The sequence below is a fragment of the Kitasatospora sp. NPDC002965 genome (assembly GCF_040611255.1).
GTDB lineage: Bacteria > Actinomycetota > Actinomycetes > Streptomycetales > Streptomycetaceae > Kitasatospora.
On sequence record NZ_JBEXNT010000089.1, the window covers coordinates 1 to 40374 of the forward strand.

35 protein-coding genes and 1 tRNA gene are annotated in these 40374 nt (G+C 74.4%); 15 read left to right on the plus strand and 21 right to left on the minus strand.

Features of this window, described 5'->3' with window-relative positions; all coding sequences use genetic code 11:
* The 11 genes from ABZY91_RS28385 to ABZY91_RS28435 all read right to left on the minus strand — a co-directional run.
* The coding region (locus ABZY91_RS28385) for an ROK family protein (protein WP_355405793.1) at positions 1-584 on the minus strand (584 nt) is incomplete at its 3' end.
* Positions 585-612: 28 nt separating this feature from the next.
* Positions 613-1008 carry a VOC family protein gene (locus ABZY91_RS28390; RefSeq protein ID WP_329878924.1) on the minus strand — a complete coding sequence of 132 codons (396 nt, stop codon included), beginning with the start codon at positions 1006-1008 and terminating at the stop codon, positions 613-615.
* Positions 1009-1076: 68 nt separating this feature from the next.
* Complete coding sequence (locus ABZY91_RS28395) at positions 1077-1445, minus strand: MmcQ/YjbR family DNA-binding protein (RefSeq protein ID WP_329951573.1); 369 nt, start codon at positions 1443-1445, stop codon at positions 1077-1079.
* Positions 1446-1604: 159 nt separating this feature from the next.
* Positions 1605-2558, minus strand: a complete 954-nt coding sequence (locus tag ABZY91_RS28400) for a transglutaminase domain-containing protein (protein ID WP_355405794.1) — start codon at positions 2556-2558, stop codon at positions 1605-1607.
* Positions 2559-2601: 43 nt separating this feature from the next.
* Positions 2602-3837, minus strand: coding sequence for an LLM class flavin-dependent oxidoreductase (locus ABZY91_RS28405; protein ID WP_329878927.1), 1236 nt, complete (start codon positions 3835-3837; stop codon positions 2602-2604).
* Positions 3837-5117 (minus strand): Gfo/Idh/MocA family oxidoreductase, encoded by a 1281-nt coding sequence (locus ABZY91_RS28410; protein ID WP_355405795.1) that lies wholly within the window; start codon positions 5115-5117, stop codon positions 3837-3839. Before ABZY91_RS28410 ends, ABZY91_RS28405 begins: the two co-directional genes overlap by 1 nt.
* Complete coding sequence (locus ABZY91_RS28415; RefSeq protein ID WP_329878929.1) at positions 5114-5887, minus strand: SDR family oxidoreductase; 774 nt, start codon at positions 5885-5887, stop codon at positions 5114-5116. The genes ABZY91_RS28410 and ABZY91_RS28415 overlap by 4 nt, the downstream gene beginning before the upstream one ends.
* Positions 5887-8253: an AMP-binding protein gene (locus ABZY91_RS28420; RefSeq protein ID WP_355405796.1), complete on the minus strand. Its 2367-nt coding sequence runs from the start codon at positions 8251-8253 to the stop codon at positions 5887-5889. Before ABZY91_RS28420 ends, ABZY91_RS28415 begins: the two co-directional genes overlap by 1 nt.
* A complete protein-coding gene (locus tag ABZY91_RS28425) occupies positions 8246-9358 on the minus strand; it encodes a radical SAM protein (protein ID WP_355405797.1) in 1113 nt (370 codons plus the stop codon). The genes ABZY91_RS28420 and ABZY91_RS28425 overlap by 8 nt, the downstream gene beginning before the upstream one ends.
* A gap of 60 nt (positions 9359-9418) precedes the next feature.
* Positions 9419-10237: a PIG-L family deacetylase gene (locus ABZY91_RS28430; RefSeq protein ID WP_355405798.1), complete on the minus strand. Its 819-nt coding sequence runs from the start codon at positions 10235-10237 to the stop codon at positions 9419-9421.
* Positions 10234-11163, minus strand: coding sequence for a glycosyltransferase family 2 protein (locus ABZY91_RS28435; RefSeq protein ID WP_355405799.1), 930 nt, complete (start codon positions 11161-11163; stop codon positions 10234-10236). Before ABZY91_RS28435 ends, ABZY91_RS28430 begins: the two co-directional genes overlap by 4 nt.
* 621 nt (positions 11164-11784) lie before the next feature.
* On the opposite strand from ABZY91_RS28435, the gene ABZY91_RS28440 reads away from it, so the two are divergent.
* Genes ABZY91_RS28440 through ABZY91_RS28455 form a run of 4 tightly spaced genes read left to right on the plus strand, consistent with a single transcriptional unit; the run spans position 11785 to position 16622 of the window.
* Positions 11785-13326 (plus strand): alkaline phosphatase family protein, encoded by a 1542-nt coding sequence (locus ABZY91_RS28440; protein ID WP_355405800.1) that lies wholly within the window; start codon positions 11785-11787, stop codon positions 13324-13326.
* Between the two features lie 33 nt (positions 13327-13359).
* Positions 13360-13653 carry a phosphopantetheine-binding protein gene (locus ABZY91_RS28445; protein ID WP_329878935.1) on the plus strand — a complete coding sequence of 98 codons (294 nt, stop codon included), beginning with the start codon at positions 13360-13362 and terminating at the stop codon, positions 13651-13653.
* Between the two features lie 13 nt (positions 13654-13666).
* A complete protein-coding gene (locus ABZY91_RS28450) occupies positions 13667-15514 on the plus strand; it encodes a radical SAM protein (protein ID WP_355405801.1) in 1848 nt (615 codons plus the stop codon).
* On the plus strand, positions 15501-16622 hold the full coding sequence (locus ABZY91_RS28455; RefSeq protein ID WP_355405802.1) for a hypothetical protein: 1122 nt from the start codon (positions 15501-15503) through the stop codon (positions 16620-16622). The genes ABZY91_RS28450 and ABZY91_RS28455 overlap by 14 nt, the downstream gene beginning before the upstream one ends.
* 161 nt (positions 16623-16783) lie before the next feature.
* On the opposite strand, the gene ABZY91_RS28460 is transcribed toward ABZY91_RS28455, so the two are convergent.
* The 8 genes from ABZY91_RS28460 to ABZY91_RS28495 form a co-directional block, all read right to left on the minus strand.
* A complete protein-coding gene (locus tag ABZY91_RS28460; protein WP_355405803.1) occupies positions 16784-17404 on the minus strand; it encodes a hypothetical protein in 621 nt (206 codons plus the stop codon).
* Positions 17401-18165, minus strand: coding sequence for a phytanoyl-CoA dioxygenase family protein (locus ABZY91_RS28465; RefSeq protein ID WP_329878939.1), 765 nt, complete (start codon positions 18163-18165; stop codon positions 17401-17403). The genes ABZY91_RS28460 and ABZY91_RS28465 overlap by 4 nt, the downstream gene beginning before the upstream one ends.
* Positions 18166-18263: 98 nt before the next feature.
* Positions 18264-19103, minus strand: a complete 840-nt coding sequence (locus tag ABZY91_RS28470) for an LLM class flavin-dependent oxidoreductase (RefSeq protein ID WP_355405804.1) — start codon at positions 19101-19103, stop codon at positions 18264-18266.
* A gap of 33 nt (positions 19104-19136) precedes the next feature.
* A complete protein-coding gene (locus tag ABZY91_RS28475; RefSeq protein WP_355405805.1) occupies positions 19137-20654 on the minus strand; it encodes an aldehyde dehydrogenase family protein in 1518 nt (505 codons plus the stop codon).
* 76 nt (positions 20655-20730) lie between these two features.
* The gene (locus ABZY91_RS28480) at positions 20731-21966 is read right to left on the minus strand and encodes a cytochrome P450 (RefSeq protein WP_355405806.1); all 1236 of its coding nucleotides are present in this window, start codon (positions 21964-21966) and stop codon (positions 20731-20733) included.
* Positions 21963-23393: a hypothetical protein gene (locus ABZY91_RS28485; protein WP_355405807.1), complete on the minus strand. Its 1431-nt coding sequence runs from the start codon at positions 23391-23393 to the stop codon at positions 21963-21965. Before ABZY91_RS28485 ends, ABZY91_RS28480 begins: the two co-directional genes overlap by 4 nt.
* The gene (locus ABZY91_RS28490; RefSeq protein WP_329878944.1) at positions 23390-23695 is read right to left on the minus strand and encodes a hypothetical protein; all 306 of its coding nucleotides are present in this window, start codon (positions 23693-23695) and stop codon (positions 23390-23392) included. Before ABZY91_RS28490 ends, ABZY91_RS28485 begins: the two co-directional genes overlap by 4 nt.
* 141 nt (positions 23696-23836) lie before the next feature.
* A complete protein-coding gene (locus tag ABZY91_RS28495; protein ID WP_329878945.1) occupies positions 23837-25180 on the minus strand; it encodes an alkaline phosphatase family protein in 1344 nt (447 codons plus the stop codon).
* 656 nt (positions 25181-25836) lie between these two features.
* Between ABZY91_RS28495 and ABZY91_RS28500 the strand changes: the two genes are divergently transcribed.
* From ABZY91_RS28500 to ABZY91_RS28530, 7 genes are all read left to right on the plus strand, one after another.
* Positions 25837-27477 (plus strand): carbamoyltransferase C-terminal domain-containing protein, encoded by a 1641-nt coding sequence (locus ABZY91_RS28500; protein ID WP_329878946.1) that lies wholly within the window; start codon positions 25837-25839, stop codon positions 27475-27477.
* 77 nt (positions 27478-27554) lie between these two features.
* The gene (locus ABZY91_RS28505; RefSeq protein WP_355405808.1) at positions 27555-29411 is read left to right on the plus strand and encodes an FAD-dependent oxidoreductase; all 1857 of its coding nucleotides are present in this window, start codon (positions 27555-27557) and stop codon (positions 29409-29411) included.
* Positions 29408-29971, plus strand: coding sequence for an adenylyl-sulfate kinase (cysC, locus tag ABZY91_RS28510; RefSeq protein ID WP_329878948.1), 564 nt, complete (start codon positions 29408-29410; stop codon positions 29969-29971). Before ABZY91_RS28505 ends, cysC begins: the two co-directional genes overlap by 4 nt.
* The gene (gene cysD / locus ABZY91_RS28515; protein ID WP_329878949.1) at positions 29968-30855 is read left to right on the plus strand and encodes a sulfate adenylyltransferase subunit CysD; all 888 of its coding nucleotides are present in this window, start codon (positions 29968-29970) and stop codon (positions 30853-30855) included. Before cysC ends, cysD begins: the two co-directional genes overlap by 4 nt.
* 2 nt (positions 30856-30857) lie before the next feature.
* On the plus strand, positions 30858-32189 hold the full coding sequence (locus tag ABZY91_RS28520) for a GTP-binding protein (protein ID WP_355405809.1): 1332 nt from the start codon (positions 30858-30860) through the stop codon (positions 32187-32189).
* 118 nt (positions 32190-32307) lie between these two features.
* A complete protein-coding gene (locus ABZY91_RS28525; RefSeq protein WP_355405810.1) occupies positions 32308-33747 on the plus strand; it encodes an FAD-binding oxidoreductase in 1440 nt (479 codons plus the stop codon).
* 76 nt (positions 33748-33823) lie between these two features.
* Positions 33824-34849, plus strand: coding sequence for a methyltransferase (locus ABZY91_RS28530; RefSeq protein ID WP_329878952.1), 1026 nt, complete (start codon positions 33824-33826; stop codon positions 34847-34849).
* A gap of 66 nt (positions 34850-34915) precedes the next feature.
* Here ABZY91_RS28530 and ABZY91_RS28535 read toward each other — a convergent pair whose 3' ends face one another.
* Complete coding sequence (locus tag ABZY91_RS28535) at positions 34916-35581, minus strand: hypothetical protein (protein ID WP_355405811.1); 666 nt, start codon at positions 35579-35581, stop codon at positions 34916-34918.
* Between the two features lie 468 nt (positions 35582-36049).
* Between ABZY91_RS28535 and ABZY91_RS28540 the strand changes: the two genes are divergently transcribed.
* Both ABZY91_RS28540 and ABZY91_RS28545 read left to right on the plus strand, forming a co-directional pair.
* Positions 36050-36958, plus strand: coding sequence for a hypothetical protein (locus ABZY91_RS28540; RefSeq protein WP_355405812.1), 909 nt, complete (start codon positions 36050-36052; stop codon positions 36956-36958).
* Positions 36955-38187, plus strand: coding sequence for a hypothetical protein (locus ABZY91_RS28545; protein ID WP_355405813.1), 1233 nt, complete (start codon positions 36955-36957; stop codon positions 38185-38187). Before ABZY91_RS28540 ends, ABZY91_RS28545 begins: the two co-directional genes overlap by 4 nt.
* A 145-nt stretch (positions 38188-38332) precedes the next feature.
* On the opposite strand, the gene ABZY91_RS28550 is transcribed toward ABZY91_RS28545, so the two are convergent.
* Positions 38333-38404, minus strand: a tRNA-Val gene (locus ABZY91_RS28550).
* 214 nt (positions 38405-38618) lie between these two features.
* Here ABZY91_RS28550 and ABZY91_RS28555 point away from each other — a divergent pair.
* Together ABZY91_RS28555 and ABZY91_RS28560 are read left to right on the plus strand one after the other, a co-directional pair.
* Positions 38619-39938 (plus strand): hypothetical protein, encoded by a 1320-nt coding sequence (locus ABZY91_RS28555; protein WP_355405814.1) that lies wholly within the window; start codon positions 38619-38621, stop codon positions 39936-39938.
* A gap of 110 nt (positions 39939-40048) precedes the next feature.
* On the plus strand, positions 40049-40267 hold the full coding sequence (locus tag ABZY91_RS28560; RefSeq protein ID WP_355405815.1) for a zinc ribbon domain-containing protein: 219 nt from the start codon (positions 40049-40051) through the stop codon (positions 40265-40267).
* Positions 40268-40374: the final 107 nt, after the last annotated feature.

The window sequence follows — 40374 nt, forward strand, 5'->3', positions numbered from 1 at the left end:
TCCCGGAAGGCGTTCAGCACCCGGCCCAGCTGGAAGCCGTAGAGGCCCTCGGCGTCCGGCAGGCTGCGCGGCGGCGGCTGGAAGGAGCCGCCGGGGTCGACCACCAGGTGGCCGACCTCGGCGGCGCCGCCGTACGGGCCGGTGTGCAGCCGGCCGCCGAGCACGATCCCGCCGCCGACGCCCGTCCCCAGCCCCAGGTAGGCCAGGTCACGGACGCCGCCGCGGGCGGCCTCGGCGAGCGCGGCGAGGTTGCCGTCGTCCTCGTACCGGACCGGGACGCCCGGCAGGACCCGCTCCAGCACCGTGTCCAGCCGCAGCCCGGCCCAGGAGGGCCGGGAGGGCCAGGAGGTGAGCCGGCCGTCCCGGACGGTGGCCGGCAGGGCGAGCCCGGCCGACCGGACGGCGCCCGGGCCGGCCGCGCCGGTGATCCGGACGACCGCCGCGGCGAGCGCCGCCAGATCGGCCTCCCGGCGGTCGGACGGGCGCGGCCAGTCGAAGCGGGCGTGCACCGGTCGGCGCAGGCCCGGGCGTTCCAGCACGAGGGCGACCTTGGTCCCGCCGACGTCGATCCCCAGCAGTGTCACGACCCGGGCCTCCGTGGGGAGATCGGTCCTACAGCGCGGAGTACAGGTCGACGGCGTTGCCGTCCGGGTCGAGGACGATCGCGTAGTGCTGGCCCCAGACCGCGTCCCAGGGCTCGATGTGGCCGACGTAACCGGCGCCCACCAGCTCCTTGTACTTGGCGTCGACGGACGCCGCGTCCGGGAACTCGAACGCGACGGCGAAGCGGTGGCTGCCGGCGGTGGGCGCCTGCCACTCCGCGTCGTAGCTGCGGACGGTCTCGACCGAGTCCCAGGCGAGCTTCAGACCGCCGTCGAGGACCACCTCGACGTGCGGCGCGGAGTCCGCCTCGGCGGGGATGTCGAGCCCGAGGCGGCGGTAGAACGCCAGGGACTTGGCCAGGTCGTCAGCGACGATCGCGAACAGGGTCAGCTTCGGGACTGCCATGAGCAGTGCTCTCTCTCGCTCGGTTCGTGCAGGTCAGTGCGGGTCGGGAACGGGACCGCCGGCCGGCCTCAGCCGCGCTGCAGCCGGAGCCGGTCGCGGGCCGCCTTGGGCATGCCCGCGACGACGCGGTCCCAGGAGTGCTCCACCATCTCCCGTACTTCGGGGACCGGGACGGTGGAGTCGAGGACGACCGTGTTCCAGTGGCGCTTGTTGACGTGGTACCCGGGTCCCACGGCCGGGTACTGGTCGCGCAGATGGAGCGCGAGGTCCGGCTCGCACTTGAGGGTGACCTGGGCCGTCTGGTCCGACGTCTCGTCCTGGAGGATGGCGAAAACCTTGCCCTCCACCTTGAACACCGTCGCGCCGGGGCCGAACGCCTCGTCGTCGGTGGTGCCCGGGAGTTCCAGCGCGAAGTCGGACAGCTCTTGCGGAGTCATGCCCCATCCTTCCGTCGTCCAAAGAGAGTTGGGGCCCCACGGCTCCAGGGTCAGTGCCCAGCCTAGGCCGTGCGCGGAGTGGTCACGGCCACGACACAGGCCGTAGCGGGGAGATGTCCGAAAACCGACTGTCGCCCCTGCAAGGGCCGGTCGGGCGGTTCAACCGCCCTCCTCGATCCGCTCGGTGGGGAGCGACACCTGGGCCCACACGCCGGCGTGGCTGACCACCTTGGTGAAGCGGTCGGAGAGCCGGTGGAAGAGCGCGCCGGGCCGGCCGTCGGGCGGGAACGACCGGGCGTCCAGCCCGCCCCAGTCGTTCAGCGCCCGGACGAGCAGCGGATCCACCGGCACCCACACGCCGTCGACCAGGAACTCCGCCCAGCAGTGCGGCGTGGAGTAGGGCTGGGCGACCAGCAGCCCGAAGGAGAACCGCGTCCTCATCCCGCGCCGTTCACCCTCGGAGACCAGCCAGGCGGCGGCACCCCCGCAGTCCGCCATCCGGGTGTGCCACATGAACTCCTGGTCCCAGCGCACCGCCTCGGGCAGCAGGAAGAACCCGATGCCCTCCACCTCCGCAAGCAACTCCCTGACGTTCGAAGGAAGTTCGGGCCAGGAGGCGACCGGCCGGACGAGCAGCCCGGCCAGCCGGGCGTCCACCGGCCCGCCCTCGGCCCGCCGCCGCCCGGCGGCGGTCAGCACCCCGTACCCGCACCGCCCCGGGTGCCCGGGGGCCGGGCACCCGGCGACCACCTCCACCCGATAGCCCCGGCCGCTCCCTTCCGGGCCGGCCGGGGCCGCGGTCTCCAGGGCCTTGGCCCAGGACCGCATGGAGCGGCTCTGCACCGAGACCAGACCGAGGTGCAGGGCGGTGTTGCCGAGGTCGTACCCGTCGTAGAGCCGGTCGCCGCCCTCGCCGACGTACGGGACGCCGGCGGTGGTGAGGGCGGCGAGCAGCTCGGGCCGGATCCGGTGCAGCCGGCGGGCGCCCGTCGCGGTGACGGCGAAGCGCCGCTGCCGGTCCGGCACCTGCCGCAGCCGCCGGACGAGCTCGTCGAGGGCGGCGGGCTCCGGCACGTGCTGTTCGCGTGCCGTGCTGCCGACGGGTGTCGCCATCGGGGGTTCCTCCGGGTCGCTCGGATCGTCGGGTCGCTCGGGTTCAGTCGATGTAGCCGAGGGCTTCGAGGCGCGCGGCGACCTCGTCCTGTTCGTCCGCGCTGTACGGGCCCGGGACGGCGGCGGGGACCGCCGTCCGCCCCTGCTCCCGCGGTCCGCCGTCCGCCCGGTCACCGGCGGGCGCGTCGGGCCCGTCGGCCTCCGCCTCCTGCGCGGCGAACGGGGAGAAGTCCGCCAGCCGGGGCAGCACGCCCTCCGCGTACAGCTCCATCGACCGGATCGCCTCGGCGCCCGCGATGTCACCGAACACGAACTCGCCGAACAGCGTGTTGAAGCAGCCCTCCAGGGCCGCCGCCCGGATCCGCTCGGCCACGGTCTCCGGGGAGCCGACGAACACGAGGTTCTGGTCCAGCAGGAACTTGAAGTCGTGGCAGCCCGCCAGGATGTCGGCGGTGCTGAGCCTGCTGGCCGGCGCGGCCGGCGTGCCGGAGCGCTTCACCGAGCCGTAGCGCAGGGTGTTGACGAAGGCGTCGACGACCTGGTCCGCGGCCCGGGACTCCGCCTCGGCGTCGGTCTCGGCCACGTGCACCAGGCTCCAGTAGCCGATGTTCGGCTCCCCCGTCCGGCCGCCCGCCCGCCACCAGTCGACGAAGTGGCGGTAGACCGTGGCCGTCGCCGCGCGCGGCACGATCATCGTCGAGGCGGTGTGGCCCCCGATCGTCGCCAGGTAGCGGAGCGTCGCGCGGTCGCCGGTGGGGATCCAGATCGGCGGGTGCGGTCGCTGCACGGCGCCGAAGGACAGCTCGATGTCGCGCATCCGGTGCACCGGACCGTCGAAGTCGAAGGGCCCCTCGGCCGCGAACGCGGTGCGCAGCAGGTCCGCGCACTCGCGGTTGAGCACCTTGCGCCTGGCGAAGTCGGCACCGAACGGCAGGAACGGCTCGTCGCTGACGCCCGAGGCGAGCCCCACCTCCAGCCGGCCCCCGAGGAGTTGGTCGAGGGTGGCGACCTCCTCGACCACGTGCAGCGGGTGGCGCAGCGGCGGCACCCAGCCCATCGGCCCGACCCGGATGCGCTCCGTGCGCAGGGCGGCGCCGGTGGCGAACGCCACCGGGGAGGACATCCAGCTCTCCCGGGGGGTGCAGTGGTGCTCCACCGAGAAGGCGTAGTCGAAGCCCAGCCGGTCGGCGGCCTCGACCTCCCGCCACAGCTCGTCGTAGCGGTCCCGGACGGTGAGGTTCTCACGGCCCCAGACGTGGGTGAAGTAGGCGGTTTTCATCAGCGGCTCCGGTGCGGGAGGTCGGCGGTTCGGGGGTGGGGTTCGGTGGCGGGTCCCGGGTCGGTGGCGGGTCCCGGGTCGGCGGCGGGTCCCCGGTCGGCGGAGGCGGGGCGGCCGGCCGACGCGTACAGCCGGTCGACGCAGGACGCGAGGACGGCGATCTCGGCGAGCGAGTCGGGGGCTCTCCCCGTTCCCGCCACCGGACCGGGGCCGGGACCCGGTCCCGGCCCGTCGGAGCGGGCCCGGACGAGCCGCCGGGCGAGTTCGTCGACCTGGCGCCCGTACTCGGCGCCGACCGGCTCCTCGGGCAGCGGGACGCTCTCCTCCCGGCCGCGCCGCAGCACGGTGAGCGAGGAGCGGCCGAGGCGGTGCGGGCTGAAGCCGAAGGTGCCGCGCAGCACGGCGACGCCCTCGGAGCCCTCCACGGTGATCACGGTGCTGTCCAGCGGCTGGTGCGAGGCCCACCGGGACTCGACGGTGACCGCCACGCCGGTCGTGGTGAGCAGGAAGCCGCGGGCGGTGTCCTCGACCCGCTCGGCGGGGGCTCCCGGCGGCCGGCCGGACGGGGCACCGGGCGCGACCGGGCGGGAGCTCCAGTCGGCCGCTCCCTCGGCCCGCCCCAGCCAGTCGCCGGAGAGGCTGCCCAGGGCCCGCGCGACGTCGGGCCAGCCGAGCAGGTCGAACCCGACGTCCAGCAGGTGCCAGCCGAGGTCGAGCAGCGCGCCCCCGCCGGCCAGCCGGCGGTCGGTGAACCAGCCGTCGCGCTGCGGGATCCCCGCCGCCCTGGTCCAGTTGAGGCCGAGAGCGCGGATCTCGCCGAGGTCCGGCAGCAGGGCCGCCAGCGCCCGGACGTCGCCGCGGTGGCGGGCCGCGCTCCACGCGTGCACCCCCGCGCCGGGCGCGGTCGCGGCGCGCAGCGCCCGGGCCTCCTCGCCCGTCCGGCAGACCGGCTTCTCCACGAACACCGGGACCCCGCGCCGCAGCAGCACCCGGGCCGCCGGGACGTGAAGGTGGTTGGGCAGCGCCACGACGGCGGCGTCCAGCGGGACGTCCGCCAGCTCCTCCGGCCGTGCGGCGACCGGCACGGCGCGGCCGGCCGGGGCGACCGCGCGGGCCGCCTCCGGGTCGGCGTCCACCACGGCGGCCACCTCGAACGCCGGGTGCGCCTCCAGCAGCGGCACCCAGACCTCGCGGGCCACCCAGCCGGCACCCAGGACGGCGGTGCGCAGCGGTGCGGCGCCGGTGCCGGGAGTGGTGCCGGCGCCCGGGGCGGTGCTCAAAAGCGCGCACCGCCGTCCACCACGAGGGTGTTGCCGCTGACGTAGGAGGCCCCCGGGGAGAGCAGGAACGCCACCGCGGCGGCGACCTCCTCGGGCTCGCCGAGCCGGCCGGCGCCGATGAACTTGAGGACGAGGTCGCGCTCCTCCGGCGAGAAGTCCATGACCTCGGCCCGGATCGCCCCCGGTGCCACCACGTTGACGGTGATGCCGTGCTTGCCGACCTCACCGGCCAGCGAGGCGGCCCACGGCTGGAGGGCCCCCTTGGTGGCGGCGTAGGCGCTGTGGCCGGGCAGGCCGCTGGTGCCGGCCCGGGAGCCGAACAGCACGATGCGTCCGTACCGGGCCCGCATCATCGGCCGCAGGCACGCCTTGGCGAGGTTGATCGAACCGGCCAGGTTGACCTGGAGCAGGGTCTCCAGCGCGGCGGCGTCGGTGGCCATCGCGAGACGGCGGGTGCGCAGCCCGGCGGCGGCCACCAGGCCGTCGATCCGGCCGAACCGGTCGAGGGCGGTGCCGGCCAGCCGGGCGGGGCCGTCCGGGGTGGCCAGGTCGGCCTGGACGGGGACGAACGTGCCGCCGGTCTCGGCGATCTCGGCGGCGAGCTTCTGCACCCGCTCCTCGCCGTGGTGGTAGCCGGCGACCACGGTGGCCCCCAGGTCGGCGAGGTGGCGGGCCACGACCCGGCCGATGTCCCCGGAGGCTCCGGAGACCACGACCACCCGGCCGTGCTGTCCCATGCTGTCCGCGATGCGGGCGGAGGATTCGCCCATCAGTCGGCCTCCTTCACGATGACGAGATGACAGGGGGAGCCCTCGAACGGCAGCCTGCGGACGACGTCGGCGCCCGCTTCGGCCAGCCCGGCGGCGAGCGCGTCGAGGGTGGGCCAGTCGGTGCCGCCGTGGGTCAGCCAGTCGAGGGCGAGTTCGGCGCCGCCGGCCAGGTCGGGCGCGGCGGCGGTCGCGGGATCGCCGGCGGACGGCAGGAACACGTCGTCGACGAGCAGCCTCCCGCCGGGCCGCAGGGTCTCCAGCAGTTCGGTGAGCCGCGCGCCCGAGGCGGGGTCGTGCACGGCGTTGGCGACGACGCAGAGGTCCGCCCCGCCGCGCGGCGGATGCGGCCCGACGGTGACCCGCCCCGCCTCGACGGCCTCGACGACCGCCGGCGCGGGCGGTCCTGCGAGCCGGCCCGCCTGCCAGAGGTGGCCGGTGGCGGTGGGGTCGGCGGCGAGCAGGCGCTCCAGGTAGCGGCCCGCGCCGGCGGTGACCTCCACCAGCCGCGCGCCGGGGCGCGGGCGGAGCAGCCGGAGTCCGAGGGCGGTGCGGGCGTGGGCCGCCGGTCCGCCCATGGCGCCCTGGTAGGCCCGGACCAGCGCGGTGTGCGCCGGGTCGGCGGCGGAGCGGCGGTCGAAGTCGCGCCCGGCGAGGCCGGCGCGGGCGACGGCCGCCAGGGTCTCGCGGGTGACGAGGTCGCGGGAGAGGCGTTCCTCCAGCTCCACGAAGGCGATCAGCTCGGCGGCCCGGACGCGCGGCCCGGCCGGGTCCGGCCCGGTGGCGGGGTCCGCGGCGGGCCCGGTGGCGGGCGCCGTCGCGGGCCCGGCGTCGAGCAGTCCGAGCGCGGTCGCGGTGTCCAGCAGCAGTTCCAGGGCCCGCGGGTCGCAGCCCGACCCGGCACTGAGTTCGGCGAGCCCGGTCCCGTCGGAGAGCGCGTCGAGCAGCCCCAACCGGTGCAGGGCGAAGAGCAGTTCGGAGGCCTTGTAGGCCCGGGCGGCGGCGAGCGCGCGCGGGGTGAGCCGGTAGCGGGGCGCGGCGGCGGCCTTCCCGGCGGCGGTCCGCGGCAGCGCGGCCCGCAGGAGGAAGGTGTCGGGGACCTTGTACGGGGCGAGGTGCTGCTCGGCGTACGCGCGCAGCTCCTTCTCGTCCGGCCCGCCGGTGGCGACCACGATCTCGGCGACGATGCCGTCCTCGCCCTCGTGGGCGCGGCGCCGCGCTCCGACCCGGACCTCCCGCACGCCGTCGTGGCCGCGGAGCACCGACTCGATCTCCAACGGGGCCACCCAGCGTCCGCCGCGCCGGACGGCGGTGCCCTCGCGGCCGAGGACGCGCAGGGTGTTCCCCTGGCGCCGGGCCAGGTCACCGGTGTCGTGCCAGTCGGCGAGCGCGTCGGTGCGGATCCGGAGCAGCCCCGGACCGTCCGGCGTCTCGGCGCCGGTGGCGCGGTCGACGAGCCGGACGGTGACGCCGGGCAGCGGGGAGCCGCTGTCGAGCGGGGCGAGCCCGGCCGGCCCGGCGAGGACGGCACCGAGCTCGGTGGAACCGTAGTTGCGGGCCAGTCCGATCCCGTAGGCCTCGCGGAACAGGGCGTCGAGCGCGGCGTCGACCGGGCCCGCGCCGACCATGGCGATCCGCAGCGCCGGGGCGGGCGGCGGGTCCTCCGGGGCGGCCCGCCGGGCCTTCAGCCGGCGGCGGGTGGCGAGCAGCCGGGCGGTGGCGGGTACCAGGGCCACCACGGTGGCGCCGTCCGCGAGTTCACGGCCCACCCGGCCGAGCGCGGTGGGCGGGACGGGCCGCAGGGCCGCCCCGGTGAGCAGGCCGCCGCAGAGCCAGCCGAGCGCGTACGCGTGGGAGAGCGGGACCGGCAGCAGCAGGGTGTCCCGCGCGGTGAGGCCGACCCCGTCACGGTAGCGGCGGGCCTCGGAGAGCCAGCTCGCCTCGGAGCGCCGCACCAGCTTGGGCGCACCGGTCGACCCCGAGGTGGGCAGCAGCACCGCGGGGGCGTCCCCGGACTTCCGGCCGGGCGTACCGGTCGGCCGCAGGCCGGCCGCGTCCAGGACCCGGCCGCCGCCGGCGGCGGCGAGCAGCCGGGCGACCTCGGCGTCCGGCGTGTCGGGGGCGACCGGGAGCGGGTGGGCGCCGGCCGCCAGCAGGGCCAGGAAGGCGGTCACCCAGGCGGGTTCGTTGGGCTGCCGCAGGACCACCGCCTCGCCCTCGACGCCCTCGGCGGCGAGCGCTTCCGCGGCGGCCCCGGCCGCGGCCAGGAGGGCGCCGGCGGTCAGGCCCGGCAGCACCTCCCGGTCGGGGTCGAGCCGGCCGACGGCGCCGAGCAGCGTCTGCGGGCCGGACCCTGCGGCGTCAGACATCGGCGCCCGCCAGGTAGTCGGCCTTGGCCTGCTCGATCATGCCGCGGATCCGGGGCGGGGCGTAGGTGGGGGCGGTGCACAGTTCGTCGAGGGTGATCTCGCTCTCGAAGTACATCGACAGGGTGTCCCACGGGGTGAAGCAGCCGTGGCAGGCGCTCAGCCGCGGCCGGGGGGCGAGCAGCGCCTGGTAGAGGCCGCTGGAGCCGAGCTTGTCGAGGACGCCCTCGGCCTCGTCGGACAGCACGTTGCCCATGTCGGAGAACCAGATGTTGGGGCAGGGGGTGACCACCCCGTCGCTGAAGGTGGAGACGACCAGCCGGGGCAGGTGGCAGCGGAAGGTCCGCTTGCCCTCGCGGTAGAAGCTGAGCAGCCGGTCGAAGTACGGACGCGGCGGCAGGATGTGGGCGAACTCGTCGTAGCGCCGGACGAGTTCCTCGATGTGGCCGATCTGGTCCGGCCGGACCTTGAAGGTCTCGGAGTCCGGGCCGCGCACCGGGAACGGGAAGAAGGTGGGCGGGTTGTCGAAGCCTCCGAGCCAGCCCGCGAACTCGCACAGCTCGGTGATGCTGCGGTCGTTGAGGACACCGTAGATCTCCACCGGCAGGCCGGATTCCAGGATCCGGCCGATCGTGCGGAGCACCTTGGCGTGCAGGGACTCGGACTGCACCCGGTAGCTGTTGCCGGTGTACAGGTGGCTGTCCAGCGAGATCTGGAGGACGACGTTGCCGAAGGAGCGCAGCCGTGCCAGCTGCTCCTCGTTGACCAGGACGCCGTTGGTCTGGATGACCAGGACCTCGTAGTGGGCGGACTGCTCCTCCAGGAAGTCCATGATGCCGCGGACCAGGAAGATCTCACCGCCGGTCACCTTGAGCAGCGGCAGGTCGAAGCGGCCGTGCAGCCGGCCGGCCACGGTGTTGATGCGCCGCCCGAGGTCGGTGGTCGGCGAGTAGTCGTCGCGCTTGGGCGGGTCGAAGATGAGCTTGAGGGAGTGGCCCTCCTTGAGGTTGCTCTGCCCGGTCAGGCAGTAGGTGCAACTCAGGTTGCAGGAGTCCTCGTTGATGACGAGGTCGTTGCCGATCAGGGGAAGTGGCGTGGTGGACGGCATGGGGTCTCGGTCCTTTCGCGGTCGGCTGGCTGGGCGGGCGCGGTGGTCCGGACGAGCGGGTCAGGCGGGTGGCCGAGGGGTCTGCCGCGCGCCGCCCGCCTCCGTCGGCCCGGGCCGCTGCCAGTAGCGGTCGGCGTACGGGTGTCCGGCGGCGGCGCCGTGGCCGCGGGCCCGGGCGCCGAGCGCCTCGCGCAGGCGGCCCGGCCCCCCGAAGAGGGCCAGGGCCTGGCTGGTGTAGTGCTCCGCGCCCGCCAGCCAGCGTTCGAGGTCGGCGGGGGTGAGCGGTTCGCAGCGGGCCACCAGTCCGTCGTGGTCGCGCCGGCGCAGCGGGTAGGGGAAGTCCTCGTACCAGGCGGTGCCGGGCACGGCCAGTCGTTCGGCGGCGGCGCGGACCAGGGCGTGGTCCACGTGGCGTCCGGCGGCGAGCGGGGCGTGCAGCCGGGTGCCGGGCGAGCACCAGGGGCGCAGCGCCTCGGCGATGGTGTCGGGCAGCGGGCCGTCGTCGGGGTGGGGCCGGCCGAGGACCCGGGGGGCGGCGGTGTAGCGGGGCCGGCCGGCGGAGGTGCGCAGGGCGGCGTCGGTGAGGCCCAGGGACACCCGGGTGACGCCGAGCGCGGCGAGCGCGGCGCGGTCCTCGCGGCGGCGGGTGGCGGGTTCGGCGATCCGCCGCCAGTCGTCCGGGCGGTGGGCCGCGCGGTGGCCCGGGGAGGTGTCCGCGGTGTGGCCCGCGGCGCCGTCCGCGGTGTCGAAGACGGTGACGACGGTGACCTCGGCGCCCAGCGCCGTCCAGCGGGCGAGCCGGCCGCCGAGCGACCAGACCGCGTCGTCGGGGTGCGGTGAGACGACGACGTGCCGGAGTGCCGTGTCCGTCCCGGTCACGGCGCGTCCGCCGTCGCGGCGAGGACGGCCGCGGCGTACCGCTCCGGGCTGCCCTCCGGGCCGAGCAGGGCGGCCAGGGCGCGGACCGAGGGCCGGGGGTGCAGGTCGGAGAAGCGGGCGAGGTTGCGGTCGTGCTGGTCCCAGCGGTCCGGCCGGGCGTGGCTGAGGTGGACGCCGCCGGCCTCGGGCACCAGTCTCCGGCGCGCCCCCAGGTCGTACAGCCGGAGCCCGAGTTCGAGGTCCTCGCAGCCCCAGAGCCGGCCGAACTCCTCGTCGAATCCGCCCGCCCGCCGCCAGAGTTCGCGCTCCACGGCGGAGTTGGCGCCGACCAGCCCGAGCCACGGGGCGACGTCGGGCACCACCCCGGCCTCCATCGCCTCGACCGCGCGCTCCAGCGCGTTGGCCACGGTCCGGCGCCGGGGGTTGCGGTCGGGCGGTGCGCCCGGGTCGGCGAGACCGGCCACGAGTTCCCGGACGACGGCCGGCGGGGCATCCGCCACCTCCGACAACAACCTCGCTGCGGTCGGAAGTTCACGCATCCTGCCGTGCAGGAAGCAGCCGGGTTCGGCCGCCTCGGCGTACGCCGCGAGGAAGTGCGGGCCGACGATCACGTCGGCGTCCAGGAAGACCAGCCAGCCGGCCCCGTCGGCCGCCGCCGCACCGGCGTTGCGGGCGGCGGCCCGACCCCGGCCGGGGCCCGGCACCACCCGCAGCGGCAGCCAGTCACGCGCCTGTCCGAGCACACCGGCGAAGCCCTCGGCGGCCGCCCCGCCCGCGTCGTTGTCGTCGACCACGATCACCTCGTGGCCGGGTGCTGCGCTCTGCACGGCCAGGCAGGCGAGTGTCACCCGCAGCCGCTCGTGGTCGCCCCGGGTGGGGACGACCACAGCCGGTCCGGCCGGTGCGGAGCGCGTGCGTAAGTGCATCGGGTCGGCCCTTCCGCGTGCGAGGCGATCGGCATGGCCCGTCACACCCCGGTCACCGGTACGGAACGCCGGGAACCCGGACGGGACGCACTGCCGGAATACGGGTGGGATCAGTGCGTGAAGATACGTGAAGATACGTGGGAACAGCCGTCGGCACTTCATTCCTCAGCGAACGGCCCGCCCTGAGAGGCTCTACCGGGATGCCCGGCGAAGTCAACCGGCGGAACGGAATCCTCACATACTCGCGGGCCCCGCCGGCGGCCCGCGGTAAGGATCATCCGGGGCCGACCGATCCGTTCCGGCCGCCCCGCGGCCGGGTCCCGCCACCCCGCCCCGTTGATCGATATTCCGCTTCCGGCGGGAACACCCGGTGACCCGTGGTCAATTGTGGTGGCTGGGGCGAATGGGAGATCACCGGAATTCGGCCGTCCTGCCGTGTACCAATATCCCGGAGAAATGCGTAGTGTTGCGGTCGGCCCCGGACCGCCGGTGGCCGGCGCACCCGTGCGTCGGCGGAGACCGGCCCCCACCCCCGCACTCCCCCCTCCGGGCGGATCCCCGGGCAGCGCGAAGCTCCGGACCCGGAACGCAGGTGCCGTCCACAGCTGGAGGCGAACCCCCGTGCCACCCACGCCCCGTGCCCTCGTCATCGGAATCGACGGGGGAACCTTCGACGTCATCGACCCGCTGATCGAGCGGGGCCTGCTCCCGAACATCGCGGGACTGCTCCGCACCTCCGCCGTCGGCCGGACCACCTGCACGTGGCCCGCCCACACCGCACCCGGGTGGAGCACCTTCGTGACGGCGGGTCAGCCCGGCAAGCACGGCATCTACCAGTTCTACGACACCCAGGAGCCGGACTACCGGGCCCGGGTGACCCAGGCCGGCGACCTCGGCCGCTCCTCCGCCTGGGACTGGCTGGCCGCCCAGGAGTACACCCTCGGGCTGATCAACATCCCGATGTCGCACCCGCCCGCCGACCTGCCCGGCTACCAGATCACCTGGCCGCTCGAACGGACCCTGCGGCACTGCCGTCCGGACTCCCTGCTGCGTGAACTCGCCGCCGCCAAAGCCCACTTCCAGTCCGACCTGGCCACCATGTTCCGGGGCGACCTCGGCTACCTGGAGCAGGCGGAGCGCAACGTCGAGGCCCGGGTGCGGTCGGTGCGGCACCTGATGACCACGCGGCCCACCGACGTGGTGATGGTCGTCCTGACCGAGGCCGACCGGGTCGGCCACCACTACTGGCACTACGAGGACACCACCCATCCCCGGCACGAGCCGGCCCCGTCCGGCACCGGCTGGGAGCTCGCCAACACCCGCATCCACCGCGCCCTGGACACCGCCGTCGGCGAGCTGCTCGACCTGGTCGACGAGGACACCGTGGTGACACTGGTCTCCGACCACGGCCTCGGCCAGGGCCGGTACGGGCTCGCCGTGCACCGGATCCTCGAAGACGCGGGCCTGCTCGCCACCGAGCCGGGCGACGCGCCCGCCGACGGCTCCGCGAGCTGGTTCGCCGCCGGCGGCCGGCGGATCGACTTCGCCCGCACCGCCGTCTACATGCCCGTCCCCGGCAGCTACGGCCTCAACCTCAACCTGCGGGCGCGGCAGGCCCGGGGCACCGTCGCACCCCGCGACCGGGACCGGGTGACCGCCGAGGTCGTCGAGCTGTTCGAGGACCTCAAGGGCCCCACCGGGGACCGGGTCTTCCGCGGCGTCCTGCCCAGTGCCGAGGCCTACCCGGGCCCGCTGCGCGGACGCGCCCCCGACCTGCTCCTGCTGCCCGCCGACGAATCCGTCCTGCCCGTCACCGACCTCACCGGCGAGCTCTGGCAGCCCAGCGCCCAGACCGGCCTCCACCGGCACCAGGGCATCTGGGCGCACCGCTCGCCGCGCACCCGCCCCGGCCGGCTGGACCGCAGCGTCCCGCTCGCCGACACCCTGCCCACGCTGCTCGCCGACCTGGGCGCCGCCTGGCCCGACGACGTCGACGGCCGCGCCCGCACCGAGATCTTCACCGAGGGCGTGCCCGTCCCCGGGCCCGACCCCCGGGTGGCGGCCCGCAGCGCCACGGCACCGCCCTCCGAAGCGGCCGACCGTGCCGCCGAGGAGGAGGACGACTACACCAGCAGCCGGCTCCGCGAGATGGGTTACCTCTGAGCGACCGGCCACACCCACGGAGGAATGAGCGTCATGCAGGACACGCAGGACACACAGGACACCAAGGCCCGGCTGCGCAAGGTGCTCGTCGACTCGCTGGAGCTGTCCCTCTCCCCCGCGGACATCCCGGACCGCGGACTCGTGGAGGCGCTGGGACTCGACTCCATCAACACCATCGAGTTCCTCATCTGGGTGGAGAGCGAGTTCGGCGTCGAGATCGCCGACGAGGACCTGTCGATCAAGCTCATCGACGACCTCGACCTGCTCGCCGAGTACGTCGACAACCGGCTCCGGGGCGACCGGACCGCCGCCGGCACCAGCGCCTGACCGGGAGCATCCGATGCGACAGCCCATCGACATCGACCTCAGCCCCGCACCCCCGCGGAAGAAGCCCGGCGAGTTCGCCATCGCCCTCGACCCGCGCATCACCGACCCCGGACGCTTCAAGGTCAGCTTCCTGATCCTGCTCGACGGCGACCTCGTGATGTCCCCCGAGCACCTCGGGGTCGCCTACATGACCAGCGTCCTGCGGAGCGTCGGCTTCACCGCCGAGATCCGCGAGGTCGACCACGACGAGGACGCGCACGCCGCCACCGTCGAGCACCTGCGCGCGTACCGGCCCGACCTCGTCTGCTTCACCCTCATGAGCCTCAACCTCACCAGCTGCGTCAGCCTCTGCCGGCAGCTCAAGGAGGCCCTGCCCGACACCCCGATCGCCTGCGGCGGCCCGGCCGGCACGTTCGCCGGGCTCGACGTGCTGCGCAACAACCCCTACACGGACCTCGTCGCCGTCGGCGAGGGCGAGCCCACCATCCTCGACCTGGTCCAGCGCCTGTACCTCGACGAGGCGCTCACCGACTGCCCCGGCATCTGCTACCGGGACGCCGACGGCGCCCTGCGCCAGAACCCCGCCCGGCCGCTCATCCACGACCTGGAGGTGCTGCCCTTCCCGGCCCGCGACCAGCTCAGCCAGCACGGCGACAAGCTGGAGTACGTCCGGGTCAGCACCAGCCGCGGCTGCGTCGCCAACTGCGCCTTCTGCTCGGCCCCGCACCTGAAGAACCGCGTGCAGGCCGGCAAGGCCTGGCGCGGGCGCGGCCCGGAGCAGATCGTCGAGGAGGTGGCGCAGATCGTCGAGCGCCACCAGTTCCGCACGTTCGACTTCGTCGACTCGACCTTCGAGGACCCGGACGGCGGGCGGGTCGGCAAGAAGCGGGCCGCCGCCATCGCCCAGGGCATGCTCGACCGGGGCCTCGACATCTACTACAACGTCTGCATGCGGGCCGAGAACTGGAGCGACACCCCCGAGGACCACGCCCTGCTCGACCTGCTCACCGCCTCCGGGCTGGAGAAGGTCAACGTCGGCATCGAGGCCGGGACCGCCGAGGAGCTGCTGCTCTGGGAGAAGCGGGCCACCGTCGAGGACAACGTCACCATCATCCGGATGCTGCGCGAACACGGCATCTACCTGGCGATGGGCTTCATCCCCTTCCACCCCTACGCCACCCTCGACACCCTGATCGCCAACGCCCGTTTCCTGCGCGACAACTCCGGCCACAACCTGCGCCGGATGACCGAGCGGCTGGAGATCTACCCGGGCACCGCGATCGTCCGCCGGATCGAGGGCGAGGGCCTGCTCTGGGACAGCTACCAGAAGAACCTCGACCCGTACGGCTACGACTTCGCCGACGAGCGGGTCGGCCTGCTGGCCAAGCACTTCGCCAGGCTCTACAACAACGACGACTACCACCAGCGCGGGGTCATCACCGACCAGTCCGCGGTCTTCGAGTTCGAGACCTACAACGTGGTGATGCAGACCTTCATCTCCCGGCTGCACCGGCGCTTCGGCGGACTGCCCGGCGTCGACGAGGTGATGGAGAACTTCAAGGCCACGGTGCACGAGATCCGCCAGGAGATGGGCCAGTTCAACTACGGCTTCTTCATGTCCAACCTGGAGGCCGTGATGAACGACTCCCTCGACCGGGACAAGCAGGAGGTCCAGGTCGTGGACGTCGAGGAGTACTTCCGCGACCGGCTCGACCGGCTCCGCTCCGAACAGCTGCGGGTCGGCAAGCGGCTCACCCGGCTGGGCGCCCGCGTCATGGAGATCAGTTCCACCCTGCCCAGCTTCGGGCCCGGCGGGCTGCCGCGCAGCTACAGCGGCGAGGGCAGCGGTGCCACCTGGTGAGCCCGCCGCGGCCGGCCGGATCGCGGTGTGCAGCCTCAGCAGCCGGGAGCTCCTCGAACCGCTCTCCGGGCTGCCGGACGTGGCCATCGTCGGGACGCTGATGACCGCCAACCTCGGGATCGAGCAGCTGGTGCGCACCATCGCGCACCGGCCCTCGATCCGCGGCCTGGTCGTCTGCGGACGGGACTCACCGCGCTTCCTGGCCGGGCAGAGCCTCGTCGCGCTCTTCCGCGAGGGGGTCGACGCCGAGCAGCGCCTGATCCGCGGGGCGGCGGGCTACCTGCCGGTGCTGCGCGGCGTCGCGCTGCGCGAGGTCGCGCAGGTGCGCGCCCAGATCGAGCTGGTGGACGCCCGGGGCGAGTGCGACCCGGCGGTGCTGCGCCGGGTGATCGCCGACCTGTCGGCGCGCACCGCCTCCGCGCCCGCCCCCGCCGTCCCGGACGCGGACGACGACACGGCGGGCCCCGGGGAGGGCGCCGACGGCGGCCCCGCGAGCACCCGGCCGGCCTTCCGGCGGCTGCGGCCCGGCGGCCGGCGGGTGGGCATCAGCCGGGCGCTGGACGGATTCGTGGTGATCGGCCTCGACCTGCTCGCCCGGCGGATCGTCCTGCGGCACTACGACAACGACCTGACCCCCCGGCACGAGATGACCGGCGTCCGCGCCGAGTCGATGCTGCTGGGGCTGCTGAGCGCCGGAGTGGTCGCCGAACCGGCCCACGCCGGCTACCTCGGCGGCGAGCTGGCCAAGGCCGAGACCGCCCTGCGGCTCGGCCTGCCCTACGTCCAGGACCTTCCGCTGCGTGCCCCGGGCCGGCCCGCGGGCGCGCGGCGAGCGGGTCCCGACCGAGAGGACACCCCGACCATGGGTGAAGCTACGTCGAGTCCGTACAGCCTCGCGGAGTTCCTCTCCGCCCTGGTGGCCGGACTCGGGGTGGAGGGGGTCGAGCTGGATCCGGAGGTCCCGCTGGGCATCCAGCTGCTGGTGGACTCCGCCCGCATGATCGAGCTGGCCATCCTGCTGGAGGAGGAGCTGGGGCTGGACCTGCCGGCCGACGTCGACCTGCGGCGCGCCAGCCCGCTGGAGCTGTACGGCGCCCTCACCGGCTGACCGCACCACGCGCCACGCACCACACGCCACGTGCCACGTGCCACACGCCACCGGAAGGGCCCGGCCGGATCCCTCCGGCCGGGCCTCCGCGCACCACCGCCGGGCGCGCACCGCGCACCGGAGCGGCCCGGCCCGCCCTGCGGGGACCGGGCCGCCACCGGTCAGGCGGGCCAGATGTGCAGTTCCTCCTTGACCGTCCGGGCCGTCTCGGCGGCGGCGGCCGGGTCGGACCAGCCCGCCGGACCCAGCAGCCGGACGGTGAAGGCCTCCGGCGCGAGACGGCGCCAGGCCGCCACCGCACCGTCCGCGGCCCCGCCGGTGCCGGTACCGGCGGGGCCGCTGCCGTCACCGTCGCGGGCGAGCACCACCACCGGGCAGGGCAACGGACCGTCGGCCTCGGCACCGGCCTCCAGCGGCGGCGCCGCCGCGTCCGGCGACGGGCAGAGCAGCAGTCCGGCCGGCGGCCGGCCCGCGGCCCCGGCGGCCCGAACCGCCCGGACGGCGTCCGCCAGCACGGCCGCGCCGCCCGGCCCCGCACCCGCCACCGCGAGCAGCGCCCAGGGCAGCAGCGGCCACCGACCGGCGCCGACCGACCAGGGCTCCGCGCCGTCGAGCGGTCCGGCGAGCGGCTCCACCGCCAGCTCCGGCCCCATCGCGGCCGGCAGCACCCCGCCGGCCGCACCCGCCGGGTCCGCCAGCACCAGCCGCAGCACCGGCCGCGCCGCCGGGGCCTGGAGGAACCGGCCCGGGTCGGGCGGGGCGCCGCCCGGTCCGGCGCTCACTCCAGACCGTCCGCGAGGCCGAGCGAGAAGTAGTTCTCGAAACCGAGCAACCGCCGCATGGCGGGTGTGCTGCGCTCGGCGACCTCCGGCCTGAGCCCGGAGAAGAAGTTCTGCTGCTGCCGGACGTAGCCCCGGCAGTAGTAGTTGAGGATGCCGTGCCGGGGCCGGTCGGTCGTGTTGGCCCCGGTCTGGTGCCAGAGCCGGCCGTCGAAGATCATCACGCTGCCGGCCGGCGCGCAGACCGGCACCGTCTCGACGTCGCCCTCGCCGCGCGCGTAGTCCGGCTGCCGGCCGAGCCGGTGGGTGCCGGGGACGAGACGGGTCGCGCCGTTGGACTCCGTGAAGTCGTCCAGCATCCACATGCTGTTGGCGACCAGGGCGTACGGCGGCCAGGGCGGTCGCGCGAAGGTCTGGTCCGCGTGCACGTTCATCGCGACCCCGCCGGGGCCGGCGATGTTCGCGTGCGTGCTGGACAGCAGGAAGTTGAAGCCCAGCACCTCCTCCATGAGTTCCAGCACCAGCGGGTCGCAGACGCTGCGCTCGAACTCCTCGCCCTTGTTGAGGAGGCTGAAGACACGCTGGTTGCCGCCGTCGTACAGAAAGGCGGTGCCGTCCTTGCGCTCCTCCTCCGCGACCTCCAGCAGGCGGTCCCGGAGTCGTTCGAACTCGGCGGACGGAAGCGGGGACTCCAGGAGGCAGTAGCCGAATTCCCGAAGATCCTCCACGGCCTCGGTCCTATTTCCCGTCAGGGTCGCGTTCATGGTCTCGATTTCACCTCGGAACACATCGGAACACTTCGGAACACTTTCGTACGGGCGCGTCTGCGGTCTTTCAGGAGCCGTCTTTCGGGAGCGCTCTTTCAGGAAAGGACGGCGTCGGCCAGCCGGTCGACCTGGGAAAGGCGGGCCGCCGTGGGGTGGAAGACGATCTCGTCGAATCCGGCGGCGGCCAGTTCGGCGATCTGCTCGCGGATCCGGCCGGGCGAGCGCGGGGTCTTCTCGACGAAGGACTCCGCCTCGTTCCCGAGCACCCCGAAGTAGTCCCGGACGAATCCGGCCGCCTCCTCGGCGACGTCCGCGCCGAGCCAGTACCGGGACAGCGCCACCAGCCTCGGCCGCCCCTCCCGGCCCACCGCCGCCCATTCCTCCTCCACCTGCCGGACGGTCGGGGCGACGAGCTCCGGCTCCAGCCCGGGCGCCGTCCAGCCGTCCGCCCAACGGGCCGCCCGCCGGACGGCGTTCGCGCTCAGCCCGCCCACCAGGACGGGCGGCACCGGCCCGGGCAGGATCCCGGCGCCCTCCTTGCCGCGCAGCCGGGCGAGTTCGGCGAGCTGCCCGTCGAAGACCTGCGCGCGGCGGCCGAAGTCCCGGTCCGCCGCCTCGAAGTCGTCGGCCCGCACTCCCGGCCCGAGGCCGAGGACGAGCCGCCCCTCCGCGAGCGAGGCGACCGTCGCCGCCTCCTTGGCGAGCACCTCGGCCGTGGTCAGCGGGGCGACCAGGATGTTGGTGGACAGCCCGATCCGCGAGGTGACGGCCGCCGCCGCGGCGAGCACCGGCAGCGGCTCGTGCCCGGGGTAGCGGAGCCGGTGGGTCGCGGAGACGGTCGAGAAACCGCGCTCCTCGGCCCGGACGGCCCACTCCGTCTGGAGCCGCCCGGAGGCGCCGGGGATGGTGTTGGGGAACGCGATGCCGATCTTCATCGGGGCTCCACGGGAGGCCGGAGGGCGGGGCGCTCAGAGCCCCAGGAGGTGGTACGGGGTGGGTGCGGGCCCGGACGGGTCCGCCGGGCCGGTGCCGTCGGTGATGCTCTGCCGGCGGCGGTAGCCGTCGAGTTCGTTGGTCAGCCGCTCCCAGACGAGGTCACCGGTCACCTCGGGCCCGGACGGCAGGTCGAGGTCGACCAGCCGGTAGTCGTTGATCCAGACCTGTTCGGCGTGCAGCGACTCGGCGACCGCACGGGCCCGGTCCCGGTCGCCCGACCAGACCCCGGCGCTCAGCCCGTACCGCGACCCGTTGGCGATCCGCACCGCGTCGGCGTCGTCGGCCGCCCGGATCACCGAGAGCACGGGCCCGAAGACCTCCTCCTGGGCCACGGTGGCACCCGGTTCGACGCCGGTCAGCACGGTGGGCGGGAAGTACGCCTGCGGGTCCAGCCCCTCGGCCGGCTCGCCGGGGCCGGGCACCCTGCCCCCGCACAGCAGTCGGGCGCCCTCGGCGACCCCGAGTTCGGTGAACCGCAGGGCGGTGCGGACCTGGTTGCGCGAGACCAGCGGACCGAGGTCGGTCGCCACGTCCAGCGGATCGCCGAGCCGCAGGGCGAGCGCCTTCTCCCGGACCCGCTCGACGAACTCGTCGTGCACGGCCGCGTGCACCACGGCGCGCGAACCGGCCATGCAGACCTGGCCGTTGTGCAGGAAGGCGCCCCAGACGACGCCGTCGGCCGCCCGGTCGAGGTCGGCGTCCGCGAGCACCACGTTCGGCGACTTGCCGCCGAGGTCCAGCCGGACGGCCGCACCGGCCCCGCGCCGGACACTCTCGCCGACCGCGTCCGAGCCGGTGAAGGACAGCAGGTCGACGCCGGGCGCGCGGACCAGGCTCTCCCCGGTGGTGCCTCCGGGCCCGGTGACCACGTTGACCACCCCGGGCGGCAGCCCGCACTCGTGCAGCAGCCGGACCAGCCCGAGGGTGGTCAGCGAGGTGAAGGACGCCGGTTTGACGACGCAGGTGTTGCCCGCCGCGATCGCCGGGGCGATCCGCCAGGCGGCGAGCAGCAGCGGCAGGTTCCACGGCACGACGACCGCGACCACCCCGAGCGGGTGCCAGCGCAGGTGACGCGCGGCAGGGCCTCCCGGCACCGCCGGTCCGCGGTGCAGCCGTTCGGGCAGTTGCTCCGCCCACCAGGCGCTCCAGCGGAACGCCGCGACCGCGCCGGGCACGTCGGCGCCGAGCGCCTTGCGCAGGGTGGTGCCGTTGTCGCGGACCTCCAGTTCGGCGAACCGGGCGGTCTCGGCGGTGAGCCGGTCGGCGAACCGCCGCAGCACGGCGGCCCGTTCCTCCGGCGCGGTACGCGGCCAGGGCCCGTGGTCGAAGGCCCGGCGGGCCGCGGCCACGGCCTCGGTCACGTCCTCGGGTCCGCAGCGCGGCACGTCGGCCAGGTGCCGCCGGGTGGCCGGTTCGAACGACCGGAAGGTCGCCCCGTCCCGGGCCGGGGCGGGCCGGCCGTCGACGTACCGGGGGAAGTGCTCTCCCATCCGTCCTCCTCTCTGCGACTGGGGCGGGTCCGGCGGACCGCCCGGGTCCGCGGCGCCCGGCGGGCGGGCGACGCGGTCAGGCCGCGGCGCCCAGCCGGACCGGCAGCGCCGCGACGCCGAGCGGCAGCAGGTCGGAGGTGTGCCGCACGTCCTCGGCGGCCACGGCGAGCGCGACCTGCGGATAGGTGGCGACCAACCGGCCCAGACCGACGGTCAGTTGGACCACCGCGAGGTCCAGCGCAGGGCAGCGGTGCGGGCCCGCGCCGAAGGCGGCGACGGACACCGGGGTGCGGTCGAGCTCCAGGGTGTCGGGCCGGTCGACGATCCGGGGGTCGCGGCAGGCCGCCGAGATCAGCGGCAGCACCGCGGCCCCGGCCGGGACGCGGACTCCGGAGAGTTCGACGTCCCGGGTGGCCACCCGCAGCAGCCCGTCGTTGCTCGACGGGTAGTAGCGCAGCAGTTCGGCGACCGCGCCGGGGACCAGGTCGGGCTTGGCCGCCAGCCGCTCCCGGCGGTCGGGCTCGGCCAGCACCGCGTAGAGGTGCCGGGCCAGCAGGTCCCGGACGCCGATGAAGCCGGAGATCACCAGGCCGTGCAGCAGGGTGGTGCGGTCCCCGTCGGTGAGGTGCTGCCCGCCCGAGGCCGGTTCGTCCAGCCCGAGCAGGACGGTCGCGACGTCGTCGGCGGGCCGCGCGCGGCGTTCGGCGAGCAGACCGGCGAAGGCCTCCTGGAGGCGGTCACGGACGGCCGCGGTGCCGGGGCCGTCCGACCCGCCGGACAGCAGCAGGGTCTCGATGTCGCCGGTGATCGCGGACCACCGGTCGCCGTCGAAGCCGAGCAGCTCGCAGATGATCCGGCCGGCGTACGGCGCCGTGTACGCGGCGACCAGGTCGACCGGCCCGGGCGCGCCGGCGAGATCGGCCAGCAACTCGTCGGCGACGGCCTCGATGCGCGGGCGCCAGCGGGCCACCCGCTCGGGGGCGAACCCGGCCACCACCGGTGCGCGCAGCCCGGTGTGCCGGGGTGCGTCGAGGTCGACGATGCCGGTGCCCTGGCCGCGGCCGAAGCCGCTGCCGGGCAGCACGGCGGCCCGGTACCGGCTGAACGCCGGGTCGGCCAGCACGGTCCGCACGTCGGCGTCCCGGGTGACCAGCCAGATCTCGGCGCCGTCGGCGAGCCGCACCCGGGAGACCGGGTCCTCGGCGAGCAGCCGTGCGTACCGGGGCGGCACGGTGCCGCCGGGCCCGGCCGGGTACGGGAAGGTGTCGGTGCCGGTGCCGGTGCCGGTGCCGAGTGTGTCGTCGGCGCTCACCGGGCCGCCTCCCGCGGGTAGCGCGGGGCCCGGAACACGGTCGGTGCGGTCGGCTCCCACGGGAAGTCCTGGGCGAGCACCTGGTTGTCCAGCTGGTGCTCCACCACGATGGTGCCGGCCCCGTAGTCCTCGGCGATCTGCTCGACGTCCTCGGCGGTGACCAGCCCGCTCGGATCGCCGAGACGCTCGGCCACGCCCCGGGCGGGGGCCAGCAGTTCGAGGGCGAAGCCGCGGGCCACGTGCTGGCGGTGGGTGTGCGCGGCGGCGATCAGGAACTCCGGTCCGTTCTCGAACAGGAAGTGGCAGAGGGCGCGGGCCTCCAGGAAGCGCCGCGGCCGCTCGGTGTAGGACCGGCTGGACACCAGGGCGGGGCCCCCGGCGCCGGTGCGCGTCCCGTAGGCGACCAGGCCGCGGTCGACGTAGGGGACCGGCTCGGTGTGGTGGGTGAGCAGGGTGTCCGTCTCGAACCGCTCGGTGGGTGCCACCCCGGCCCAGGCGCGGACCCGGCGGGCCAGTTCGTAGCCCAGGTGCCAGGCGTTGTCGAGCCGGCCCGGCGCGTGGAAGGCCGTCCGGACGTCCGCGCACAGCTCGCGCAGCTCGGTGACGGCCGGGTCGGCCTGGCCGCCCTGGCCGGCGACCTCCCGGGCCCGCCCGACCCACCGGAGCTGGTCCGCGATCCGGCCCGGGGCGACCCCGTTGAGGAAGTCGAAGGACAGCGGATCGGGCAGCTCCCGGACGACCCGGACGATCTCCGCCGCGTACGGTCCGGCCTCGGTGTAGGGATCCAGGCCGAGCCGCGCCGCGGCCCGGCAGAACGCCGCCTCGGCCTCGTCGGTGTCGGCGAGCGCGGCCCACTCGCGCTGCAGCGGGGTGCCGGTGATGCCCCAGTCGGCGAGCCGGGCGACGACGGCGTCGACGAAGCCGCGGAACGTCTCGGCGAGGGCCTCGGAGCCGACCACGAGGTTGCCGCGCGCCACGTGGCGCGGACCGGGCCGGGGCGTCGGACCTCCGTCGGGGATCCAGACGATCCGGGTCTGCCGGCCCTCGGGCACGAACAGCACGTCCGGCCAGTGGAAGCCGCCGCCGGCCGCACGCAGGACGTGCCGCCGCGAGCGGACCCACCAGGCGCCGCGCTGGTCGCCGACGCCGTTGCGGTAGCAGAAGCGCAGCTGGGAGATCTGGGTGCCGGGCCGGGCGTCCGCCAGCAGCGACCACCAGTTGAAGGCGATCCACTCGGCGAGCGGGTAGAGCGAGCCGGTGGTGTGGGGGCGGACGGTGCCGGCGGCCCCGTCCTCGACGGTGGTCAGCGGCGTCTCCGAGCCGACCGTCATCTCCAGGTCGGCCCAGGTCGCGGTGAACTCGTCGGCGGGAACGGTCGACGGCTCGTGCCACTTCCAGGCGAGCGTGACGTCGGGGAGCGTGCTCATCCGAGGCCCTCCGGCCATTCGCTGGGGTGCAGGGGGTACCCGGTGTACTGACCGGTCAGGCGGCCGGTCAGCCGGAACTCGTGGACGTCGTCGCCGTCCCGGTGCCAGGTGTACGCGGGGAAGCCGTCGTGCCACGGCCCTCCGAGCAGGCCCTCGGCGAGGGCGGCGCGCAGCAGCTCGACCGGGGTGCGGTCGGCGGCGCCCGTCCAGTGGGGCACGTCCGGTGAGGGCGGGTCCCACGGGGTGAACGAGGCCTTCGGGGCGAGGGCGGCACGGTCCGTTCCCCCGGGTGGCCCGGACACCGTCCGGCGCCTCGGGCGCCCGCGTTCAGGTACGCGTATGTCGGACATGAACAGTGGACCTCCGCTGCAGATCGGGGCGGAACGTGGGCGTCGGGCACGAGCCGGGCGGAGCCCGCACTCGGGGTCGGGCGGAGCCTGGTCTCAGGGGACGGCCGGGCCGAGCGGGCGGCCGCGCCACCCCTCGGGGACCGGTCGCCCGTGCAGCCGGGCCAGGGTGGCCGGCACGTCGATCGGGGCGGCCACCGTGTCGTCGGTGTACCGGGACGCGAAACCGGGGCCGAGGCCGGCCCAGTAGGACTCCCGCCGGTGCCAGCCGCTCTGCCACGTCCGGTGGACGTGCGCGGCCCACTGCGGATCGCCCATCGGCAGGTAGCGCCAGTCGGCGGGCTCCATGAGGAGGTCGGGCGCGCCGGCCGTCGCCGCGCCGGGGTAGACCTCCTCGCGGGTGAGCACCTCGGCGAGGAACTCCCGTCCGGTGCGGGGGTTGACGGTCTCCAGGAGCGCGGTGCGCACCTCGGCGCGGACCCGCTCGTACTCGTGCTCCGCGATCCGGCCGGCCTTGTAGCGGTCCCGCACGTTGACGTTGATGCCGTGGGTGCCCTGGACGGCCTCGAACGCGGTGGTGTTCGCCCAGTCGATCCGGCCGTCCGGAGTCCTGGCGAGCAGACCGGCGCGCTCCAGGTCGTCGTTGACGGAGCAGTAGGTGCGCAGCGGGCCGAAGCCGATCTCGGAGAAGGCCAGCACGTCGACCCGGTCCCCGGCCGCCGCCAGGGCGTCCTGGACGACCTGGTCGCAGGTGCGGTACGCGGCGAACACCGCGCTCTCCTGCTCACGGTCGGGACCGTGCTCCAGCTCCTGCCAGTAGATGTGCGAAGTCCGGTCGATACTGGTGAGGTTGACGATCACCACGTCGTGCTCCGGCAGCAGCGCGAGGGCGGCCCTCCCCCGCTGGCGATCGGCCTCCAGCAGTCGGGGCAGCAGTTGCTCGCGCGGCTGGCCGGTCCAGAAGATGGAGACGTCGTGCACCGGCCGGATGCCCTCCTTGGCGAGCCGGCGCTGGAGGTCGCGCGGGTGGCAGGCGTGCAGGGTCGCCTGCATGGGGTAGCTGATCAGCGACCCGTCCATCGGCTCGATCGGGTGGGTCCCGAACAGCCCGATCGAGGCGAAGCGCAGGCCGGCGAAGCCCTCGTGCTGCCAGAGCAGCGGGTGCCGGCGGTCACCGGAGCCGAGCACCTGGGGCGAGTACTCCGGGTCGTGGCAGGTCCAGTAGGAGAAGTAGCCGTGGTCGGCGGCGCGTTGGCCGGTGAGCACGCTCACCAGGCCGGGCGGTTCGTAGGGCGTGCCCTCCGCCGCGAGCGGACCGCTCGCCCCTTCGGAGCGGAGCCGGGCGAATCCCGGCAGGAGGCCCTGGGCACACCAGCGGTCGAGCAGGGCGGGGGCGGCGCCCTCGGTGATGATGACGATGGTGCGTTGCTGCTCAGTCACCCAGTACTCCCTCGTCCAGCCGTACAGGGGATCGGGTTGCCGGATGGGGGCACCGGCGGGGTTCGAGCTCGGGGCGTCACGGGCGTCGGGGCACCACGGACAGGCGGGCCACCCGAAGGAGACACGGACGGCGGCCGGCGGCCGACAGCCACCGCATCACGGTAACGGCTCCGCTGCTTGTCGTGTCCCGCTCGGATTGACGTTGGCCGAAAAGGCGCCCGCCGGCGGGGCCGCCGGGTGGTAAGGCGGCGTCCGGAACGATCGACACCGTTCCGCTTGGGGTTCGCGTCCGCGCCGCTCCCGCTCCGTACCCGAAGATCCCTTGTGTCCACTGGACGCACCGGGGACGTACGGGCGCGAAAGGCGATTTGAGCCAACTCGGGGCACGGACCGGCACCCGTTCTTGACAGTCTGTGACGCCGCCTGACTAGAGTGCCGATGTCGCCCCGATTCCCGGGTGCCTGTGCTCCGCCGACACCAGGACGGCTTCCGGCCGTCCTCCCCTCCGGCGCGCGTTCCTCCAGCCCTTCTGCGGTGTGCGTTCCCCCAAGCCCCCTCCGGTGTGCGCCTCTTCCTCCGCCCGCCCGGCCGCTCCGGCCCGCGGCGGGGAGCCCCGTACGCGTCGACCGGTGCCCTCGCGTTGGAAAGGACCTCCTATGACCGTGTTGGGCCTCGGTGGCTCCGGGCACGACTGGTCGTCGTGCGCGACCGACGGCAGCCGCCTCGTCGCCGTCGACGAGGAACGGCTGGTGCGCAGCAAGTACGGCCTGGGCACCGACCTGTTGGCGGGCGCCAGCCGGCAGGCCGTCCTGGCACAGCTCGGCACCGGCGCGGCGGAGGTGGAGCACGTCGTCGCCTGCGAGCTGGTGCCGCGCCCGTTCTACCACTCGTTCCGCAACCGCGTTCAGGTGATCAACCACCATCTGGCGCACGCCTACAGCGCGTTCGCGGCCTCCGGGCTGGACCGCGCCGCCGTGCTCGTCTGCGACAACTCCGGCAGCCTGGTGGCCGGTGACCGGACCGGGCCCGGCGGCCGCGAGGCGGAGACCGTCAGCTCGTACACCGCGGACCGGAACGGCATCCGCCTGCTCGACCGGGTCAGCGGCGCGCACGTCGTGGACGCCGCCTCCGAGAGCGCCTACTACCAGCCCGGCGAGACCGACAACTCGCTCGGCCACTTCTACCGCAGCGCCAGCATCGCGATCGGGCTCGCGTACACCGGGCCGAAGACCCGCTTCCCGGTCAGCGAGGACGGCAAGACCATGGGCCTCGCCCCGTACGGGGACGAGCGGTTCGTCGACGAGCTCGCCGAGCTGGTCGCCCTGCTGCCCGGCGGCGGGGTCAGCATCTCCGCGAGCAAGGTCTCGCACGTCCTCGAACGCCTCGCCCGGGACGCCGACTTCGACGTCCGCGCGGCGATCGCCCGGGCCGCCCAGGAGGTGCTGGAGCGCGCCCTGGTGCACTGCGCCGCCGCCCTGCACGCGCGCACCGGGCTGACCGACCTCTGCGTGGCCGGCGGGGTCGGCCTGAACAGCGTCGCCAACGGCCGGATCCTCCGGGAGACCGGCTTCGAGCGGATCTTCGTGGTGCCCGCCGCCGGCGACAACGGCATCAGCCTCGGCTGCGCCTACTACGGACTGCACCGGCTGGCGGGCGTACCGATGGACGAGCTGCCCGCGCTCACCGACGCCTACCTCGGGCCCGAGTACCCGCAGGCGCGGGTGGACGCGGCCGTCGCCGCCTCCGGGCTGCCGTCCCGGCGGCCCGACGACCTGCCCGGGGAGGTGGCCGCGCTGCTGGCCGACGGGCGGATCGTCGGCTGGTGGGACGGCCGCAGCGAGTTCGGGCCGCGGGCGCTCGGGCACCGCAGCATCCTCGCGGCGCCGTACCCGGCGTCGGTGCGGGACCACCTCAACGAGCAGGTCAAGTTCCGCGAGTGGTTCCGTCCGTACGCGCCGATCGTCCGCGCCGAGCGCAGCGACGAGTTCTTCGACCTCGGCCAGCCCTCGCCGTACATGCTGATCGTCACCCGGGTGACCAGGCCGGACGTCATCCCGGCCGCCGCGCACGTCGACGGCACGGCCCGGCACCAGACGCTGTTCGAGCACCAGAACCCCACCGTCTACGCGCTGTTGGGCGAGTTCGAGCGGCTGACCGGCTGCCCGGTGCTGCTCAACACCTCGTTCAACACGGCCGGGGAGCCCATCGTCGAGACCCCGGAGGAGGCGGTCGCCGCCTTCGTCTCGATGAACCTCGACCACCTCGTCGTCGGCGGCCACCTGGTCAGCAAGTCCTGAGCGGGGACGGCCGGCACGACGGGAGCCGCGCGGACGGCGGAGTCGGCGGAGAGAGCGGACAAGGAGAAGCTGCGCCCATGACCGTACTGGTCGTCGGAGGAGGACCGACGGGCCTGGCGACGGCGCTGTTCCTGGCCCGCGCCGGCGTCGCGGTCCGGCTGCTGGAACGCCGGGCCGCCACCTCGCCGCTGCCCCGCGCCACCCATGTCACCCGCCGCACCATGGAGCTGCTGCGCGAGGCCGGCCTGGAGCCGGCGGTCGCGGCGGTCGGCTTCGAGGTGGTGCCCGGCGACGATCCGCGGGCCCGCACCGAGCCGGACCGGGTGCTCCCCCGCACGGTGATCGGCATCCCCTCGCTCGCCCGGCTGGACGACGCCGAGGTCCTGGAGACCGGCGAGGAGGAGCTCGCCGTCCCCGGACCGTGCCCGCCGTTCTGGTGCGGTCAGGACCGCATGGAGCCGCTGCTCCGCGAGGGCGCCGTCCGGGCCGGGGCGGACGTCCGGTTCGGCCACGAGCTGGTCGGGCTGGACGTCGGGGAGGACGGCGTGCTCGCCCGGGTCCGGCGCCCGGACGGCGGCCTCGAACGGCTCTCCGCCCGCTACCTGGTCGCCGCCGACGGCGCGCACGGCTGGATCCCCGAGCACGTCGGCGTCGTCCGGACCGGCCTCGGTACGGTGGCCCGCCGCACCAGCATCCTGTTCCGGGCCGACCTGGCCGGGCTGATCGGGCACCGCCGCTTCTTCATGAGCATGATCGACAACCCCGGTTTCTCCGGCGCGCTGATGCAGCTCAACGACGCGCACGGCTGGGCGGCGGCCGTGGAGGCCACCGCCCTCGGCCCCGGCCCCGGCCCCGGCCCCGGTCCCGGCGCCCCGAACCTCCCGGACGCTCCGCAGGCCGCGCCCGCGCCCGCGCCCGAACGGTGCCTGGAACTGCTGCGGGCCGCGATCGGCGTGCCCGGCATCCGGATCGACCTGGCCGCCACCTTCCACTGGCAGGCCCGGCACCGGATGGCCGACCGGTACCGGCAGGGCCCCGTCCTGCTGGTCGGGGACGCCGCCCACCTGCACCCGCCGGCCGGCGGCTACGGATCCAACATGGGCATCCAGGACGCGCACAACCTCGCCTGGAAGCTCGCCGCCGTCCTGCGCGGCTGGGCCGGCCCCGCCCTGCTCGACAGCTACGACGCCGAACGGCGCCCGGTCGGCATCGCCACCGCCCGGCAGACCCTGCTGCTCGACGGCGTCCCCTCCGACCGCCTCGGCGGGACGCTCCCCGCCGACCCGCGCACCATCATCATGGGCTACCGCTACCGCTCGGCCGCCGTCCCCGACGGCCTGTCCGACCCGGCCGACCTCGCGGGCCTCGCCGACCTCCCGGACCTCCCGGACCTCCCGGACCTCCCGGACCCGGCCGGGCCGCCCGCCCGGCCCGCCGACCGCGACCGGCCCGCCGACCCGGCCGCCGACGCCTTCCCCGCCGCGTTCGCCCTGACCGGCGCCCCCGGCACCCGCCTGCCGCACGTCCCCGTCCGACTGCGGCGCGGCGACCGCACCGTCACCGCCTCCACCCTCGACCTCTGCGCACCCACCACCCGGACCGGCCCCGTGCTCACCCTGCTCACCGCCGACGAACGGTGGCGCACCACCGCCGCCGAGGTCGCCCGCGACCTCGGCGTCCCACTGCGCGCGCACGTCCTGCCGGCCGGCGAGTCCCTGCCCCCGGCCCTGTCCTTCACCCGGTCCTGCGGCACCGGCCGCGGCGGCGCCGTGCTGGTCCGCCCCGACGGCTTCGTCGCCTGGCGCTCCGCCACCCACACCGCGCCGTCCGCGGAGCAGCGCCGCCGCCGGCTGACCGCGGCCGTCCGCGCCCTGCTGGCCCTGCCCGCGGACCGGGCCGAAACCCACCGACCCAGGCTACGGAGTGGCCGATGACCCCCCACCGCCCGTACTGCACCTGCTGGCCCGGTGCCACCGTCTGGCTCACCGGGCTGCCGAGTTCCGGCAAGTCGACCATCGCGGCCGAGACCGCCCGGCGTCTCGAACCCGGCTTCCGCCGGGTCGAGATCCTGGACGGCGACCGCAGCCGCACCCTGCTCACCGCCGACCTCGGCTTCAGCCGGGAGGACCGCTTCGCCAACGTCCAGCGGATCGGCCTGGTCGCCGAGGTACTGGCCCGCAACGGGGTCCTCGTCCTCGCCCCGGTGATCGCGCCGTACGCGGACGCCCGGGAGGCCGTCCGGAAGCGCCACGAGCACTCCGCGACCACCTACCTGGAGGTGCACGTCGCCACCCCGGTCGAGGAGTGCGCGCGGCGCGACGTCAAGGGCCTGTACGCGCGGCAGGCGGCCGGCGACCTCACCGGGCTCACCGGCGTCGACGACCCGTACGAGCCACCCGCCCGGCCCGACCTCGTCCTGCCCACCGACCGGCAGAGCGTCGAGGAGTCGGTCACCGCCCTGCTCGGACTGCTCGCCGGACGGGGGCTGCTGTGAACCACCTGACCGAGATCGAGTCGGAGGCCGTGCACATCATCCGCGAGGCGGTCGGCGAGGCCGAGCGCCCGGTGCTGCTGTTCTCCGGCGGCAAGGACTCCGTGGTGATGCTGCACCTGGCCCGGAAGGCCTTCGCCCCCGCGCCGCTGCCCTTCCCGCTGCTGCACGTCGACACCGGCCACAACTTCCCGGAGGTCCTCGCCTACCGGGACCGCGTCGTCGCCGCGTACGGGCTGCGGCTGCACGTCGCCCTCGTCCAGGAGTCCATCGACCGGGGCGAACTGACCGAGCGCCCGGACGGCAGCCGCAACCCGCTGCAGACCCACTGCCTGCGCCGGGCCGTCGAACTCCACCGCTTCGACGCCGTGTTCGGCGGTGCGCGCCGCGACGAGGAGAAGGCCCGGGCCAAGGAACGGGTGTTCAGCCTGAGGGACGAGTTCGGCGGCTGGGACCCGCGCCGCCAGCGCCCCGAACTGTGGCAGCTGTACAACGGCCGGCACGGCCCCGGCGAGCACTTCCGGGTCTTCCCGCTCTCCAACTGGACCGAGCTCGACGTCTGGCAGTACGTCGAACGCGAGCACATCGAGCTGCCCGGCATCTACTTCGCCCACGACCGGGAGGTCTTCCGCCGCGACGGCATGTGGCTCACCGCCGGCGACTGGGGCGGCCCCCGCGCCGACGAGCACGCCGAGAAGCGGACGGTCCGCTACCGCACCGTCGGCGACATGGCCTGCACCGGCGCCGTCGAGTCAAGCGCGATGACGGTGCGCGCGGTCATCACGGAGATCGCCGCGTCCCGGCTGACCGAACGCGGCGCCACCCGCGCCGACGACCGGCTCTCCGACACCGCCATGGAGGACCGCAAGCGCGAGGGGTACTTCTAGCCATGACCGCCGCCACCGGGCAACCCGCCGAGGCCCTCACCACCACCGCGGCCTCGCTGCTGCGCTTCGCCACCGCCGGCTCCGTCGACGACGGCAAGTCCACCCTCGCCGGGCGACTGCTGCACGACTCCCGGTCCGTCCTGTCCGACCAGCTGGCCGCCGTCGAGCACGCCTCGCGCGCCCGCGGCCTGTCCGTACCGGACCTCGCCCTGCTCACCGACGGGCTGCGCGCCGAACGCGAACAGGGCATCACCATCGACGTCGCCTACCGCTACTTCGCCACGCCCAGAAGGCGGTTCGTGCTCGCCGACACCCCCGGACACGTCCAGTACACTCGCAACATGGTGACCGGCGCCTCGACCGCCGAGCTCATGGTGATCCTGACCGACGTCCGGCACGGCGTCGTCGAACAGACCCGGCGGCACACCGCCGTCGCCGCCCTCTTACGGGTGCCGCACCTGCTGCTCGCCGTGAACAAGCTGGACCTGGTCGACTTCCGCGCCGCCCCGTTCACCGCCGTGGTCGACGAATTCACCGCCCTGGCAAGGTCGTTGGGCGTGCCCGAGGTCACCGCGATCCCCATCTCGGCCCGCGACGGCGACAACGTCGTCACCGCCTCCACCCGGATGGACTGGTACGGCGGGCCGACCCTGCTCGACCACCTGGAGACGGTGCCCGCCGCCGGCGAACCGGACGACACGCCGGCCCGCTTCCCCGTGCAGTACGTCATCCGCCCCGGCGCCACCGGACAGCGCGGCTACGCGGGCCGGATCACCGCCGGCACCCTGCGCGTCGGCGACCGCGTCACCGTACTGCCGGCCGGCCTGACCAGCACCGTCACCGCCATCGACGCGCTCGGCACCCCGGTGGACTCCGCCCGCGCCCCGCAGTCCGTCAGCCTGCGGCTCGCCGACGACCTCGACGTGGCGCGCGGCGACCTCATCGCCCCCGTCGACGCCGCGCCGCGCCCGACCCGCACCGTCGAGGCCACCGTCTGCCACCTGCACGACCGGCCCCTGCGCGAGGGCGCCCGGGTCCTCGTCAAACACGCCACCCGGACCGTCCCCGCACTGGTCACCGCCATCCCCGTCCGGCTCGACCCGGACGGCCTGCGCCCCACCCCGGCACACGGCAGCCTCTCCGTCAACGACCTCGGCCGGGTCACGCTGCGCACCGCCGAACCGCTCCCCCTGGACCCGTACGCGCGCTCGCGCCGGAACGGCTCGTTCCTGCTCATCGACCCGGCGGACGGCAGTACGCTCACGGCCGGAATGGTGGGCCAGGCACCCGGCACCGCCGGCGAATCGCACGAAGCGAACGGCCAATCCCGTTGACACGCATGCCCGTTCGACACCGCACCCGCCCCGCGGAACCACCCGGACCGAACCACCCGCGCGGCCCGCACCAGACAGCCGGCCGCGGACCACGGAACGATGGAGAAGAAGGCACCAAGTGAACGAGAAGAACACCGCCACCGACGGCACCCCCTCCAGCGGCGGCACGACCGTCACCCCCGAGGAGACCGCGGCCCTCTCCCTGCGCCTCGCCGGCGACGTCTTCCTGCCCGGGGAACCCGGCTACGCCGAGCACACCGCGGGCTTCGACCGCTCGGTCGTGCACCGGCCCGCCCTCGTCGTCGTCCCGGAGAACGCCGACGACGTCGCCGCCGCCGTCCGCTTCGCCGCCGGGCTCGGGCTCGGCGTCGCCGTCCAGAACACCGGCCACGGAGCCTCGGTGCCCGCGGACGGCGACGCCCTCTACCTCGCCACCGGCCGGATGACGGGCGTGCGGATCGACCCGGAGCAGCGCACCGCACGGCTGGAGGCCGGGGTCCTGTGGGAGGACGTCATCCCGGCCGCCGCCGAACACGGCCTCGCCCCGCTCAACGGTTCGGCCCCGTTCGTGGGCGCCGTCTCCTACACGCTCGGCGGCGGCGTCGGCGTCCTCTCCCGGCAGCACGGCTTCGCCGCCGACCACGTCCACCGGATCGAGGTCGTCACCCCCGACGGCGAGCCCCGGGTGGCCACCGAGGACGAGAACCCCGACCTGTACTGGGCGCTGCGCGGCGGCAAGGGCAACTTCGGTGCGGTGACCGCGATCGAGGTCGGCCTGGTCGAACTGACCCGGGTGTACGGCGGCGGCCTCTGGTTCCCCGCCGAGTCCACCCGCGCGGCCCTGCACCGCTACCGCACGTGGGCGGCCGAGATGCCCGACGAGATGAGCTCCTCCTTCTTCATGCTCGACTGGCCGGACGTCGACGGCGTGCCCGCCGAACTGCGCGGGCGCTTCGCCCTGCACCTGCGGCTCTGCTACCTGGGCACGCCGGAGGAGGGCGAGCGGCTGATCCGGCCGCTGCGCGAGGTCGCCCCCACCCTGCTCGACACGGTCACCGACATGCCGTACACCGAGGTCGGCACCATCCACAACGACCCGCCCACGCCCGGCTCCTACCACATCAACACGTTCCAGCTCCGCACCTTCGACGAGGACGTCGTGGAGGCCGTGCTGTCCCTCGTCGGGCCGGGCACCCACAGCGTGGTCGGCCTGGAACTGCGCCAGCTCGGCGGCGCCCTGGCCCGCCCGCCGAAGACGCCCAACGCCGTCGCCCACGTACCCGCACCGTTCCAGGTGTACGCGGCCGGCGTGCTCGGCACCGGCGCCGACGACGACGTCCTCGCCGCCCAGGCCAAGGTCGTGGCGACCTTCGAGCCCTGGTACAGCGGCACCCGCATGCTCAACTTCATGGCCGGCATCGCCCACACCGACCCCGCGTACGTCCGCGAGGCCTACACCGCCGACGCCTACGAGCGGCTGGTCGCCCTCAAGACGGCCTGGGACCCGGCCAACGCGTTCCGCTACAACCACAACATCCCGCCGGCGCACACCGCCTAGCACCGCAGGGGGCCGGCCCGAGCTGCGGGCCGGCCCCCTCGCACCTCCCCCGTCCTCGCGACCCACGGAGACCCAGATGCCCCAGCAGCCCGAGACCTTCGACGCCCACCAGGACATGGTCGCCCTGCTCCAAGGGGCGTGGCGGGCCCGCGCCATCCACGTCGCCGCCGAACTCGGCATACCCGACCTGCTGGTCTCGGGCGAGCGCACCGTCACCGAACTCGCCGAACTCACCGGCACCCACGCCCCCACCCTGGGCCGCCTGCTGCGCGCCCTCACCACCTACGGGGTGTTCCACCGCCTCCCGGACGGCCGGACGTACGCCCAGTCCCCGCTCTCCGCCGTCCTGGTGAGCGAACCCGGCAACCCCGAGTCCACCGACGCCCGCTTCATGGCCGCCAACTGGCACTGGGCCGCCTGGGGCGACCTGCTGCACTCGGTGCGCACCGGCGAGTCCTCCTTCGAGGTCGCCAACGGCGGCGTCTCCTTCTGGGAGCTCACCAAGACCGACCCGGACGCCAAACAGCGCTTCAACGCCGCCATGAGCGCCGTCTCCGTCGCCGAGAGCACCGCCGCCGCGCGCGCCTACGACTTCACCGCCGCCCACCACGTCGTCGACGTCGCCGGCGGCCTCGGCAGCCTCCTCGCCGCGATCCTCACCGAGAACCCCGCCCTCCGCGGCACCATCCTCGAACGCCCCGAGACCGTCCCCCTCGCCGAGGACCTCCTCGCCGCCTCCGGCGTCGACGGCCGCTACGAGGTGGTGGCCGGCGACTTCTTCGACTCCGTCCCGCCCGGCGCGGACGTCTACACCATCAAGCGCGCCCTGCACGACTGGGACGACGACACCATCGTCCGCATCCTGGAACGCATCCGCGAGGCCATGCGCCCCGACTCCACCCTCCTCGTCATCGAGGGCATGGTCGACGAGGAGTCCGACCAGGAGGCCCTCTTCCGCGGCCTCCTCCTCACCGTCCTGGTCGGCGGCCAGGACCGCCCCGAGTCCGACTACCGCACCCTCGCCACCCGCGCCGGCCTCCTCGTCACCCGCACCATCCGCATCACCGACACCCTCCGCATCCTCGAAACCCGCCTCCCCTGACCCCCGGAACCCCATCCCCACCCCCACCCACGGCCCGGACCCACCCCGGGCCGCGGGTGAACACCACTACGGGCAGTTCTCACCGAACTTCACGGCCTTCAACGTCACCGGCTGTCCCGTCAACGCAGCACCGGGCGCCGGATCCTGGGAGCACACCTTCCAGTTGGAGACGACCAGCACCATCCGGTTCTGGGGGCCGGCGTCCTTCGCGACGATCGATGTCGCCTTGTCCAGGGAGTCATGCACCACGGATACGGCCTTGCCGATGAACTCAGGCATCGTGGCCCCGGCCTTCGCCGGACCGCTCGCTCCCTGATCCTGCGCGGGACACTGCTCGTCCAGCTTCACCGCACCCATGTCGACCTTCACACTCGTGGCTTGCTCGCCGGGGGCGGGCGCCTGGGTGCAGACCTTCCAGTTCCGGTCGGAGATTTGGTTTCGAGACCGTCCGAGCGCATCGTGGCTGGTGAGCAGGTAGAAGCCGGCCTTCTGGGCGGCATCCTGGGCAGACTGCAGCCCCATGCCGACAAAGGAGGGCAGGGAAGAAGTGGAAGCGGCGGGAGGCACAGCGACTGGGGTGACAGCCGGCGTTCCTGCGGCAACGCTTCCTGTCGCTGCCTCAGCGGCGTTGGAAACGGTCGTGGAAGTGCCATCGGCCGTCACGGGGTCACAAGCAGTCAGACTCAGAAGGGTCAACCCTGCGGCAGCGACGGCGAGGGTGGTGCGGCGCATGAGTTCCCCAGAAGTGCGAGTGGCGTGGTGAGGGGACCGTATCGACGACCGCCGGGAGCGCGAGGTGACGTGACGGACCTGTGACCGGGCCGTGCCCTACCCGCCTCTGCACGACACGAGGGTCGAGGGCCATCGATCGCGGGGCGCGACCCGATGGCCGGGAGCTCGACTTGACGCGCCGTCCGCTCCTGGGCCACGCTCCTCTTGCGTCGATCCGCGTCGGCGCGGCGGTACGACACCTGGACTCCCAAATCCGGGTGGCCTCCAAGGGGGCACTGCGACCCAACCGGCGATCCGGGCGGTGAATGTTCGTGCTGCTGCAAGACGTGGCAGGCGCCACGGAGCACACCCCGTCAACTGACGGCAGTTCCCTCCGTGGGCGGGCGACAGTTCTGACCTTCCGGCGTCGCGCCGCTGAAGCCGTCGCAGCAACTCGGCTGCACGGCGGTGTCACGATGGGCAAACCCAGTGACCGAGCACATTCCGCTCTTCCGCGAGCCGCACAACCTCCAGCCCCGTATCGAACTCCCCGCCCAGGCCGATCACGACCTCGAGGCTCTCAGCATCACCCGCCGGCCGCTGCCGCTGCCGGAGATGCCAGCCACCGCCGCGCTGCGGAAGGTCGCGATGCGGCTGGAGAGGAACCCGCGCACCAACCTCGACGAGGACGCCCGCAAGGCCGCCGCAGCCCTGCAGGTCGAGCCCGAGCGGGCCGCCCTGCTGGTCACCACGCAGCCCAACGGTGTCTCGCTGCTCAGCGAGGTGGCCGTTCCAGGTGGTGCCCTGGATGTGATCGAATGCCGGGCCTGGGCCCGGATGCTGTTCCCGCTCTACCAGCCGCGCATCGCGGCCCTGTCCCTGTCCGTGCCGGCTCCCCGTCTGCTGGATGATCACGACGGGAACGGTCACCCGCTCGCCCAGGCCCAGTGCGAGTTCTCCTCCCCGAAGGAGCTCGCCGAGCTGGTCCGCGAGACGGTGGTCAGCACGCTGAACACCCCGAAGTCCGACTACTCGGACTCAATCATGCAGCGCGGCGTGTCCGAGCCGCTCCTGGTCATCCTGGTCCGGGTCACCTTCACGGACGGCTCGCCCTCCCGCGTGCTGCCCGTCGTCGTGGACGGCATCTCCCGCCTCTCCTCCGCCGCAAAGACCCGCACCGCCCGGAGTAACGAGGGCACCGGCGACGCCGTGGTCGAGGACCTCCTGCGCGACCCCAACAGCCTCCGCCGCGCGGTGCGGGACGAGGTCGTCACCTACAACACCGCCTACCAGCGCGGACTGACCGACCAGGTCGTTCGCGTCGGCCAGGCCACGACCGTGCCCGTCCGCCTGGTCGTCGGCGCCCACAACGGCAACACCCCGGAGGCCGGCCAGTGACCACGCAGACCACGACGGTGGACTCATTCACCCCGGAGAGCACCTTCTCCTTCGTCACGATGGTGGAGAACCTCGTGGCCGGTGAGCACCTCGAGAAGAACCCCTGGACCCAGGACGCGATGTGGCACAACATCGCCAACCAGGTCATCGACGGGCTGGTCGCCCGCGGTGTGCTGACCCGCGTCCAGGGCGGCATCGTCACCGGGGTCACGCCGCTCGCCGACCTCCCCGACCTGATCGGTTGCCCCGACGCATCCCCCGTCTGGCGCGCGATCTACACCACCCACCGCCTCACCAGCGGTGCCGCGTTCCGCGCGGCCAAGGCCGAGATCCGCAACATCATGGCCCGCCGTGCCGTCACGACCAAGCAGTTCAGCTTCATGCTCGGCGTCATCGTCGACCGGGACATCCGCAAGGCCAAGAGTCGCAAGGAGAAGGGAAACCACAAGCCTGCCTCTCTGCAGACCGCCCGCAACGCCTTCGGGGACGGCGGCTATCTCACCGACACCGTGGTCGGCGGCGCCTGGACGCCGATCTACAAGGCGCCCACCGAGCTGCTGGAGATGGCGCTCGCCGGGGACGCCGCGGCCCGGACCACGCTGATGATCGGCGGCGGATACGCACTGATCATGGATGGTTACCTCACCCGGGACCGTGAATCCAAGTTCTACGAGGGCACCACCCCCTACCGGGGCATCCCGCCGGTGATCCTCAGCGACCTGGCCAGCCACCCGCACGGCCTGCGGATGCTCGCCACCGCGTGGTCGGGGTGGGACCCGGAGCAGCCCACCCACGAGTACAACATCCCCGACATCAGGGATGACGGCAGCGTCGTCATCGCGGGGTCGACCGCCGAAACCCTCCAGGCGGTGCGGCTGACCGAGGGCCGGCTCTTCACAATCGCCAGCCCCGGCAAGGCGATGGCCGGGTCACTCAAGCAGCAGGAGAACCGTCGCGGTCGGAACCTCGCCGACAGCCCCGAGGCCCGCGACCGCGTCAACCGGGAGCGTCTCGCGTTCGCCCTGGAGATCGCCATGGACGCCGGCGCTGAGCTCAGCGCCTCCACGGTCTCCCCGCCGCCCCATCCCTTCGGAACCCACGACGAGTGGAAGAAGGCTCGGGACGCCGCACTCCAGGTCTACGCCACGCTCGTGAAGAACGAGCCCGACACCCAGGCCGGCTTCATCGACAGCGCTGACCCGGACAGCGACGAGGACGAGTCGTACTAGTCACAGAACCCGGCGCTCACTGACAATGGCGCCGGCCGGCACTCTGCCGACCGGCGCCCATTTTTCACCGAGCGAGCTCGCCCGCTGCCGTCAATCGATGCAGTCAAAAGCCCCGCAGCGTGTTCGCTGCGGGGCATTTCTTCTGTGGGCGCGGACGGTTTCGAACCGCCGACATCTGCTTTGTAAGAGCAGCGCTCTACCACTGAGCTACGCGCCCCTGGTCGTGGGCCTGTGGAGGGCGCACGACGAGTGCCCAGAGTACCTGGTCCGCGCGGTGGTGTGGTGCAGGTGCTCGGTGGGTGGGACGGGTGGGGTGCCGGTCGGGTGGGGTGATCGGGAACAATGGGCGGTGGATCAGCTGTCGGAGCAGGGAGCGCACAGTGAGGGTGGCCGGCGGAGGCGGGCGGGGGCGGCGGTGGCCGGGGGGTGTGATGGCCGAGGCTCTGGTGCTGCCGCTGGTGGTCGCGGGCGTGCTGGGGGCGGCCGGGGCGGCGTCGTTCGGGACCGGCGGGGGCTGGTGGGGGCGGCGCGGCGGTGACGGGGCGCGGTCGGACGCCCGGGCGGCCCGGGACGCGGCGCAGCAGGCGTTCTACGAGGTGGACTCGGCCCAGCGCGAGGTGCGGCTGGCGGTGGAGACGGTGCGCGCGGTCGGGGACAGTGCGACGGCCCGGCGGGCGGTGTCGGACTTCGAGGCGATCTCCGGCCGGGTGGACCAGGTGACCGTCAACTACCTGGCGGCTCTGGACGCGCACGACCTGGACGCGGAGGAGCTGGAGTCCGGCGCGGCGGCGCGGGCCAGGAACCAGTTGAACGACGTGAAGGGGCAGCTCGGCTCGGCGCTGGCGGAGCTGAACGACTTCCTGCGGAAGCTGCAGCCGTCGCTGGACCGGGCCGAGTCGCAGTTGATGCGGGTGGCGCCGGCGGTGGAGCAGGCCAAGCACGCGCTGCTGGCGGCGAGCAACGCGCTGGAGGCGGTGCGCGGCGCGGGGCTGCGGGCGGACGACCTGGCGGCGCGGCTGGCCGAGCTGGCGCCGGAGCTGGGGCGGCTGAACGAGGGCGCGGGCCGGCACGGCGTGGAGGCGACCCTGCAGCGCGCGGAGCGGGTGAAGGAGCGCGCGGAGTCGATCGCGGCGGACGCGGAGCAGCTGCCGGAGCGGGCTCGGGAGATCGACCGCCGGGTGGCCAGCCTGCGGACCAGGATCCAGGCGCTGGAGACCAAGGCGGAGACGGTGGAGCCGGCGCTGAGCGAGTTGCGCCGGCGGTTCACCATCGCGTGCTGGCAGGACCTCCAGCGGGTGCCGGACCAGGTGGTGGAGGCCCGGCGGGCGGCCGAGGGGAAGCTGGCCGAGGCCGCACGGGCGCGCGACGAGCAGCGGTGGCCGGACGCGACGGCCGCGCTCGGCACGGTGCGGGCCCTGCTGGAGACGGCGGACGGCTCGGTGGTCGCGGTGAACGAGCGGCTGCGGCAGCTGAACGAGGTGCAGCACGACCCGAGCCGGGAGATCGAGCGCACCCGGTTCGCGCTGCGGGACGCGCAGCGGCTCGCGATGGCCGGGCGCCAGGCGCCCGACCCGCGGCACGCGGCTCCGCTGGACGCCGCGGTGGCGCGGCTGGACCGGGCGGCGGTCGAGCTGGAGGAGGCCGGGCGGCATCCGGACTACTGGCGGTTCCTGACCGAGCTGGCCGCGGTGCGGGAGACGGCGGCGAACGTGGTGGAGCTGATCCGCGGCGACCTGGGCGGACAGCGGTAGCAGCCGGGGGAAGGCCGGAAGTCTGGAGCGCAGGGCCGAGAGCCGGGAGCCGAAGGCCGGAATGCGCGGACACGGGCGCCCGGACGCGGACCCCGGCTACGCTGCGGGGTATGCCACGCTACGACTTCCGCTGCCGCTCCTGCGGGGCCACGTTCGAACTCCGCCGCACGATGGCCCAGGCCAACGACCCCGCGGTCTGCCCGCAGGGCCACGAGGACACCGTCAAGCTGCTGTCGGCCGTCGCCGTGACCGGCGCGGGGTCGTCCGGTGGCGCGCCGCCGCAGGCCTCCGGCGGGGGCGGCTGCTGCGGCGGCGGATGCTGCGGCTGAGGAACACCGCCTCTGATCGGACCGGTGCCGACGGTGACGCGACCGTCGAGGCCGGGACGGCGGCCGTCGAGCCGATCGACGTCGAGCCGATCGAGGCCGAGCTCGTC

Bases quoted from the DNA above. Each gene is read 5' to 3' on its own strand.
- ABZY91_RS28390 (WP_329878924.1), bottom strand. From the start codon at position 1,008: ATGGCAGTCCCGAAGCTGACCCTGTTCGCGATCGTCGCTGACGACCTG.
- ABZY91_RS28395 (WP_329951573.1), bottom strand. From the start codon at position 1,445: ATGACTCCGCAAGAGCTGTCCGACTTCGCGCTGGAACTCCCGGGCACC.
- ABZY91_RS28400 (WP_355405794.1), bottom strand. From the start codon at position 2,558: ATGGCGACACCCGTCGGCAGCACGGCACGCGAACAGCACGTGCCGGAG.
- ABZY91_RS28405 (WP_329878927.1), bottom strand. From the start codon at position 3,837: ATGAAAACCGCCTACTTCACCCACGTCTGGGGCCGTGAGAACCTCACC.
- ABZY91_RS28415 (WP_329878929.1), bottom strand. From the start codon at position 5,887: ATGGGCGAATCCTCCGCCCGCATCGCGGACAGCATGGGACAGCACGGC.
- ABZY91_RS28420 (WP_355405796.1), bottom strand. From the start codon at position 8,253: ATGTCTGACGCCGCAGGGTCCGGCCCGCAGACGCTGCTCGGCGCCGTC.
- ABZY91_RS28425 (WP_355405797.1), bottom strand. From the start codon at position 9,358: ATGCCGTCCACCACGCCACTTCCCCTGATCGGCAACGACCTCGTCATC.
- ABZY91_RS28435 (WP_355405799.1), bottom strand. From the start codon at position 11,163: ATGCACTTACGCACGCGCTCCGCACCGGCCGGACCGGCTGTGGTCGTC.
- ABZY91_RS28445 (WP_329878935.1), top strand. From the start codon at position 13,360: ATGCAGGACACGCAGGACACACAGGACACCAAGGCCCGGCTGCGCAAG.
- ABZY91_RS28450 (WP_355405801.1), top strand. From the start codon at position 13,667: ATGCGACAGCCCATCGACATCGACCTCAGCCCCGCACCCCCGCGGAAG.
- ABZY91_RS28465 (WP_329878939.1), bottom strand. From the start codon at position 18,165: ATGAACGCGACCCTGACGGGAAATAGGACCGAGGCCGTGGAGGATCTT.
- ABZY91_RS28470 (WP_355405804.1), bottom strand. From the start codon at position 19,103: ATGAAGATCGGCATCGCGTTCCCCAACACCATCCCCGGCGCCTCCGGG.
- ABZY91_RS28475 (WP_355405805.1), bottom strand. From the start codon at position 20,654: ATGGGAGAGCACTTCCCCCGGTACGTCGACGGCCGGCCCGCCCCGGCC.
- ABZY91_RS28485 (WP_355405807.1), bottom strand. From the start codon at position 23,393: ATGAGCACGCTCCCCGACGTCACGCTCGCCTGGAAGTGGCACGAGCCG.
- ABZY91_RS28500 (WP_329878946.1), top strand. From the start codon at position 25,837: ATGACCGTGTTGGGCCTCGGTGGCTCCGGGCACGACTGGTCGTCGTGC.
- ABZY91_RS28505 (WP_355405808.1), top strand. From the start codon at position 27,555: ATGACCGTACTGGTCGTCGGAGGAGGACCGACGGGCCTGGCGACGGCG.
- cysC (WP_329878948.1), top strand. From the start codon at position 29,408: ATGACCCCCCACCGCCCGTACTGCACCTGCTGGCCCGGTGCCACCGTC.
- ABZY91_RS28520 (WP_355405809.1), top strand. From the start codon at position 30,858: ATGACCGCCGCCACCGGGCAACCCGCCGAGGCCCTCACCACCACCGCG.
- ABZY91_RS28530 (WP_329878952.1), top strand. From the start codon at position 33,824: ATGCCCCAGCAGCCCGAGACCTTCGACGCCCACCAGGACATGGTCGCC.
- ABZY91_RS28535 (WP_355405811.1), bottom strand. From the start codon at position 35,581: ATGCGCCGCACCACCCTCGCCGTCGCTGCCGCAGGGTTGACCCTTCTG.
- ABZY91_RS28555 (WP_355405814.1), top strand. From the start codon at position 38,619: ATGGCCGAGGCTCTGGTGCTGCCGCTGGTGGTCGCGGGCGTGCTGGGG.
- ABZY91_RS28560 (WP_355405815.1), top strand. From the start codon at position 40,049: ATGCCACGCTACGACTTCCGCTGCCGCTCCTGCGGGGCCACGTTCGAA.